The sequence below is a fragment of the Bradyrhizobium sp. genome (assembly GCF_035570375.1).
Lineage (GTDB): Bacteria > Pseudomonadota > Alphaproteobacteria > Rhizobiales > Xanthobacteraceae > Bradyrhizobium.
The window spans coordinates 1-53,390 of record NZ_DATMLW010000209.1; the positions used below are offsets into that span (position 1 = coordinate 1).

Genomic DNA, 53,390 nt, shown 5'->3' on the forward strand with positions numbered 1-53,390 from the left:
GGTGCCTTGCCGTGGGTTGACCCCATGATGACAAAGAGAAACATCGCCGTCAGCACGGCCTCGGCCAGAAAACACGCACCGAGCCCGTATTTGCCCGGCGAGTGGTTGCCATATCCGTTGGCCGCAAATCCATTGGCGAGATCGAATTCGGCGGATCCATGGGCGATGGCGTAGAGGACGCCGGCTCCGGCGATCGCGCCGATTAGCTGCGCAATGATGTAAGGGCCGATGAGATTGGATGGAAACCGGCCTCCGCACGCAAGCCCCACGGTGACCGCAGGATTGAGATGACATCCGGAGAGGTGGCCGATCGAGTAGGCCATCGTCAGCACGGTCAAGCCGAAAGCCAGCGCCACACCGAGCAATCCTATGCCGCCATGAGGAAATCCGGCCGAGATCACCGCGCTGCCGCATCCGCCGAATGTCAGCCAGAACGTGCCTATGGCTTCGGCCACAAGACGTTTTCCGTTCATCACGATCCTCCTGTTCGAGTGATCGAGCTGCGGACAAGATGTGAGCGATGAATGCGGCTTTCAGGTGTCATCGCGGCGAACGCAACGCCGGAGAGCGCGTTGCCCAGTCCTCCGTCATTCCGGGATGGTCCGAAGGACCAGACCCGGAATCTCGAGATTCTCTGATGTGCAATTGCACATCATGGTTCGCGCTTTCAGCGCGCCCCGGAATGACTCTGCGATTCAAGACGTACCTCCGCATTCTCGCGGCGCAATACGCCCGAGTCGTTTAAGCAACCACCCTCAACAGAGGGCGCAGGGAAAGCCGGGCGCGAAGCCGCACCCGCAGCCTGGCGTGCAAAATGAAGAAGCACACCAGCAAGTCACCACAGGTACTGCCGAACAACCCGGCCTTCCCCGCGCGAAGGTTTGACGGCTTACTTCGTGATCTCCCCGGTGAACGGGTCTTGTCACCGTCACCTGCGGGTTACTACCTGCAAGCTTGACGCCAGCGTCGCGGCGCCAGGACCACACGACTTCGCCGTATGCGGAAAGCGTCTCGTCCGGCGCGATCAAAAATCGCGCCTGACGCTTTCCCCATCCATCGCATCCCGCGCCCAACGTGTCGTGACGATCGCGATACGCCCCTCTCTATCGGAGCACGAGACGGGCGAATCTCTAAAGATGTTTTGCCCGACGGCGAAAGCGAAAAATTTTTGCCAAAGGGGCTGGACTTTTGGACTTCGCGGAAAGCGCGGGAGTGATTTGCCCGTCGGGCAAGAGCCTGCCTGGCTTACTTGCAGGACAGTGTGTAGTGGGTAGAGCGAAGCGAAACCCACCAATTTCGAGTACATGGGTTTCGCTGCGCTCAACCCATCCTGCGCTAGCTGGTCTCTCTTTGCATCCAGTTCAGGTATTTCTCAAAACCCCGTTCGATCGGCAATTGCAGGATCTCCGGCGTATCGTAAACGTGGTTGGCGATGATCGCCGCTTCCAGCGCCGCATAGTGTTTTGCGGTTGTCTTGAGATAAAGTAGTTGCTCGGCGTCGCGATTGATCTTTCCGTCCCACCAATAGAAGCTTGTTATTTCCTGAATCTGAACGCAAGCAGCCAAGCGAGCCTCCAGGACCGCTCTCGCAATTTTTTCCGCTTGTTCCTTGTTGGGTACGGTCGTCATCACCAGGCAAGCCCTTGCGTCGTTCATCGAGCTCTCCGTTTTTGTATGCCTACAGCGCGGTAATTTTTAGTTGAATCACTCTGGCCGCGAGCTCCATTCCTTCTCCCCTTGCGGGAGAAGGTGGCCATAGGCGGCCTGCGGCCGCCGTTCTTTCAGAACGCCGATGCTATTCATCGGCTATGCGAAAAGTCCGCGCCGGATGAGGGGAAAACTTATCCAAGAACGCAAGCCAATTCAGATATTTTCGTAACCCCCTCACCCGGATCGCATCTTCAATGCGACGTAGCCGAAGCTTTGCTTCGGCGTCCTTTGAAGAACGGCCGCTTTAAGCGGCCTATGCCTCTCCCGCGAGGGGAGAGGTGACGCCTTATGCCGTTCCAGCTCAACCTAATTTCATCATGCTATAGCTCCTGAATCCTTTCGGGTCCTCCCTCCATAGAGAAACCTAAATTCCTAACCGACCTCCGCCCGCACCATCGCGGCACCGTCCGCGAGCGCCTTCAGCTTCGCGAACGCCACCTGGCGCGACAGATATTTCATGCCGCAATCGGGTGCCGCCACCAGATGCTCCGGCGCGACGTGCTTCAAGGCCGCACGAATGCGGTCCGCGACCACGGCTGGCGTTTCCGGCGCGGGATCGGCGAGATCGATCACGCCCAGCATGATCTTTTTCGGCGCGAGGTCGCCGAGCACACCGAGATCGAGTTTCGGCTGCGCCGCCTCGATCGAAATCTGGTCCGCCTTGCAGGCCGAAAGCTCGGCCAGAAACGAATAGCCGACCGGCTTTTGACCTTTGACGATCGCGGCATAACCGAAGCATAGATGCACCACGGTCGTGGCCTTGAGGCCTTCGAGCGCGCGGTCGATTGCGTTGACCGCGATGCGCTTCGCGGCCGCCGGGTCCTGGCGCAACCACGGCTCGTCGAGCTGGATCACGTCGGCGCCGGCCTTTTCCAGATCGCGCGCTTCCGCGTTCACGGCGGCCGCGTAATCCATGATCATTTCGTCTTCATCGCGATAATGCTCGTTGACGGCCTGCCGGCTCATCGTGAACGGACCCGGCAGCGTGATCTTGGCCTGGTGGTCGGTATTTTTGCGCAAGAATTCCATGTCGCGCACTTCGACCGGACGCGTACGCCGGATTCGTCCCACCACGCGCGGCACCGCCGTGACAAGGCCGGCCTTCGAGACGACCTCGCCGGGCTTGTCGCATTCAATGCCCTCGAGCGAAGTGGCAAAGCGGTTGGAATAGCTTTCCCGCCGCATCTCGCCGTCGGTGATGATGTCGATGCCGGCGCGCTCCATGTCGCGGATCGCAAGCAGCGTCGCATCGTCCTGCGCCTGTTCGAGCCACGGCTCGGCCACGCGCCAGAGATTTAGCCGCACGCGCGCCACGCCTTTCGAGAGAAGCGCGCGGTCAACCAGCCAGTCCGGCTGCGGATAGCTGCCGACGACCGTGGTGGGCAGAAGTTTTGGCGCCATGCGATCTCCTCAAAAGTGTGCTCCCTCTCCCTGCTTGCAGGGACGCGGCTCCTCGCGCGCTGAGAGCGCCGGGTGATGGGAGCCATTTTGCAGAAATGCCCCCACCCGACCGGCCTTCGGCCGGCCACCCTCCCCACAGCTCGCTCCGCTCGCGGGGGAGGGATAAGAAAGACCTGCGTCTGTTCATCCCTCCCCCTTGTGGGGAGGGTGGCACTTCGTGAGCGCAGCGAACGATGTGCCGGGTGGGGGTGCCAGACGACAGAAATACTTCTCATCACCACTGGCGTCTTTTCTTATCACCCTCGCCTCCGCTTCGCTTCGGCCTTTCCTCCCCCCGCTTCGCGAGGGGAGGAAGAAAGAGCCCGTTCAACGCGTTAATCGCGGTTTTTGCGACCATCCAAAACTACTCTCTCCGGATCACGCCGTGCCGCCGAGATAGAGCCGCTTGACGATGTCGTTGCCTTTCAATTCCTCCACGCCCGCCGCCACCACGATCTCGCCGTGGACAATGATGTAACCGCGATCGGCGATGCGGATCGCCTGATTGAAGTTCTGCTCCGCCATCAGCACCGTCAAGCCGAACGAGCGGGAAAGCTCGCCGATCTTGGCGATCATCTGCGACACCAGGAGCGGCGACAGGCCGACCGAGGGCTCGTCGATCAACAACAGCCGCGGCGAGGACATCAGCGCGCGCGCGATCGCCAGCATCTGCTGCTGCCCGCCCGACATGGTGCCCGCGAGCTGGTTCGACCGCTCCTTCAGCACCGGGAACGTCTCGAAAGCGTGGGCCAGATTGCGCTCGATGTCGCGGCGCGCGGCCTTGCGGAAGGCGCCGAGCATGAGATTTTCGTGCACGGTGAGCCTCGGAAACAGCCGCCGCCCTTCCGGCACCATCGCGACGCCAAGATCGACAATGGCCTCCGCCGAGAGCTTGGTGAGGTCGTGCGCGCGGTCGTCCAGCGTCAGCGTCATGCCGCCGCGCCAGGGCCGGACCAGCCCGGTGATGCACTTCATCAGCGTGCTCTTGCCGTTGCCGTTGGTGCCGAGCAGCGCCACGGTCTCGCCGGCTTCGACATGGAGCGTGACGCCGCGCAGCGCCTTCACCGCGCCGTAGCCGGCGTCCAGCGCGGTGATGGAAAGCCCAAGGCCCGCGGGTTTAGGTGCCAAGATACGCCTCCTGCACCCGCGCATTGGCCATGACTTCGGCAGGTTTGCCGATCGCGATGATCCGCCCCGCGTCGAGGCACATGATGCGTTCGGAAAAGCGCATCACCGCCTGCATGATATGCTCGATCATGATGATAGTGATGTCTTTGCCCGCAAGGCTCATCAAGAGATCGAGCACCTCGTCGACCTCGGAGGAGGAAAGGCCGGCCATCGCTTCATCCGAAATCAGAAGTTTCGGGCGCGTGGCGACCGCGCGCGCGAGTTCCATCTTGCGCAATTCGACCTGGCTGAGCCGCGTGGCCGGCGCATCGGCCTTGGACGAAAGGCCCGTCTGCTGCAGGATCGCCATCACGGCAGCGCGCCGCTCCGCGGCCGAGACCAGCTCGTGCGCGGCTCCCGCGAAGTCGAGCGCCACCATCAGGTTTTCGGCAACCGTCATGCTTTTGAACGGCCGCGGGATCTGGAAGCTGCGCGCAATGCCGCGGCGCCTTCGCATGTAAGGCGGCAGGGGCGTGATGTCCTCGCCCTGGAACGTCACCGTGCCGGGCTCTGTGCGGAACGCGCCGGAAATGCAGTTGATCAGCGTGGTCTTGCCGGAGCCGTTGGGGCCGATCAGGCCAAAGCGCTCGCCGGGGCGAATGTCGACGCTGACATTGTCGAGCGCCGTGAAGCCGCCGAAGCGTTTTGTAAGCGCGCCGATCTGCAACAGCGGCGTGTCGGTGACGTTGGCGGAAGTCATGCCTTGCCCTCCGCGCGGCCATGCACCAGTTTCCGGAACAGGCCGATCAGGCCCTGCGGGGCTGCGACCACGAACAGCACCAGCATGATGCCGAGCACAAGCACATTGACTTCCGAGGAGATGGTGACGGCCAGAAGTTGCTGCGTCACACCGAGCAGAATGGCGCCGATCACCGGACCCGCCCAGTGCACGGTGCCGCCGATCAGGGACATCGCGAGCACCGAGACGGAGTAATTGAGATTGAAGGCGGATGCCGGGTCGGCATATTGCAGATACATCGCGCCGGGCGCGCCGGCTGCACACATCAGCGCGCCGGAGACGACACAGGCCAGCAGTTTGAGCCGCAAGGTCGGGACGCCGGTGCATTCGGCCGCGAGCTCGTCATCGCGGAGCGCCTGCAGGCCACGGCCGATCCAGGAGTTCTGGATATAGCGCGCGATCGCAACCGCAAGCACGACCAGCAGCGCCTGGACGAAAACCAGCATCTGCACATAGCTGTGGAACGGCGGCGTCACCGGTGGCCGCTGCAACTGGATGCCGGCGGCGCCGCCGAGATAGCGCCAGTTGGTCACCGATGTCTCGATGACGATGGTGAGCGCAATGGTCGCGATCGAGAAAAAGATGCCCTGCATGCGCAGGGTCAAAAGCCCGACGCCCAGCCCAAGCAGCGCGCCGACCATGGCCGCCACCGCGATCTGCACCGCAAGCGGCGCGCCGGCCGCCTTGACCAGCAGCACGGCGGTGTAGACGCCGACGCCGAAAAACGCGCTGGTGCCGAAATTCACATAACCGGCGTAACCGCCGAGGATGGTCCAAGCCACCGCCAGCACGATGAATTGAAGGATCACGTAGCCGGCGAAAAAGGGATATTCGTTGCCGATGATCTGGGTCATCAGCAGGATGAAGACGAGAAAGGCGATCGCACCGATCCAGAAGGTGATGCTGCGCCTCATGATCGCCTGCCGAGCAAGCCCTGCGGCCGCACGGCCAGAACGCCGAGCAACATCGCAAAGGAAATGGCCGGCGCCCAGGACGCGCCGAACAGGGTCAGCACGATGGTCTCGGCAACGCCGAGGATGATGGCCGCAATCAGCGTGCCGCTCATGCTGCCGAGCCCCGCCATGACGACGACGCAGAAGGTGCGCCCGATATAGGCGCGGTCGAGCGTCGGATCGACCGGGGCGACGATGATCAGAAGCGCGCCCGCCACGCCAAGCACGGCGGTGGCAACCCCGAAGGCCCATTGCTTGATGCGGACCGGGTTGGCGCCCATCAGGCGCACCGCCTCCTCGTCCTGCGCCACTGCGCGGATCGCCCGTCCCATGAAGGTTTTCGACAGATAAAGCGCCAGCAGGATTGTCAAGGCGGAAGCGACCGCAAACGCAACCACGAGCCGGAGCGGAATCCGCATGTCGCCGAAGCGCCACGCCTTGCCGATATAGGAAGCGGTGACCGAGCGCTGATCCACGCCGAATTGCAGGATGATCAGTACCTCGATGATGAAGGCAACCCCGAAGAAAAAAGCGATGCCGCGCACGGCCGCATCGGTGCCGCGTCGCTCGAACGTCTCGTAGTAAAGGCGATAGGCGGCAAGACCGAACAAGAACAGCAGCGGCGTGATCAACAGCCCTGCGACCAGCGGATCGATGTCAAAGCGATCGTTGAGGAAGAACACCGCATAGGACGCCATCACCAGAAAGGCCGGGTGGGCGACGTGCGGAACGTCAAGCAGGCCGAACGAGACCGACAGCCCGATGCTGACGGCCGCGTAGAAGCAGCCGAGCAGAACCCCGATCACCACCGCATCGAGCAGCAGGTCCATCGAAAACAAATTCAGGTTCTCCTTGACCCTTTTTACTTAAACGCGACAATTCCGACGGCTCACCCTATCCACGTGGTTCCATACCTCTCCGCGCGAGCGGCAGGGCGACCGCATATGACGGCGCGCTCTCTTATCCCTCCCCCGCGAAAGCGTGGGGAGGGTGGCCGTCGCGAAGTGACGGCCGGGTGGGGGTGCCGACGTTACCGAAAGTCCCATATTGATGGTGCCTTCTTGAGAACCCCCACCCCGGCCCGCTCTCGCTCGCCGACCCTCCCCACAAGGGGGAGGGATCGACCTCGATCTGGCAATCTCGATCACGTCTCATGACACTTAGCCATATGCGATAGCCCTGCCGCACGCGGGGAGAGGGGGCACACTTCCCTCGCCGCAATGACTCATTCCGAAATTTACTTCCGCGCAGCCTCGAACGGAGTGACGAGTTCGCCGGATTTCAGCTTCTCCGGAAACAGGATCACCTGTTTGCCGGGCTTTTTGAACTGATCCATGTTCTTGTCGACGATACCGCGGAACTGCGCCTGCAGCGTCGCGGTTTCCTTGCGCTCGCCGTCGGGCGAAAACGCGATCGGACCGACAATGGTCGCAATCTCGTGCTCGCGCAGGTATTTTGCGAGCGCCTTCTGGTCGAGCGATCCCGTCGCCTTGATCGCCGCCTCGATCAATTGCCCGCTGGCGTAGCCGAACGGCGCCAGATAGAAGCCGAGCGGGTCGACCTTGGCTTCCACCGCCCGCTTCGAGTAGGTGTCGAAGAAGGCCTTGGTGCCGTCGAAATACATCGCCGGCTCGGGAAGCCATGTGTTGAAATTGACCACGCCGTTGAGCAGCGAACCCATATTCTCCATTACCGGGCCGAATTGCAGGCCCACCATGCCGCCGCCGAACAGCTTGACGCTGTCGCCGATCCCGATCTCGTTGACCGCGCGCAGGATGCCGGCCGAGTCCGGCGGGTATGACGCGACATAGACAATGTCGGGCTTGGTGGCCTTGAGCGCGCGGATGATAGAGGAGAATTCCACCGTGTTCGGCGGATAGGTCTGGTCGAAAACGACCGGCATGTTGCGCTTGGCTGCGACCTCGCGCGCGGTTTTCGCGAGATTCTGCGCGAATTCCTGGTCGGCGGTGAGAAGCGCGACGGTCTTGCCGCCGGCCTTCTGGCCGATGTCAAGGAAAGCCGACGCCCAGGCGTCGGCCGGCCCCCACGGCGCGTTGTTGAACCACATGTCGTGGCCGACCTTGCTGTTGACCTGGAACGAGAAGTTGCCGATCAGCAGCATGCCGCGCTGCTTGGCCAGCGGCATGATCGGCGCGGTCGGCACCGTGGCGTAAGGCGCGAACAGCAGGTCGACCTTGTCGACGTCGAGAAGCTTCGAGTAGATCGCAGGCGTCTCAGAGGCGCTCGACTTGTCGTCATAGACGACGAGTTCGACCTTGCGGCCAAGCAGGCCGCCCTTGGCGTTGACGTCATCGCGCCAGATCTCGATGCCAAGCAGCGAAGCCTTGCCGCCGCCGGCGAGACCGCCGGTCTGCGGCATCGACATGCCGATTCTGATCGGCGGCTGCTCGGCCAGCGCATTTGAGGTCAGTCCAGTTGCGGCGACGATGATCGCTGCGCCGATGAGCGTCCTGCGTTTCATTGATGCTCCCCTGTGTCACTAGATCATGATGCGATTAGGTGGAATCGCATCATGATCTCATCTCTTTGTTTGAGCATGATCATTTCGGAAAACCGGTTTCCACTTTTCCGGATCATGCTCTTGCCGTTCTCCTGCCCGCGCTGGCGCCCTGAGCCCGCTCGCGGCAAGGATCGAGGTGGGTTGGCTTAATCTGCCGCGACGCGCCCCGAAAGGTCAAATCCGCCGCATTCTCCTTTAGGGGCAGATGCGGCGCATTAACCGTTCATGCCGGCTGTTTCAAAATCGCGGACGGATCGGCGCCGACGCGGCCGCCGGCCTTGTCGGCCGCGGTCTCGCGCGACAGGCGCATGTCGAAGCGGATGGTCGGCAGGTTTGGGATCGGGCTTTCGGCGTCCCGCGGATTGATGTCGACGGCGAGGTCGCCCGACGAGCCGAACACCACATCGTCCTGAAGGTGCGGATCGTCACGCAGGTAAAGCGCCGTCACCAGTTCGCGATAACCGGGAGCGCCGACCAGGAAGTGAATATGGGCCGGCCTCATGCCATGCCGCTTCTGCGCCCGCACCATTTCGCCGACCGGGCCATCCATCGGGATCGAATACCCGATCGGGCGGACGCTGCGCAGCTGATAGAGGCCGTTCGCATCGGTGGTGAAGACGCCCCGATAGTCGATCGAGGCAGCACTTTCCTGGATGTCGTAGAGACCGCTGGCGCCGGTCTGCCAGATCGAAACGGTTGCGTTGGAGATCGGCTTGCCGTTCACGTCGGTGACACGGCCGTAAAGCACAAGTTCGGTCCCGGGTTTTACGGTCTTCGCGATCTGGCTGCCCGCGGCAAGGTTTGGCGAGGCTTCCCGGTAGAACGGACCGAGCAGGCTGGTGTGGGTGCCTTCTTCCATCGCGGTTGAGTCATGCAGGCCGTTGACGAGCGCGGAGAGCCCAAGTGTGTCGGAAAGCAGGATGAACTCCTGCCGCGCCGGCGTGCAGATCTTGCCCACGGCGGTCATGAAGGCGATGCCCTTGATCCATTCCGCCGGCGTCAGCTTCACTTCCCTGGCGAATTCATGCAGGTGCTTGACCGCGCAGGCCATGATCTCCTTCAGGCGCGGGTCGCTCGTCGTCGCCATCTGGTCCAGCACCGCGTCCGTGATGGTTTCCGGCGTCAGTTCATGCATGCGTCTCTCCCTTGATCCCGGCCGTTTTTGACGGCTTTTTCGAAGCCGAACCTAGTGCGGCGGATTTGACATTCGCTTCGGTATTCACCGCGAGTCCTCATAGCGAATGTCAAATCCAAAACCGCACTAGAATCTTTTTTTGCTGGTGTCCCTTAGGTTCCGACATTCGTAACAGCGCTTGCTGCAACACGATACGAATGTCAGAACCGGGACACTAGCTTCCTCTTGCCATCTCCGCCAGACCAATAAAAGCGACCATATCGTGCGCCTGCCCACCCCCGCAGCCTTGGGCCGAATGCTTGGGTGCTTGGGCCGAGTGCGGAAATGGACGGCCGGAACGGCCAGGCCCTTTCGCCATGACCTGCCTTCGGCGGATCGTCCGACCCTTCGTGAGTCAGCGGATTTCAATCCGTCTGGTCGCGGCGCACGGTGAGGGTCTGCGTTTTCGCCGTCGCCGGCGCGGGCCCGAATGAATGCGGCTTCGTCAACACCTCCGGCTGCAGGATTTCGTCGAGCTGCTCGCGCGTCAGAAGCTTTTTGGCCAAAACCAGATCGTAAACGCTTTGACCGGTGACGAGTGCCTGCTGCGCGATCTCGGTCGCGTTGGCATAACCGATATAGGGGTTGAGCGCGGTTACGATCCCGATCGATCTCTCGACGCCGCGGCGCAGATGCTCGCGATTGGCGGTGATGCCGTTCACGCATTTCAGGGCCAGCGTCATGCAGCCGGCGCGAAGATGATTGACGCTCTTGAACAGGCTGTGGGCGATGATCGGCTCGAAGGCATTGAGCTGCAACTGACCGGCTTCGGCCGCGAAACTTACCGTCACGTCGTTTCCGATCACCTCGAAGGCGATCTGGTTGACGACTTCGGGGATCACCGGATTGACCTTGCCCGGCATGATGCTGGAGCCCGCCTGCATCGGCGGCAGGTTGATTTCGCCAAGCCCGACACGGGGTCCCGACGACAACAGGCGCAAATCGTTGCACGTCTTCGACAGTTTTACCGCGACGCGCTTCAAAACTCCGGAAAGCTGAACGAAACTGCCGCAATCCTGCGTCGCCTCGATCAGGTTTGAGGCGGTGACGACCGGAATGCCGGTTGTGGCGCGCAGATGCTGACAGACCAGGCGGGCGTAATCCGGATGCGCATTGATGCCGGTGCCGATGGCGGTGGCGCCCATGTTGATTTCGCAAATCAGGAGGACGGCTTCCTTCAGCCGTTGCTCGTCTTCGCCCAGCATCACCGCATAGGTCGAGAATTCCTGCCCCAGCGTCATCGGGACGGCGTCCTGCAACTGGGTACGGCCCATCTTGATGATGTCCTTGAATTCCTCGGACTTCGCCTCGAAAGCCTGGCGCAGCACCGCCATGGCGTCGACCAGCCGCATGATGCCGGAATAGGCGGCGAGCTTGAGCGCCGTCGGATAGACGTCGTTGGTGCTCTGGCTCATGTTGACGTGTTCATTGGGATGCAAGAACCGGTAATCGCCCTTGGCGTGGCCGAGCAGCTCCAGCGCGCGATTTGCGATCACCTCGTTGGCATTCATGTTGGTGGAGGTGCCGGCGCCGCCCTGGATGACGTCGACCACGAATTCCTCGTGCAGGCGGCCGGAGCGGATCTCTTCCGCCGCGGCGATGATGGCGTCGGCGCGCGTGGCATCGAGCAATCCGAGTTCGCGGTTGCTCTTCGCCGCGGCGAGCTTTATCGAGGCCAGCGCCGCCACAAGATCCGGATAGATCGAAATCGGCGTTCCCGTGATCGGGAAATTCTCCACCGCACGCAGCGTGTGAACGCCATAGTAAGCCTGTGCAGGAACGTCCCGGTCGCCCAGAAGATCGTGTTCGCGTCGCGTGCTCATCGCAAACCTCCCCTCGGGATACGCATAAAACTCGGCGAGATCGGGATACGATTTGTTTTCCAGGTAGCGTCGCGGCCGGCCAGCCGGACTAGTGCGGTGAATTTGAAGTTCCTATCAGTGTTGCTGCAATCTCGTCATAGGAAATTCAAAACCGCACCAGAAACATTAACTTGCTAGTGCTCCTTTGATTCCGAAGTTCGCATCAGAGGTCGCCCCTGCTTGCGAACCTCGGAATCGGAGCACTAGAGCCTCTTCGCCCCGACACGCCGCCCCGTCGGCCCAACCGCGGCTGGCAGGATGTCCCGCGACGAGACAGTACTCCAGCGCCGCAGGCGGGTGTAGGCGCCAAATTGGCCGAAATGTTTAAATCATCCTTCAGAACTGACCGCTACCCAATTAAGGCGACTGCCTGATCGCCGTCAGGCGTCGACCGTTGAAAGGCTTTATTTTTCACCGAATTAGCCACGGATCCCGGATGCCGGCTGCCGCTGCTGACAAACGCACATGATCAACGAGTTCGATGAGGTCGATTTCGACTACGCGACCACGGTGGCAAATCGGGCCAATCGATTCATGTCGATGCACCGCGTACCGCCCACTCCCGAAAATTTTTCGGTCTGGTTCAACTATGCGATGGGTGCCTCATCCGCGCTGAAAAAGACCATCGATATCCTCATCGCCAACAAGCGGAAATTCGATCCAGCGATCAACCACGAGCTCTACGTCAACTATATCGAGCCACAGTCCGATCGCAGCACCACGAACGGTTTTCCCGAGCAGCTGCACGGCGTCATATCAAGCGCCAAGGAGTTCCTCAGCAGTGCAATCTCCGACAACCGCACGCAGATCGAGTCGCTCGGCGAAGTCTCCTTGCAGTTTCAGACGGCGAGCGATCCCCAGCCGATCATCGAGAAGCTCGTGGAAGAACTGTCAAATGCGACGACGAGGGCATCGGGCCTTGAGGCCAATTTCGTCAAGGCCTCGGAGGAGCTCGACAAGATTGGCGACTCGCTGAAGCTCGCCGAGCTGCATTCCAATACCGACGTCCTCACCGGGTTAGCCAACCGTCGCTCGTTGGAAGCCTTCCTTCGTACCGCGCAAATTGCCGCGATGGAGACCGGCGATCCCTTGAGCATCCTGATGATCGATATCGATCACTTCAAGACGTTCAACGACAGCTTTGGGCATCAGGTCGGCGATCAGGTGCTTCGACTGGTGGCGAAGGTTTTGCAGGAGAACGTTCGCAGTGGCGATCTCGCGGCGCGCTATGGCGGCGAGGAGCTGATGGCCGTGCTTCCGGGCGCCAGTCTCGACAAATGCACCGATGTCGCCGAACGCGTTCGCCGGCGCATATCGGAGGCACGCCTGACCCGCCGCGCCACCGGCGAGGAAATATCGAGCATCACGGTTTCGATCGGAGTAGCGCAGTTCCGCCTGGGCGAGTCGGCGGAAGCGCTGGTCGAGCGGTGCGATCGCGCGCTCTATCAGGCCAAACGCTCGGGGCGCAATCGCACGGTTCCGGAGAACGTCGAAGGCGTCATCGCCGCGTGAGACGCGGCCATCTCTCTGCAAAGGCGCTTTGGTTTATTCCGGAAGCGAGATGGTTTTTGGCTCGATCGCCTCATTGCGACGTCACCAGCGCATGACGGCACCTCCTGAACCTCACCAGCGCCATCCCCTGTATCCCCACCCCGCATAATAGCCGTAAAACGGTCCTAAGCCGTAATATGGCCCGTGGTATCCGTAATAGAGCGGCGGGGCGAACCGCGGCGGCCCGACCCCCTCGATCACTTGCTCGTCGTAGACCTGTCCGCCGGCGCGCGCCTTACGCGGCTGACCGAGACCGACATTGCGAGCGATAACAAAGCCGTCCCGGCTCTCGAAGTTGGCTTCACACCATCCCTTGCTACATTTGCCGACCTCGACGGTTGCTCCTTTCGGAATGATGGTGAGAACCGGGCTGTCCGTGCCAGGGGCTCTCCTCAAATTGGTTTCGCCAAGCGCCGCGATCGGCTTGGCCGACGCGCAAGCAGCGCCGAGACAGATCAGAATGGCGGCCGATGCGGCGATCCGTGCAAAGCTCATGGCTTCCGGCTTCCTGCTCACGCTTGGCGCGCCGCGCCGTGAGCCGATATTTAACTGCAGGGCCCGCCTGGCCTTCAAGACGAAAAATCGGCTGCGCGCCAAAGCGCGATGAGATTTGGTTGAATCGGTTAAGCCGCGAACTCCGTTCCTTCTCCCCCTGCGGGAGAAGGTGGCCATAGGCGGCCTGCGCCGCCGTTCTTTTTAGAACGCCGATGCTTTGCATCGGCTATGCTAAAGTCCGCGTCGGATGAGGGGGACCAAAGCTTGGCTGTTTTAGGCCCCCTCACCCGGATCGCATCTTCGATGCGATCCGACCTCTCCCGCAGGGGGAGAGGTGAAAGATTCGACGCCCTTCGAGCTCGAACCTGACTTCATCATGCGCTCAGATCGCCTCAGCCACTTTTTCCAGGCCGATCAGGCGAGCGAGCGAGCGCACCTCGCGCTTCTGGTCCTCACGAAGCTGAAACAACAGCGGCATCGCGGCCGATTTCAGCTGCTGAACCTCTGCGGATTCGGGGTCGATGATGGCACCGGTCCCGTTCGGGTCGGCCTGCCGCGAGGCGTGGATCTTTCGCGCAACGGCCCGCAGCGCCTTTTCCACCGCCGGCCAGTATGTCTCCTGATACGAGGAGAGTTTCAGGCGTTCCTTGATGCTGGCGATCTGCGCGTCGCTGAGCAATGCATAGGGTTTCTGCGCCGGGGGCTTGGCGATGGTCTTCGGCTTTGCCGGAGCTGGCGGCGTTGCCGGCGGCGGCGAGGAATTCGCGATCTTCAGCCCTTCGATCTCCCCCGATGGGGTGGCCGCGAAAGCCTGCCGCAGCGGCTCGGTCGCGAGCGCGGCGGTTGGAGGCTCGACCGCGGCGGTTGCGGCGGCAGCCACGAGCAGCTTGTCGGCCTTGGCCTGCTTGTTGGAAACCGCACCTTCGATCGCAACGGAAGCCGTTGCAATCGCCGCTCCGGTCAACGGCACGCTGTCGCGGGAGAGAATGCTGGCTGCAGCCGCGGCGACCACAAGCAAGCAGATCAGCACGATGATGGTCATTGCCCTCGTCAAGCAACTCTCCGTCTTCCAGGGCGACATGAATTCCCCAAGAATGGGGTAAGAATTAAGGCCTAACGGTGCCGAGGCGATGGCGGCCTGATCGGCCGGCGGGGTGAAATCAGGGTGAAAACATCCGGAATCGGACCACTAGATCATGCAAAAGCGGCGAGTTCGTAGGCTTCCTGAATATCGGCAACGATGTCGGATGCCTCCCATACCGCGTCGGACGCAATCGCGCGCAGGCTGATGGTCCAGTTTCCGCCATTGCGGGATCGAGGCATGCTGATGATGTCGAATTGGACGCCGCGGCAGCGCGGATGACGCTCCAGGGCATGAGCGACCCGGCGCGTGATCTCGTCGAGGGTTGCCGGCGTTTTTGCAAATGTCGTCTCGAAATCCATGTTGTGCCCCCTCGACCGCTGGTCCGGCCGCCTGCTCACGAAAAGGCGGCGGCGGCCTTGCGACGGAATCTGGGGGAGCCTTGGTTAACGGCGCGTTAAGCGTCGAGATGACCGCGATCATACGTCAACGGCACCACCACGCGCTTGCGCGGGCTTCGTTGGCAGAGGCGAGGGCTTTCGAACTTTCAAGGCTGGAGAGAGCGATCTCGATCTCGCTTCGGCTCGATCTCACAACGGCGGATCGAAGGCTTCCTCATATTCCCTTTTGAAACGCGCGATCAGCTCAGTGGCCGGCACGATCTTTCCGACGCTGCCGACGCCCTGGCCCGAGCCCCAGATCTGCTTCCAGGCTTTCGGTCTGGTGCGCTCGCCCGAAGCGTCGGTTCCAAAACTCATCTTCGAGGCGTCGGATTGCGGAAGATTGTCGGGATCCATCCCCGCCGCGACGATCGACGGCTTGAGGTAGTTGCCGTGCACGCCGGTGAAGAGATTGGAATAGACGATATCCTCGGCGTTCGAGGTGGTGATCATCTGCTTGTAGCCCTCGACCGCGTTGGCCTCGATGGTGGCGATGAACGCCGACCCGATATAGGCGAAGTCGGCACCCAACAGGCGGGCCGCGCGGACGGCGCGGCCGTTGCCGATGGCGCCCGACAGCGCGATCGGCCCGTCGAACCACTGCCTCGTCTCCGCCACGAACGCGAACGGCGAAATCAGCCCGGCGTGCCCGCCGGCACCGGCGGAAACCAGGATCAGGCCGTCGGCGCCCTTCTCGATCGCCTTGTGCGCGAATTTCTGGCTGATCACGTCGTGAAAGACAATGCCGCCCCAGCGATGCGCGGCCTGATTGACTTCCTCGCGCGCGCCAAGCGAGGTGATGATGATCGGCACCTTGTGCTTTTCGCACAGCGCCAGATCGTGCTCGAGCCGGTTGTTGGATCGATGCACGATCTGATTGACGGCAAACGGTGCCGAGGGTTTGTCGGGATGGGCCGCGTCATATGCGGCGAGTTCTCGACGGATCCGCGCCAACCACTCGTCGAGCAGATCGGGCGGCCGCGCGTTCAGCGCCGGAAACGACCCGACAATTCCCCCCTTGCACTGCGCGATCACGAGATCAGGCACGGAGATGATGAACAGCGGCGCTCCGATCACCGGAATCGACAGACGCCCCTTGAACAAGGCAGGCATGGACATTCGTCAAATCCTCGCAGGTCATGACAGGTCATGAAAAGAGATGTCTTGCAGCGAACAAAGGATGCCAGACATCATACCAAGAACACAATCGCGACGTGCTCTGATTCTGTTTAATGAACTCCGCAAGCTTGTCGGCGATGCACTCAGCCTGCATCGGAATTTGGGCTCGCAAAGCCCGGACGTCCGGCTGTCCATTGGCAGCGAAGGGCCACGCCATCGCAAACCTGGACCAATGATGAGTGTCGCCGCGCGTGCCCCTCCCTCAGCGACCAAGCCCGTGGGGCGCAGAGCCCAGCATCTTGTCACGGGTGGATGAGATGCTTTGAAGGACCGCTTCGGGTCATGAGCGTCGGTCAACGCCCGCGAGACATTGGCCCGGTACCCCCTGGACGTCCCGGCGATAATCCCATTTATGCGCCTTCGGGCCACAAGGCGACAGGTATGAAGCCGAACGCGCCCTTTTCAAACCGGGTGAGGGTCAAGCATTGGAAGCATCCAGCCCCCGCATCTAATCGTGATTGTCGTCTCTGAACGCGAAGGCGTATTATTTAAAAAATAGGCAAAGAACAATGGAGTCAGATCCATGACGCAGACGAATTTGAGAAAGGTTGCAATAGCAACCTCGACCTTCGCATGTGTGGTACTGCTCTCCTTTGGCTGGTCTGCGCAACGCGGCATCTCGCTGTCGATCGAGAGTGCTCAGGCCCAGACCGGTCGACCCTTGACCCCCCTGAGCGTTGCCGGCGTTGCGCATCGACACTACTGGCGGGCTGCGAACGGTTACGGTGCCGGCTGGGCGGCCGGCCCTTGGGATTACTATGGTGGTAGTCCTTGCAATTACGAACGCACTATCGGGGGGTACTATCGTGGCGCGGGTTGGGACAGGTACTGGTTGTGTGGTCCAGGGGCTTACTACGGAGGTGGCCCTTGGTAAGAGGCTATGGATAGTAAAAAATCATGTGGCTGAACGCCTTTTGGACATCCAGGCCGCGTTGCTTGCCGTAGCTGTTCTGTAACGCTTGTATGCAGATAACGCCCCGCAGCACTTGCCGGCATTTGTCGTTATCGTGATGACCAAAACCGCGCTTGACCTCACAGGCACGCAGAAGCCTGGTATCTTTGTTGACGATAATGTCGATCTGGAAGGTGCGGTCGCCTACTGACACAGAGCGCGCGTGACAAAATAGTCGGTCCGGCAGTCGTCCGGCTTTCGCGTCCGGCCGGGAATCAGCACTTTGGCAGAACAGGCTTCCGTCGAATCGGCATTCAGGCTCTTGCCCTCCTTGAATCCCTTGCTTTGGCAAAGCTTGTCGGCAGCGACCTTGCAGTTTGCGGCACCGTTGGCGACCGGGCAGATCACGCGCCCCGTCACCATCGAGGAAGGCTTGGCCAGACGCGACAGGCCCTCGCCTGCGTCCTTTGCCGCATCCTTGGCGCGTGCGTTCAGATCGTCGATCGCCTCAGTCGGGCTTTTCAGGGGCGGCAGGATCGACAGCGACTTCTCCAGCATCTTTCCCATTTCGTTGAGAAGGCCCGGATTCTCCTCAGGCGTCGCCGGGGCTTGCGGCGGCGGCTGATCCGGCACTCCTTGCGGCGATAACGGCTTTGCGGGCGGCGTTGTCTGCGACCAGCCTGCGCTCGCGGCGATCACCGATATCGACAGCGCAAGACCCGCAGCCGCAACCTTCGCCCTTGACGCTGCGCGGGGCAGCACGGCCAGACTGGCGGATCGATCAAGCATCATGGCGAGCCCAACTAGTCTTTTCGCAAAACCGTTTTCACTGGCGCCGGCCGCTTCGATTCCCGATCGCGCCTTGACGCAATGCGAGCCGGCAATGCAGTTCGCGCGCTTCAAATCATCCTGAACGCGACGATGAAACCCGCCACCAGCACAGCCGCACCCAGCGACACCCAAAAGCCGAGATGCCGCTCGATCCTGACCCGAATCCATTCGCCGTAGCGGTTGAGCAGGATCGCGACCGCGAAGAAGCGGCCGCCGCGGGCGATCACCGACAACGCGATGAACAGCCAGATATTGTAATTGGCGAAGCCGGAAGTGATGGTCACGAGCTTGTAGGGGATCGGCGTCAGTCCCTTCAGCAGGATGATCCACGCGCCATATTCGGCGTAGCCGGCGCGGAAAGCCTCCACCTTGTCGCCAAGGCCGTAGAGATTGATCAGCCACTGCCCGAGCGAATCATAGAGCAGCGCGCCGATGCCATAGCCGAGAACGCCACCGAGCACGGATGCCGCGGTGCAGACCAGCGCGTAGAACCAGGCGCGCGCCGGCCGCGCCAGCGACATGGGAATCAGCATGACGTCCGGGGGCACCGGAAAAAATGAGCTTTCCGCAAATGCCACCGCGGCCATGATCCATAGCGCGTAAGGCTTGTGCGCGGCGTCGATGCACCAATCGTAGATCCGTCTCAGCATGGTGCGATCAACCACCATGGAAGCGATTTGTCCATGCCGGGAAATTAGGGATTCGGGCCGTCTTTAGACTAGTGGCGTTTGCGCAGGCCGCGCGTTTCCAGCGCGACAATTGGTCGCCGCGCCTCCCGGGGTGGGGGAACCTTGGCCAGTTTGACCGGCGACTTCGGCATCTTCTCGGCAATCCCGAGCAGATGCACGCGCCGTTCCATTTCGCGCCACACGTCCGCCGGACGCACGCCGGCCGACGCCCACAGGACCGTGAGGTTGTAGAGCAGATCGGCGCTCTCGCTGACCACGGCCTCGGCGTCGCCGCTGACGGCGTCGATCACGACCTCGATGGCCTCTTCGGCCAGTTTCTTCGCCATCTTGGCCGGGCCACGCCGAAACAGCCGTGCCGTTCGCGAAACCGCCGGATCAAGATCCTTGGCCGCGATGACCGCCAAATAGAGCCGCTCGAGCGAATCACTCATGTGCCTAAAATAATCCAAACGGGTGCCGAGCGTGTTAACGGTCAAGGCCCGCGAGCCGAAATCCGCTGGCCATAGTGACCATCGGACTAATGCAAAGAGGCGGATTCGCCCTGATCGGGCAGGCCGAGGCAGGAAGCGGCATGCGGCGCACTGTCCCAGCCGCGTCGGGGGCGGGCAACGTCTCAGCCGTAGTAATACCTTGGAACAATCAATGGGTGGTCCAAGGACCGTCAGGAACTCCGGCCTGCCGGCGCGGGAACGTCGGTGGTCGCCAAACTGCTCATCGACTGTTCAGGTTCGGTACGGCACAATGAACCCGACGCGGGACCGGCGTCACGAAACAGACATATCCGGGGTGGCAAGTACCCTGGGTCCTGGTGTGATGCTGATGCGCGCAATTCAGACCAAGTTTGCCCGCTGCCTGCTGGCCTCCCTGATTGGTCTTGCATGCGGTCTTGCATATCTGGGCACGGTCGAAGCGCTCGCCGCCGATCAAAACCGTCAACCGATCGCAATCCAGTTTTCCTTTGACCGTCCGGTTAACGCCGGGGTGGCCCCAATCATACTGGCCATGACCGATGGCCTGTTTGGATCGGAAGGGCTGGCGGTCGCGACCAACGTCGTCGCAGGATCACCAGAGGCGATCTCGCGCGTCGCCTCCGGCGACAGCGAATTCGCACTGGTCGACCTCAACGCGCTGATCCGTTTTCGCGACCAGCATCCCTCCTCCGTCAAGGCGGTGTTCATCCTGTTCAACAAGGCTCCCTACGCCATCGTCGCCCGCAAGAGCCGGGGCATCCACGCGCTTTCCGATATCGAGGGCAAGACCCTCGGTGTGGCCGAAGGCGATCTCTCGCTCTTGTTGTGGCCCGCACTCGCGCACCACAACGGCATCAAGCTTACAAGCGTGAAACAGCGGCAAATGAGTCCTGCCGTGCGCGAGCCGATGCTGTCGGCCGGCCAGGTCGATGCCGTGACCGGATTTTCCTATCTGTCCGCGGTGAATCTGAGGGACCGCGGCGTTCCGGCCGACGATCTCGCGGTGCTGCGGTTCGCCGACTATGGCTGCGAGGCCTATGGCTTTGCGGTGATCGTCAACCCCGCGTTCGCGGCACGCCGACCCGAGGCGGTGAGAGGATTTTTGCGCGCGCTGACCGCGGGCACCAGCCTTGCCATCCGCGAGCCCGCGCACGCGGTCGACGAAGTTCTCGATCACATGGACGATGGTTCGCGCGACCTTGAGCTGGAGCGCCTGCACACCGTTATCAACGACAATATCCTGACCAGCGAAGTGAAACGCAACGGCATCGGCGCCGTCGATCCGGAGCGCCTCGAGCGTTCGATCGATCAGGTCGGGGAGGATGTCAAATTCTCCAGGCGCCCTTCGGCGTCCGATATTTTCGACGACAGCTTCCTGCCCCCGCGCGGCGACCGCCTGATCAATTGAGCAAAAGGTATTTGGCGCCAGCCTCTCCCGCAATCCTGAGATTGCATCCACGCTCTTTCTTCGCTGCAATCCCCGATTAAGATACGGTTGCCCGACGATTCCGTCTGAGGTTTTTTTGGCGCTGGAGCCACATGTCCCTGCTTCGCCTCTACGCACGCGTGCTCGAGCAACTCGGCAAGGAAGCCCGGTTGGGGTGGATACTCGCCGCAGCCAATCTCTTGCTGGCGGGCGCGCAATTCGCCGAGCCGGTCCTGTTCGGCCGCATTGTCGATGTTCTCTCGGCAAAGCCGGGGCCATCCGGATCGTCGTCGGCATGGACCTTGCTGCTAGCCTGGGCGGCGTTCGGGCTGTTCACCATTATATGCAGCGCCGCGGTGGCGCTTCACGCCGATCGGCTGGCCCACCGCCAGCGCCAGGCGGTGCTGAGCAGTTATTTCGAGCACATCCTGCAATTGCCGCTGACCTTCCACACCGGCACCCATTCCGGCCGGCTGATGAAGGTGATGCTGAACGGCACCGATGCCCTGTGGCGGGTGTGGCTCGGCTTCTTCCGCGAGCATTTCGCCGCGATCATGTCGCTGGTAGTGCTGTTGCCGTTGTCGTTTTATCTGAACTGGCAGCTCGCGACCCTGCTGTTCCTCCTCTGCGTGGTGTTCACCATTCTGACGACGATGGTCGTTCGCAAGACCTACGGCATGCAAAACGAGGTCGAGACCCATTACAGCGACCTCTCCGCCCGCGCCTCCGATGCGCTCGGCAATGTCGCACTGGTGCAAAGCTTCGTGCGGATCGATGCCGAGGTGCAGGGCGTGCGCTTTGTCGCCGACAAGCTTCTGGCGGCGCAGATGCCGGTATTATCGTGGTGGGCGCTGGTCACCGTGATCACCAGGGCCTCGACCACGATCACTGTGCTTGCGATTTTCACCGTCGGCATCATTTTGCACGAGCGGGGCCTCACCTCGGTCGGCGAGATCGTGATGTTCGTCAGTTTCGCCAGCATGCTGATCCAGCGGCTCGAACAGGTGGTGAGCTTCATCAACAACGTGTTCATGGAGGCGCCGCGCCTGCAGGAATTCTTCAACGTGCTCGATGCGGTGCCCGCCGTCCGTGACCGGCCCGATGCGATCGACAGCGGGCGCCTGTCGGGACTAGTCGAGTTCAACGACGTCTCGTTCTCCTATGACGGCAAGCGGCCCGCGGTCGAGGATCTCACCTTCGTGGCGCTGCCCGGCCAGACCGTCGCGCTGGTCGGCCCGACGGGCGCCGGCAAGTCCACCGCGATTGCGCTTCTGCATCGCGCCTTCGACCCGCAGTCGGGCATCATCAAGGTCGACGGCATGGATGTGCGCGGCCTGAAGCTGGCGGCGCTGCGCCGGAATATCGGCGTGGTGTTTCAGGAAGCCCTGCTGTTCAACCGTTCGATCGCCGACAATCTGCGGGTCGGCAAGCCTGACGCCACCGACGAGGAGCTGCGGATCGCCGCACGCCGCGCCCAGGCGCTGGAGTTCATCGAGCGCAGCGAAATGGGATTCGACACCAATGCGGGCGAGCGCGGGCGGATGCTGTCCGGCGGCGAGCGGCAGCGGCTGTCGATCGCCCGCGCGCTGCTCAAGGATCCGCCGATCCTCATTCTCGATGAGGCAACGAGCGCGCTCGACGCGGTCACCGAGGCCAAGCTCAACGCCGCGCTCGATGAAGTGATGAAGGGACGCACCACCTTTGTCATCGCCCACCGGCTTTCGACCATTCGAAACGCGACGCGAATCCTGGTGTTCGACAACGGACGGGTGATCGAAAGCGGAACTTTCGATGAACTCGTAGCCAAAGGCGGCCGTTTCGCGGAACTCGCCAGGGCCCAGTTCATGATTCAGGAGAGCGCGCGGGCAAGCGCCGGTTTGCCGGAAACGGGCAGCGGCAAGGCGATCAAGATTTGAGTACCGCCGGAATTCGGCCTATTTCGTCCATGATCCTGTTACCTGATAGTGCGATTCCAGCATTCGCATCCGATCCTGGCATCCAATCCTGGCCAGGCAGCTTTGCGAACGTGAACTCGAAGGATCATTGGCAATTAAGGTTTTTGGTGGAGTCTTGAATTTGACATTCGCTTTTCGAACTCGCGCTCATTACCATAATGAATGTCAGATCCACTCCCTCAACCTCTGTTCAGCATCGGCAGGCCGGTATAGGTTCGTCCGGCCGCAAGCAACGGCGCCGAACACCGCTTGAGACCCGAACATAGTGAGAGTCCCCTTGCTGAAGGCGGATCTCAAAGGACCGGAATCGGATAGTGCATTTTCTTCGCCCGCTGTTTTGCAAACCGTTATCGAACTTGATTCTGCTCGCGACCCTCGCCGTCGCCGCGCCCTGCGCCGCGCGCGCCGAAGCGCTGCTATTGGTCGAAGCTGACAGCGGCAAGGTGCTGCAGGCCGAGAACGCGACCTATCCCTGGTACCCCGCTTCGGTGACGAAGCTGATGACCGCCTATGTGACGCTGAAAGCCGTCAAGGAAGGGCGGATCACGCTCGACACGCTGCTTACGGTGTCTCCGGTCGCGGCCGTGCAATCGCCCTCGAAGATGGGCTTCCGCCCGGGGACCCAGGTCACCGTCGACAACGCGCTCAAGATGATGCTGGTGAAGTCGGCCAACGACATGGCCGTGGTGCTCGCCGAAGGCGTCGGAGGTTCGATCGACGGCTTTTCGGCGCTGATGAACCAGAACGCGCAGCGGCTTGGCATGACGCAGACGAGTTACGTCAATCCGAACGGGCTGCCTGCGGACGGACAGATCACGTCGGCACGGGACCTGGCGATCCTTGCGCGCGCGATCATTCGCGACCTGCCGGAATACGAATATTTCGTTCACATTCCCTCGATCCGTTACGGCCGCAGGATCACCCAGAACTTCAACAAGCTGATCGGACGCTATCCCGGCGCCGACGGTTTCAAGACCGGGTTCATCTGCGCGTCCGGCTATAATCTCGTGGCTTCCGCAACGCGCGACGGCAAGCGGCTGATCGCGGTTGTGCTCGGTGCTTCGTCCGGCCAGGCGCGCGCGGTCAAGGCCGCACAGCTCCTGGAGCGCGGCTTTGCCAACAATTCGCTGGCGTGGCTGCGCCCCTCGCTCGGCACGGTCGAGAACCTCGTGCCGGTCGATGCCTCGCCGCCGAATCTGCGCGACGAGATGTGCAGCGGCAAGCGGCACAAGCCCGCGAGCGACGAGGACGAGGACACGGTCGCAAGCGGCGCGGCGGGCAACTCCCCGGCTCTGGCTTTCTTCTCGGCGGGGCTGCAACCGCCAACGCTAAAACCTTCGGAGATGCTGGCGGCAGCGCCTGCGCCGTCCGAACCGATTCCCGTCTATACCGGGCCGACGCGAACCGGTGCTGCCCTGATTGCCGCTGTCGCCGCCGACACTGCGGAACAGACCATACGCCGCGGCAAGAAGCCCCGCGTCGCGGCGAAGAAGCCGGATGCCTCGGTGGAGGCGAAGCCGGAGACCAGGGAAAAGGACGGCGCCAGGGACGGAAAACCGGCTGCAGGCAAATCCGCCACCAGGCACGCCAACGCCAAACCTGAATCCGCAAAGCCCGCGCCTGCTGCCGATAAAGCGGATGCAAAGCCGGCAAAACCCAAGGCCAGCGCCAAACCGGCGGCCAAACCGGCACCGAAGAATACAACCGGAGACGCCGGCGCCCCGGAGCTGAAATCCGCGTCCGCGCCGCGCTCCTGAGCCGGTTCTATCCCACACATTTTAATGACTAAGCCCCGTGTGCCGGGCAATTGCCATTCTTTGGTCGATCGGCCGGGTGCGTCCTCATGGTTCGAGACGCCGCGCAACGAGCGCATCTCCTCACCATGAGGGGCCGAAATGTACCGGAATTGCCGACCTCATCCCGAGGAGGCGCGTAAGCGCCGTCTCGAGGGATAGTCCTTAACTTTGCACCGATTACCACGTCGGCAGGATCACATACGATTGCCTTGGCCGACTGCCGCTTGCCATCTGCCACGGCAACGCCAATACTACCAAGAAAGAAGCGTCCGGCGCCGGCAAGCGGGCGAAAGGCGAGGAAACTAACCGGGAGGAAAGGATCATGGAGCGGATCTGGCTCAAGCAATATCCGGCTGGCGTGCCCGCCGATATCGACGTGACCCAATACTCATCCCTGGTCGAACTGCTGGAAGAGAGCTTTGCGAAGTTCAGGGAGCGCAAGGCCTTCATCTGCATGGACAAGTCCATCAGCTTCCACGACCTCGACGAGATGTCGCTGGCGCTCGCGGCCTATCTGCAAAGCAAAGGCATGCAGAAAGGCGCACGCGTCGCGCTGATGATGCCCAACGTGCTGCAATATCCGATCTCCACCACCGCGGTGCTGCGCGCAGGATTTGCGGTCGTCAACGTCAACCCGCTCTACACCCCGCGCGAACTCGAGCATCAGCTCAAGGATTCCGGCGCCGAGGCGATCATCGTGCTGGAGAATTTTGCAACGACCGTCGAACAGGTGATGGGCAAGACCTCGCTCAAGCACGTGATCGTCGCCAGCATGGGCGATTTGCTCGGCCTCAAAGGCGTGATCGTCAACCTCGTGGTGCGGCGGGTGAAGAAGATGGTGCCGCCCTACTCCATCCCGCGTGCGGTGGCGTTCAACGAGGCGCTCGCCGCCGGCCGTGGCATCAAATTCGAAAAGCCCCACCTCACGCGCGAAGACGTCGCCTTCCTGCAATATACCGGCGGCACCACCGGCGTCTCCAAGGGAGCGACGCTACTCCATCGCAACATTCTCGCCAACGTGCTGCAGAACGACGCCTGGCTGCAGCCGGCGCTGGACAAGCCGCCCCACGTCGATCAATTCTTCAACGTCTGCGCGCTGCCGCTCTACCATGTGTTCGCGCTGACGGCGTGTTTCCTGCTGGCGGTGCGCACCGGCGGCGTCAACCTCCTGATCCCGAACCCGCGCGACATGCCCGGCTTCGTCAAGGAGCTGATGAAATACCAGATCACCAGTTTCCCCGCGGTCAACACGCTCTACAACGGCCTGTTGCACACGCCCGGCTTCGACAAGGTCGATTTCTCCAGGTTGAAAAGCTCGTTCGGTGGCGGCATGGCGACGCAGCGACCGGTCGCCGAGAAATGGCTGGCCGTAACCGGATGCCCGCTGTCGGAGGGCTACGGCCTGTCGGAGACCTCGCCGACGCTGACCTGCAACCCGGCCGACACCGACCGCTTCACCGGCTCGATCGGCCTTCCCGTTCCTTCGACCTGGCTTTCGATCAGGGACGACGATGGCAACGAAGTGCCGCTCGGCGAGGCGGGCGAAATCTGCGCCAAGGGTCCGCAGGTGATGGCCGGATACTGGAACCGGCCGGAAGAGACCGCCAAGGTGATGACGGCGGATGGCTACTTCCGCACCGGCGACATCGGGGTGATGGACGAAAGCGGCTACACCAGGATCGTCGACCGCAAGAAGGACATGATCCTGGTCTCCGGCTTCAACGTCTATCCGAACGAGATTGAGGAAGTGATCGCGAGCCATCCCGGCGTGCTCGAATGCGCCGTGATCGGGGTGCAGGACGACAGGTCCGGCGAAGCGGTCAAGGCCTTCATCGTCAGGAAGGACCAGAACCTCACTGCCGAGGACGTGATCAAGTTCTGCAGCACCCAGCTGACGGCCTACAAGGTGCCCAAGCAGATCGAATTCAGGACAACGCTGCCGAAGACCAATGTCGGCAAGATCCTGCGCCGCGAACTGCGCGACGAAAAGAAGGCCGCGGCCGCCTGAAGACTGGCGGACGCGGAGCTTTCATGAGCGAAGCTTTTGACCCGACGCCTGACGACGTTGTCGCATTCTGGCGCGAGGCCGGCCCTGAGCGCTGGTACAAGAAGGACGAGGCGTTCGACGCGCTCATCCTCGGCCGATTCCTGACGCTCTGGCAGAAGGCGGCCGCCGGCGAGTTGTCCTCCTGGGAATCTTCGGACGAGGGCGCGCTGGCGCTCGTGATCGTGCTCGATCAGTTTCCGCGCAACATGTTTCGCGACGATGCCAGGACCTATTCCAGCGATGCCAGGGCGCGCGAGGTCGCTGCCCGCGCGATCGCCCGCGGCGCGGATGCGCGGATCGACCCTGGCCTGCTGGAATTCCTCTATATGCCGTTCATGCACTCGGAAGAGCTTTCGGACCAGCTCCGCTGCGTCGAGCTGTTCCGCAAATCCGGTGATCCCGGTAACCTCGAATATGCCGAGGGACATGCCGAGATCATCCGCCGCTTCGGCCGCTTTCCTCACCGCAATCGCATTCTCGGACGGTCGACCACGCCAGAGGAGCAGGCGTATCTCGACCAGGGTGGATTTTCCGGCTAGTGCGGCGGATTTGACATTCGCGTGGAATATCCACGAACAGTTATAGCGAATGTCAAATCCAAAGCCGCACTAGATAATAATATTTGCTAGTGTCCCTTTGGTTCTGACATTCGTAAAAGAGGTCGCCGCAATATCGTACGAATGTCAGAACCGGGACACTGATGACTGGATGAGCCCATTGCCGTTTTCGTGGGCCCGAATATTGTGCCGCCGGCCGGCCCGGTCTAAGAAACCATTCGCTATCCAGAGGGAGAAACACGATGACCATCAAAGTTGGCGACAAGCTGCCCGAGGCCAAGTTTCGCGTGATGACGGCGGACGGACTGCAGGTCAGGACCACCGACGATATCTTCAAGGGCAGGAAGGTCGCGCTGTTTGCCGTGCCCGGCGCCTATACCGGTACCTGCCACAAGATGCACTTGCCGAGCATCTTCCTCAATGCCTATGCCATCAAGGACAAGGGCGTGAATACGATCGCGATCGTTTCGGTCAATGATGCTTTCGTGATGAACGCCTGGAAGCGCGACACCGACCAGCGCGACGAAGCCACCTTCCTCGCCGACGGCAACGCTGAATTCACCAAGGCGATCGGCATGGAGCTCGACGCTTCCGGCAACGGGCTCGGCATTCGCTCCCATCGCTATTCGATGCTGGTGGACGACGGTGTGGTGAAGAAGCTCAATCTCGAGCCGGCGCCGGGCAAGGTCGAGGTTTCCGGCGGCGATACGCTGCTGGGGCAGCTTTAAGCTACACCGCGCGCCCCACCCTCTCCCCTTGCGGGAAAGGGTGGTTTCGAGCGTCAGCGAGAAACCGGGTGAGGGGTTCTTTTCCGCGAGAGGCCTCACCCCTCACCCGCCCTCAATGCTTTGCATTTCGGGCACCCTCTCCCACAAGGGGAGAGGGTGCCAACGTCCCCCGATTTTTCGCAACTACCCCTTCAATCTCGCCATCGCCACGCCGTCGCGCGCCAGTTGATCGGCGCGCTCATTGGCGTCGTGGCCGGCGTGGCCCTTGACCCAATTCCAGCGTACCTGATGCGGCTTTAGCGCCGCATCCAGCCGTTGCCACAACTCCGCATTCTTCACCGGCTTCTTGTCCGCGGTGCGCCAGCCGTTTTTCTTCCAGCCATGGATCCACCCCGTGATGCCTTGACGCAGATACTGGCTGTCGGTGTAGAGGTCGACCAGGCAGGGCTTCCTGAGCGCTTCCAGCGCGGAGATGGCCGCCATCAACTCCATGCGGTTGTTGGTGGTGTGCGGCTCCCCTCCCTTCAATTCCTTTTCGACCTCGCCGAATTTGAGGATCGCACCCCATCCGCCGGGACCCGGGTTGCCCGAGCACGCGCCGTCGGTATGGATGGTGACGGAGGGAAGCGAACTCACGCTAGTGTCCCGGTTCTGACATTCGTATCATGTTGCGGCGACCTCTCTTACGAATGTCAGAACCGTGGGGACACTAGTGGTCCGATTCTAACATTCGCTTCCCATTGTAGCAGGCACTTTTGCGAATGTTAGAATCAAAGGACCACTAGCAAATATAAGATTCTAGTGGAGTTTAGGATTTGACATTCGCTTAACGGGCTTGCGGCCAATTGGGTAGCGAATGTCAAATCCACTCCACTAGCAAATATTATTTTCTAGTGCGGCTTTGGATTTGACATTCGCCACAACTGTTCTCGGATATTCCGCGCGAATGTCAAATCCAAAGCCGCACTAGTTTTTTCCGGAAGTCGCGACGCCGTAGTCGCGGATCGTGGATACGCTCTGCTGAAAGCGCAGCTTGCGGACATACTCCATCGGGTCCCTTGGCCGCACCAGCGCCCCCTTCGGCACGTTCAGAAAATCGACCAGACGCGTCAGCAGGAAGCGCAACGCCGCGCCGCGTGCCAGTAGCGGCAACGCGCTGACCTCAGCTAACGACAGTTTTCGCACCTTTCCATAGGCGCTCAAGAAGGCACGCGCCTTGGTGACGTCGAACGAGCAATCGCTCTCAAAGCACCAGGCGTTGAGGCAGATGGCGACGTCATAGGCCAGCATGTCGGTGCAGGCGAAGGTGAAATCGATGAGGCCGGATACCCGCTCGCCGAGAAAGAATACGTTGTCGGGAAACAGATCGGCGTGGATCACGCCGATCGGCAAATCCTTCGGCCAGATGTTGCCCTCGAGAGAATCGAGTTCGGCGGCAAGGAAATCACGCAATCCGATTTGCACCTCCTCGGCGCGCGGGGCGGCCTGCTCGAACAGGGGCCGCCAGCCCGACACCGACAGCGCGTTGGCGCGCACCATGGGGAAATCGGCGCCGGCCAGATGCATCTGGGCCAACGCCGCGCCGACACCGGCGCAATGGGCGGTATTCGGCTTGCGCGGCCAGACGCCTTCCAGAAAGCTGATGATCGCCGCCGGACGGCCAGCGAGAGCGCTCAAGGCTTCGCCGCTCTTGTTTTTCACCGGCTGCGGGCAGCTCAGCCCGCGCGAGGCGAGATGCGTCATCAGGCTGAGAAAAAACGGCAGGTCGCTTTTGGCGACCCGCTTCTCATACAGCGTCAGGATGAAATAGCCCGAACTTGTGTGCAGCAGGAAATTGGAATTCTCGACGCCCTCGGCGATGCCCTTGTAGGACAAGAGTTCGCCGATCTCGTATTGGCTCAGGAATTCCCCAAGCTCATCGGCGGCGACGTCGGTGTAAACCGCCATGTAGCGTCCCGATTTATGAAGTTCGCCTGCCCTCGCCCTACCCTCCGATGCGAACTTCCTACATCAAAGGAACGCTAGTGTGGCGGTTCAGAAGTCCGCATCATTATTGCCGCCAGTTCGTCATGCGGACTTCTGAACCAAAGCCACACTAGAAACAATGACTTGCTAGTGTCCTTTCGATTCCGAAGTTCGTAAACGAATATGCCGCGCAATGATACGAACTTCGGAATCAGGACACTAGCGCCTTTTCGGTTCTGATTGAATCAGAACCGAGGCTCTAATGGTCCTTTGATTCTAACATTCGCCAGAATGCCTGCCGAGACGGGGAGCGAATGTTAGAATTGGACCACTAGACTATTCCGCTGCGTCAGGCCGCAGCGAACGCGGCAACGGGAAGAACTCGTTTTCTTCCGCCGCCGAGACCGTCTCCACGTGCAGGTCGTAGCGCTCGGCGAACGCGCCCATGATTTCCTCGACGATCACTTCCGGTGCGGACGCACCCGCCGTGATGCCGAGGCTGGTGATGCCTTCGAATCTCGACCAGTCGAGATCGCCGGCGCGTTGCGCCAAAACGGCGATCGGGCAGCCTTCGCGTTCGGCGACTTCGCGCAGCCGCTGCGAATTCGACGAATTGGGCGCTCCGACCACGATCAAAGCGTCGACCACGGGCGCCACCTTCTTCACCGCAAGCTGGCGATTGGTGGTGGCGTAGCAGATGTCTTCCTTGTGCGGACCCGAGATGTTGGGAAACCGCTCCTTGAGCATGGCAACGATCTCTGCGGTGTCGTCGATCGACAGCGTGGTCTGGGTCACAAAGGCAAGGTTGTCCGGATTCCTCGGGGTGAAGGTCGCGGCGTCCTCGGCGGTCTCGATCAGCGTCACCGCGCCCGTCGGCAATTGTCCGAGCGTGCCGACAACCTCCGGATGATGGGAGTGGCCGATCAAAAGGATTTCGCGGCCGCGCTTGAAATGGATCGCCGCCTCGCGATGCACCTTGGTGACCAGCGGGCAGGTGGCGTCGAGCGAGAAGAAATTTCGGGCGCGGGCTTCCGCGGGCACTGATTTCGGAACCCCGTGGGCCGAGAACACCACCGGCGCGTCGGTATTGTCGGGGATTTCCGCCAGTTCCTCGACGAAAATCGCCCCCTTGGTCCTGAGGCTGTCGACGACATAGCGGTTGTGGACGATCTCGTGGCGGACATAGACCGGAGCGCCGTAGATCGCCAGCGCCCGTTCGACCGTATCGATCGCCCGGACCACGCCCGCACAGAAGCCCCGTGGCGAGCAAAGCACGATTTTCAGGGGTGGTTTGGCTGGCATGGGGCTGTCTCGGACCGAATCGCCCCGGGCGGGCCGGAACAGGCGATTCACATAAGGAAAATTCGTTAAAGGACTTGTCGTTACGGGACTTGTCGCTAGAGGACTTGGGCCGGCTTTGGGGCGCTGTCAAGGGCGTCCAGGGTCCCGATTACGAGGTTGTATCATGGGTTCGTATCATGGGCGGCGGCTCGCCCCGCCACTCCTGCAAGCCATTGCGCCATCGGCCCTGGAAGGCTTATATAAGGCGTAATTCCCGTCATCGCTGATGACCACGGCTTCGCCCTTAAGGGGTGGGCGAAGCGCCAAGGAGATTTGCCATGAGCAATGCACCGCTGATGCCAAAGGCTACGGCCGTGTGGCTGGTCGATAATACCGCTCTAACCTTCGATCAGGTGGCCGATTTCACCAAAATGCACCCGCTCGAGGTCCGCGCCATCGCCGATGGCGACGCCGCCCAGGGCATCAAGGGCATGGACCCGATTTCGACCGGCCAGCTCACCCGTGACGAGATCGAAAAGGGTGAAAAGGACCCGAATTACCGGCTCAGGATCGCCGAAAGCAAAGTGACGCTGCCGCCGCAGGCCAAGAAGAAGGGCCCACGTTACACGCCGGTCTCGCGCCGGCACGAACGGCCGAGCGCGATCCTGTGGCTGGTGCGCAATCACCCGGAATTGAAGGACGCGCAGATCATGCGACTGGTCGGCACCACCAAGACCACGATCGCCAGCGTCCGCGACCGTACCCACTGGAATGCCTCCACCCTGACCCCGATGGACCCGGTGACGCTTGGCCTTTGCTCGCAGATCGAGCTCGATTTCGAGGTCCAGCGCGCAGCCAAGGAGAAGCCGGTTGATACCGGTTACGGCGGCGCCACCCTGCTGCCGGCCTCCGAGACCACGCGCAAGGAGCCCGAGGTCGAGGTTTCGGAGAAACAGCGCGAGGATCTCAACGTCGATGCCGTCTTCGCCAAGCTGAAGACCATTGGTGGCAAGAAGCAGGAGCAGGAGTAGGCGCGGGTTAGTCCTTGGCTTACGCGCGCGCTCCCAATATTCCTCCCGTCATGCGCGGGCTTGACCCGCGCATCCACGTCTTACTTTCTGATTGGGGAGAAAAAGACATGGATGGCCGGGTCGAGCCCGGCCATGACGAAGGTGAGAGTGGTGATATCCCGGTCAGACACCTGATCGGCTCTAGCCCAGCTCGATCTCGTCGTCGATCTCGTGCGAAAGACTGAGGCCGCCGATGGTGAGAACCATTTTGGCCGGCAGCTTCTCGTGGCCCTTGAGGCGGCCCGAGGCGAGCGCATCGCGAACCGACCTTTCGATTTCGCGCTGCGAGGTGATGCCGACTTTTTTCAAAAACCTGCGCAGGCTGGTGTTGAAGACGTCTTCGTTCATGAGGACCTCCCGAATTTCAAGGCCGGACCGGATTGTTCAGCATATATTCCCCGAGATCGCGCTGCTTCTTGTCGGCGCGCGCGATCGCGTTGCCGCGCTGGGCGTCGCGGTCCTTGCGGCAGGCGACGTATTCGGGTGAGCCGACCGCGACCTTGCCGCCGGCACGGCAGAACGTGTCGTCATCTTCGCTTAAGCTCGAGCTGACCGGCAACTCATTGCGCTTGGCGCAGGAGGAAAGCGTCAGCGCGGCAAGCGCCAAAACCAGAAGTGCGAATTGGCGCCTCATGCGCAGATACCCTGATCTTTCGTCATTGCCGGGCATTGCCGTTCGAAGAACGGCGTCGCTTCCGCTCGCCTATGCCCCGGCAATCCATCAAAAACAAGGCATGTTTCAGATAGATGCCCGAGCCTTCGCCACGCCGAAGGGGTTTCGGCCCCGCAGGCGGGGCAAGCCCGGGCATGACTGCTGGATCACACCCTGCCCTTCAATGCCTCGCCGATCTCGTCGAGCACCTTCGGATCCTCGATGGTGGCGGGCATCGCCCATGGTTCGCCGTCGGCGATCTTCTTGATGGTGCCGCGCAGGATTTTGCCCGAGCGCGTCTTCGGCAGCCGGCCGACCGTGATCGCGAGCTTGAAGGCGGCGACGGGACCGAGTTTTTCACGCACCAGCGACACGATCTCCTTTTCGATCTCGCCTGCGCTGCGGGTCACACCGGCCTTCAGCACCAAAAAGCCGCAGGGCACCTCGCCCTTGATCGCGTCCCTGATGCCGAGCACGGCGCATTCGGCGACGTCGGGATGGGAAGCAAGAATCTCCTCCATGCCGCCGGTGGAGAGACGATGACCGGCGACATTGATGATGTCGTCGGTGCGCCCCATCACCCAAACGTAGCCGTCCTCGTCGACAAAGCCGGCATCGGAGGTCTTGTAGTAGCCGGGAAATTCGGTGAGGTAGGACTCCCTGAAGCGATCATCCTGCTGCCATAGCGTCGGCAGGCAGCCAGGCGGCATCGGCAGCTTGATCACGATCGAGCCCATGGTATTCGCAGCCAACGGCTTGGCCGCCTCATCGACGACGTCGACCTGATAGCCCGGCATCGGCACGGTCGGCGAGCCGTGTTTCACCGGAAGCATTCCGAGCCCGACCGGATTGCCGGCGATGCACCAGCCGGTTTCCGTCTGCCACCAGTGATCGATCACCGGCACCTTCAACTGTTGTTCCGCCCATTCCACCGTCGGCGGGTCGGCGCGCTCGCCCGCCAGAAACAGCGTGCGGAATTTCGACAGGTCGTATCGGCGAATGAACTTGCCTTCCGGGTCTTCCTTGCGGATGGCGCGGAACGCGGTCGGCGCGGTGAACAAGGCCACCGCCTTGTGCTCGGAAATAAGGCGCCAGAATGCGCCGGCGTCCGGCGTGCCGATCGGCTTGCCCTCGTACATGATCGAAGTGGCGCCATGAAACAACGGCCCGTAGATGATGTAGCTGTGACCGACCACCCAGCCGATATCGGAGCCGCACCACCAGACCTCGCCGGGCTTGACGCCGTAGAGATTGAACATCGACCATTTCACCGCGACCAGATGCCCGCCATTGTCGCGCACCACGCCTTTGGGTACGCCGGTGGTGCCTGACGTGTAGAGGATGTAGAGCGGATCGGTCGCGAGAACGGGGACGCAGTCGGCGGATTTTTTTGCCTTGATGGCCGCAGCCCGCAAGTCGGCCCAATCGTGGTCGCGCCCCGCGATGAGGTCGCAAGAGGCTTGCGGCCGCTGCAGGATGATGCAAGCGATCGGCCTGGCGCTGGAGAGCCTGATCGCCTCGTCGAGCAGCGGCTTGTATGACACGATGCGGCCGGGCTCGAGCCCGCAGCTTGCCGAGAAGATCAGCTTCGGCTTGGCATCGTCGATCCGGGTCGCCAGTTCCCTGGCGGCGAAACCGCCGAACACCACCGAATGCACCGCTCCGATTCGCGCGCAGGCCAGCATCGCGACCACGGCTTCCACCACCATCGGCATATAGAGGATGACGCGATCGCCTTTCGCAACGCCAAAGTCGGCCATGATCGCCGCAAGCGTCTTCACTTCGTTCAGCAACTCGGCATAGGTCAGCCTCGTTTGGCTGCCCGAGAGCGGGGAATCGTGAATCAATGCCAGCTGGTCGGCGCGCCCGCCTGCGACGTGGCGATCGAGCGCGTTGTAACAGCTGTTGACCACCGCACCCGTAAACCAGCGGCCGTAAAGTCCCTGTGACGGATCGAAGATTTTCCTGGCGGGCTCGATCCAGTCGATGTCGCGGGCGGCCTCGCCCCAAAAGCCTTCGGGGTCCCGGAGCGAACGGGCATGAATCTCGTGATAGCGACTGTTGCCCTGGATGTTCATGGCGCAGCTCCCGTTCGACACGATTTTTCACGGCCTGCAAAGCATCCAGCATGGACGGGCTGGACCCATCCAGCCATGACCAGGATCAAAGCGGCCGTTTTCAGCTCATTTTGGTGGGAAGCGGCGCCAGATCAAGCGGGAATGACTGCGTCCTTCGGCTAAAGGCGACCAGAGCGTGTGCTCACAATGCGCGCCATGCCCTCAATATCGCCTTGAGAGCCGAAGTCGCCAGAGATCAGAAACGGGTCATAAACCGACCTCGTCGCGGACGGCAACTTGTCCGGTGCGCCCGCTCAGGGCGGACATGAAGGGCTGGCGCGCCGAACGTCGGCTCGGACCACGAGCGGAAAACCGTTGATATCGTTCTGCTATGGTGTCCGCTTTTTGGGCGCAAGTCCAAGCGGCCGGATTTCCGCTTCGGCCAAATAGCAAACATCTGGTCGAGGCACGATGGGCCGAGATTGATTTATCTCAAGACTGGATCCGAAACGCGGGCCCAGCTTACATACGCAAGGCAGCGATGCGTCCAGACAATCGGGAGGTGAAGCATGTACCGGCATATTCTCATTCCGACAGATGGGTCGGAGCTAGCGCAGCATGGGGTGGCGCATGGGTTGGCGCTGGCGAAATCCCTTGGAGCCAGGGTATCTGTAATCTTCGTTGTGGAACCATTTTCAGAAATGACTGGGCGGTTCCTTGAAGCAGTCGCAACATACGCCGAGCTGCGCAAGGAACAGGCCACGAGCGCCCTGGATCGCGCGGCAAAGGAAGCCAAGGAGGCTGGTGTTTCCTGCGAGACGATTCAGCTGGAGAACGGGCAACCCCATCAAGCCATCATCGCAGCTGCCGAGGACAAAGGCTGCGATCTCATTGTGATGTCGTCGCACGGGCGCAGCGGACTTGCCGTTCTTCTAATCGGCAGTGTGACAAACAAGGTGCTGACGCACGCGAAAACCCCCGTACTGGTTTGTCAGTGAATGTACGGAAGCTCACCTCTTGCCGTACTCCGTGAACACGCAAAGAGCTAGTGCCGATCGAGCGCCATCAGGCGATCGAGCCGCTGGCGCATCATCTTCTGCAAATCGAAATCCGGCCGGCCGAACTCGGCATTGCGGCGGGCGAGGAACTCATCCTGCTCACGCTGCATGGCGCGGCCGGCGCTACGATCATCCTTGCCCGCCTCGCGGACGATCTTGGTATTTACGGCGTTGATCTCGCGGTCGAGATTGGCAAGCTCCGGATTGGCACAGATCGCCTTTTCGACCGGACGTCTGGCCGTGGCGCAATTGAAGCTCGGCCTGTTGTTGACCGCGATCATCGCGCCGATGCGCTCGATCTCGAGCGACAGCGACTTGTAATTGGCCCGTGCAGCCGCGTGATTTGGGTTGAGCTTGACTGCCGTGCCGAAATCACCCAGCGCGCGCGGCCGGTCACTCTTCTTGCGCCAGAGCTCGCCGCGGGCATTGAAAATATCGGCCAGCGTCGGGTCGAGCCGGAGCGCCAGATCATAGTCGGAAATCGCGCGGTCGATCTGCTCCTTGCGCTCATGGGCGGCGGCGCGCGCGATCGCAGCCTTGATGCGGTCGGCCTTGGCCGCCTTGTCGTTGTCGATCAGCGGAGCACAATCGGCAATGATCCGCTCGTCTTCACGGGCGGTGACCGCGGCCATGCAAGGCGCGGAATCGATCTGCTCTTCGGTCGGCTCGGTGGTCGCCGCGGACGCGCAATTCGGCATAACCTGCGAAGCCATGCAAGCGATCACCAGGCCTGCGATCAGGGCTGTGAAGGTTCGTCGCATCAAAATTCAGGTCACTTTGAGCGTGATCCCGCCATCGACCACGAGCTCGATGCCGGTAATGTATTTCGATTCGTCGGAGGCGAGAAACAGCGCCGCGTTGGCGACATCCCAGGCGTCGCCCATGTGTCCCATCGGTACCTGCGCATCGCGCGCGCGCCACATCGCTTCGATGTCACCCCTCGCATAACTCGCCGCAAGGCCTGCGGAATGCTCCACCATCGGCGTCTTCATCAGCCCAGGCAGGATCGCGTTCACCCGCACCTTCTTAGGTGCGAATTCCACCGCCGTGGTGCGCGTCATCTGGTTCATCGCGGCCTTGGTCGTGCCATAGGTGACGTAGGATATGCCGAGGTGACGGATGGAGGCGATGGAAGAGATATTGATGATCGAGCCGCCGCGCTGCGCCACCATCACCGGGATGACGTGCTTCATGGCAAGGAACGCGCTCTTGAGATTGACGGCGAACACACGGTCCCAGTCGGATTCCGCCACGTCGATCACGCTTCCTGTTTCGGCGATGCCGACATTGTTGTCGAGCACGTCGATGCGGCCGTAAGCATTCAGGCAGGCCGAAACCATGGCCGCGATGTCTTCGGCGCGCGAAGCATCCGCGGTGAAGGCGGTCGCCTTGCCGCCCTCGGATGCGATGATGCCAGCGGTCTCTTCCGCGGCCGCCGCGTTTCGATCGACGCAAAACACCTGCGCACCCTGGCGCGCAAAGGTCACGGCGGTGGCCTTGCCATTGCCCCAGCCCGGCCCGATCGAACCGGCACCAACCACGATCGCTGTCTTTCCGTTGAGGCGTCCCACCCGGCATCTCCGTCTTCCGTCGAAATTGACCGGACGAAAGCCCATGGTCAACCCATCCCAATGGATGGCCCCGGAGAACCGCTCCGCTCTAGCAAGGACGCCGTTCCCCGCATACTGTGGCGCCCGCGAACCGGTCCGACAGAGGCCGGTCCTGTCGTGGAGAACGCCATAATGCCCGTCTTTCGTACCGTCGGATTATCATTTGTTGCCGCAGTCCTGCTTTGCAGCGCGCCCCTCAATCTCACCCACGCCAAACCGTTCATGATCGTCGGTCTCGACGAGAAGGTTTGGTGGGACGATGATGGCAAGGTCGTCCTCTCGCCGCCCGGCAAGGACCAGGTCCTGCTCGTCGACCTTGCCGATCCCGAAAATCCCAAGATCGCAGCCACGCTGCCGCTGGAAAATTCGGTAGTCGGGCCGCCGGTCAATCTCGACATCGATCCATCCGGTTCGGTCGCGCTCGTTGCGAATTCGGTCGACGTGGTGAAAGAGGGCGAAGCGCTGAAGCAGGTCCCGGACAACAAGATCTTCGTGATCGATCTGAAGGCCAACCCGCCGAAGCTCGCAGCCACCATCACCGGCGGCAAGCAGCCTTCGGGCCTGAGCTTCAGCCCGGACGGCAAGATGGCGCTGGTCGCCAATCGCGGCGACAATTCGGTCAGCGTGCTCTCCGTCAACGGCACCGACGTCAAGGTCACCGACACCATCAGCTTTCCCGACAGTGTGGCGCATGTGCTGTTCACGCCCGACGGCAAGCGGGCGCTGGCCGTCCGATTCCCGGCGCACAAGGTGAGCGTGCTCGACGTCAACGGCGACAAGGTGACGTATAACAAGGTCGACCTGCCAACCGGCCAGTGGCCCTACAACGTGGTGGTGACGCCGAACGGCAAGATCGCGCTGACCTCGGATAACGGCAATTCAGGCGCCTCGGACGGCAGTGTCGACACCACGAGCGTGATCGACCTCGAAGCCAACCCGCCACGGATCATCGATCGGGTGGTGGTCGGTGACGGTCCCGAAGGGCTTGCGATGTCCCCGAAGGGTGATGTTGCAGTGGCTGCGATCCTGCGCGGCTCCAACAACAAGAAGGCGTTCTACTACAACGAGAACGGCAGCCTCTCGATCCTGAAAATCGACGGCAAGAAGGTGACCAAAACCCAGGATATCGAGGTCGGCGGATTGCCCGAAGCGGTCGTGTTCACGCCGGATGGCAAATATCTTCTCGCCGGCAACTACATCACCCAGGATTTTTCGATCCTCAAGGTCGACGGCAGCAACGTCACCGACACCGGCAAGCGGTTCAAGGTGCCCGGTCATCCGGCCTCGGCGCGGATCGGGCATTAATCGTCCGATCGCTTCGATGACTCGGTTCGCCTCGCCTGCAGTCGGTGCAGAGATTCGCACACTAAACGCAATCTCTCTTATCCCTCCCCCACGAGCGTGAGCGAGTAGTGGGGAGGGTCGAGGCGAGTAAAACGAGCGTCGGGGTGGGGGAGTAAGAAGAGACCCTCCACCCTGGCCTCCGCTTTGCTTCGGCCTTCCCTCCCCACCGCTTCGCGGGGGAGGGATTATCCGCCATCGCCGAATTGGCCAGAGCCGCCGCGCTCGAACTGCCGTAAAGCCTCGCCGCGGGCGAGCAGGCGTTGGGCGTTGCCGTAGGTCGGCAATTCCACCAGCGAGCCATCCAGCTCAACACGCGCCTCGCCCTTCGCGCGGGCCGATTCGAACGCCGCGACGATGTCGCGGGCATGACCGATCTCTTGATCATCCGGTGACAGTATCGCGTTGACGACGGCGGCATGGGAGGGATCGACCAGGCTTTTTGCGACATAGCCCAATCTTCGCGCCCAGCGCGTATCACGCCCCACACCCTCGACATCGCCCCAGGTATAGGGACAGTCGATTGCTACGACGCCGGCCGCAACGCATTCGACGATGAAGCGCTGCCGGCAATAAGCGAGTTCAAGGCCGTCCTGTCCGCGCTCGGCGCCGAGGTCTGAGGCGAGGTCTTCGGCGGCGAGCAGGCAGGCTGTCGTTCGCGGGCTTGCCTTCGCAATCACAGCCGTCTGGACCAGCCCACGGGCGAATTCGATATTCGGCAGCAAGGCTGTGGAGCCGGAAGCAATGCCGTAGTCGCGTTCGAAGCGCGTCACCGCCTCATCCAGCCGCAACACCTGATGCGGCTCGGCGACTTTCGGCGGCGCCACGATATCGGGCGCGCCGCGCATCACCGCCGCCAGATCGTCCATGCCGTCCTGCTCGAGCGGATTGACGCGTACCGCGACCACGGCGCCCTCCGCCCGCCATGCGCGATAGAGATCGCTCGCGAGCGAGCGCGCCAGCGGCCGGGACGATGGCGGCGTAAAATCCTCCAGCTCCTGAATCAAAACGTCGGCGCCGCTTGCCGCTGCACGAGGCAACACAGCTTCATTCGCACCTTCGAGGAACAGCCAGGACCTGCAGAGTTGCGCGGGTCGGATGCGGCGCATCGAACTTGTCCTTGAGCGGAATTCTACCTCACCGGAGCCAACGGCAGGCCTATTGAAACGTCATGTCCAGGCACTTGGAAATGTCGGAGCCAAGACCCGAGCTGATGATGATGCAGCCGCGTACCTTTCGCGTCGTATTGTCGCTGGCCCATACCGAATAGCCGCCGCTGCCGAAGAACGAGTTGGTATTAGGCGGCTCGGTCTCGGCCGCGTCGAACGAATAGTTCGAATCGGTATCGAAGATGCGGGGCCGCTTGATGCAGCCGCCGTCGGTCTGGACGTTGATCACTTCCTTGTTGTCCCGAGTCAGGGCCAGGCTGACCTGGCACCTGAAATATTCGGATGTGTTGACGTTGAAGATGTAGGCGTAGGATTTGCAGGTCGCGGTATTGAGCTTGCCGGCGCTCAAACCCCGGCTGCAGGAAATTCGCTGGTTGTTGCTGAGCTTGAACTCGTCGGCCTGCGCGAGGGTGCCCAATAGAGCAAACAGCGCAATGCCCGAACAAAATTTCACAACGTGGTTCATCCTGGTCATCCCCATAGGCCTTTTGCGAACACCTGCGTTCGACAGTTGCGTTCTGGAGCAGAGGGCCAGAACCGGGGAGGAAGATAGTCGCGAAGTGCAAGAGGGGAAATCACAAAGTCTATGAAGCGCAACTAAGGTCGCAACAGGCGTCGTGTTGACGCGCCGATGCCGTTCGTGATTTGTTCAGAAGCGATGGACCGCACAGGTTTGCGGCCCCGGTAGTGGGAGCATGCAGGATGACGCGATTTTTGACCAAGACCCTCTTGATGGCCGCAGCGATGGCCGCCCTGACGACAACGGCATTCGCCGAACAGGCGACGCCGTGGGAGCTGAAGCCGGACACGGGGTATGGCTATGACAAGGAAGGCAAGATGTTTGCCTACAAGATGGGGACCAGCAACGCGGGCCTGCTGCTGAAGGGCGCCAAGAAGGTGCCAAAGGGCACGCTGTTTTTCGTCGGCCAGAACGGTCAGCTCTACATGCGCACCGGGCCGTTCCTCGAGGGCGACGGCAAGTTCATGTTCGGGCCGCACTGATCAGAGCATGATCAGGTTATGATTCCGAAGTTCGCATCGATAGTCGCCGCGAATGTTTGCGAACTTCGCAATCGGAGCACTGGACGTGACTTCATCGCGCGCCGTCGGGCGAGGCCGTCGCCGACGGCGTGTAGAACGCGGCCGCCAATTCCCTTGCGCCAGGCGAATTGCTGTTGCTGTCCATCCGGCTGTCGGTGATCGCCAATAGCCGCGCCACGGTGTTGTGGCGGATCGCCACGGGATTTCGCTCATAGCCTGCGCGCTGGAAGAAATTCGACGTCGGGACCAGCTCGCGCATGGCTTGCGGCATCGTCACCATGTCGAGCCCGGTGCCGTCGCCGGTGAGGTTCATCATCTCGAGCTCGGCGGCGCTCAACGGGTGGGCATAGCCCTTGGCGCGGGCGAAAATGACCGAGGTCAGGAGCTTGTGGGTCTGCAACATCGGCCCGACATCGATATCGAGCACCATGGCATGGATGGCCCAGCCCTGAGGGGTATCGGCGAGTTTTTCGTGCGCCGACCAGTCGTCCGGCACTGATCGCGCATAGGCGACCATCTTCTTCAGCACCGCGATCTTCTGATCCATCGCCTTGCGCGGCGCTCCCGACAATTGCGCGGCCCTTTGCGTCAGTTCGCGAAGGAATTCGCCGCCCTGTTCGGCGATCAATTCGACGCTGTTGGTGGTGAGCAACTGGTTGTAGCCGATGGCCGTGGAAATCGCCCGGCCGCTGCGCAGTCCAGACTGCATGTCGTAGTTTCCGTTGCCGCCGGTCTCGAACGAATAAACCCGTACCGCCTGCTCCCGGGTCAGGCCCGCGGCCGAAGCCACGCGTGCATAGGCGCGCTTGAATTCGACCTCGTTCGCGGGCTTTTGCGGCGTCCACTGGAAATGCTCGCTCGCCGCCTGCAGCAGGTCGCCGACCAGCGGGATGGCCTTGTGCGGGCGCGGCTTTGGTTCTGGCGCCTCCTCGCCTTCCGGTGACACCGGCCGCCTGGGCCCGGTGTAAACCGGCGGCTGCGTCAGCACATAATCGTCAAGCGCGATGGCGAGATGCTCGCGCCGCCTGGCGTTGCGGCCCCGCCGCTTCTCCGCAATCGAATTCCAGTAGACGTCCGCCTCCTCTTCGAAGGCCGCGCGCGCCTCCTGATATTGGCGAAGCAGGCGACGATATTCCGCGACCGCCTGGGGTGAGGCCGCCTGCGCCATGGCGTCGGTGCTCGCCTCCCGCGGCGGCGCGGCCGCATCCATGGCGCTTGCCGGCGGCACAATCACGATCAGGACCAGCGCGGCCCAAAGACGAATCGCATCAGGTAGCATGGCAATGTTTTAGAGCATGATCCGGAAAAGTGGAAACCGGTTTTCGCTCGCGACAAACGCGGAACGCGTCTACGCGGAGATCATGCTCAAACAAAGAGATGAGAACATGACTGCGAAAATGGCACCGTTTTCGAACGCCATACCTACTCCGGTTCGACGCCACTGGCCTTGACGAGTTCCGACCATTTCCGCTCATCGCGGTCGATGAAGGCGGCATAGTCTTCCGGACTCCCTGGCGTGATTTCGGTGCCGTCAAGCGCGAGCTGCTTCTTTACCTCCTCGGAAGCGAGCGCGGCGCGCAACGCCTTGTTGAGCCTCTCGATCATCGGACGCGGTGTGCCCGAAGGCGCCGCAAGGCCGTAATAAAGCGAGGCATCGAAGGATGGAAGGCCGGCCTCGATCATGGTCGGCACCTCGCCCAGCAATGCGTTGCGCGTGGTGCTGGTCACCGCCAGCGCACGCAACAGTCCCGCATTGACATTGGCATGGGTCGCCGGAATAGGCGCAAACGCCATCGGAATATGCCCGCCCAACAGTTCGCTCAGCGCCGGACCTGTACCCTTGTAGGGAATATGCACGAGCTTGATTCCCGCCGCGCGCGCGAAATATTCGCCGGTGATGTGGCTGACCGTGCCGACGCCGGCGGATCCGAAATTGACCTTGCCGGGATTTGCCCCGATCATCCCGATCGGCACAAAATCCTTGCGCGGGTCACAACCGACATTCTTGTAAAGGGACGGACCGATGGCGAGGGTGCCGGTGTATCCGACCAGAAGGGTGTAGCCGTCCGGCTCGGCCTTGGCCGCCGCCTTGGTGCCGACGGTGCCGCCGGCACCGCCGCGATTGTCGACGACGATGCTTTGTCCGAGCAGCTGGCTCATCTTGTCGGCGACGACGCGCGCGACGATGGAGGTGCTGCCTCCCGGCGGAAACGGAACGATGAAGGTGATGGTGCGGTTAGGCCAGGATTGCGCCTGTGCATGATGGACGCCGCAGATACAGCCAAACACAAAAGCGAAAATGCAAAGCGAAGCGCTCAGGCTGCGCATCCGACGACCTCCACGACACCCTTGTCGTTGTTCGTGACGGCATCGTCCTCGAAAGCTCGAAGGTCCGCAAGGCGTCTCCTGCGCGAAGCTCGCAAAGCCTTTTACCAGGAGCGGCTGTTTCAGCTCGGCCACGCGGGCAGGCGCGACTCTCAAGAGAGACCCGCAACCAAAGCCGGACGAGCTTTGTTGACATGCTCTGCCGGCTCTTTACGGGGAGAGAACGACCCGGAGTCCGTGTGTCGGATATCGAACGTTCGTATCGTAGCTGTCACGGTTTGCGGGCCGTACATAACGCGCGTCATTCCTCCAGGACCCCGACCGAATGACATGCGCCACGCAGTCGGCCTCGACCCAGGCTGAACCATCGGACGGGGCGCCCTGATAGTTCTTGTGCCAGCAATCCTCGACCCACTGATCGATCCCGCCGCCCATATCATACAGGCCAAATGGATTTGGCTTGAAGCTGCCAACCTTGACCGGCTGCTCTGCGGCCGCGACCTCGCTGCAATTATTGCAATTTGCCATGCCGGTTTGCATCTGGTCACCCCACCAGTATTTGGTTTGAGTGCCACCGCGCGCGGCATATTCCCATTCCACTTCGCTCGGGAGCCGGTACTGCTTGCCCGTCGTCGCCGCAAGCCACGCCACAAACTGTTTGGCATCGGACCAGCTTACATTGGTGACAGGCGCATCATCCTTTCCGTTGGCCCGAAGCGGGCATAGCTTCGCATCTGCGCATTGGTTCCACTCGCGGACGGTGATGGGATATTTACTCATCGAGAAAGGCTTGACCGTTACCTGGTGGGCCGGCCTTTCCGTGATCTCATCATTGCTGCCCATGGTGACACTTCCACCGGGAATCGCGTTCATTTCCGGCTCCGGAGCCGACGCCGCCGATTGCTGCGCAGTGATTGGCGTCACCGAGCGAACGGACGGACCGTGCAGCGCGTTTGGCATCTGTGGCGAACCCGAGATCGACACGCGACCCTGCGTCTGGTCATGCGGTTGCCAAAGCAGATACCAGAGCGCGCCACCTGAGATCATCAGCAAGGCGAGGCTCAGCAAAAACAGCGGGATTTTCTCGCGGCGCTTGCGAGTTATGTTGAAAGCAGCCGGGTCCGGAAGCACCCGATAGACCCTCACCGGATCGGTGATGGTCCCTACTTCGCGATCACCGAGAAACTCATATCCACAAAAAAGTTTATTCTTGATCTGCTCGTATATGCCGCCCGAGATATAGACCAGGCCGGGATCGGCAATGTTCTTCAGGCGCGAAGCAACGTCGACGCCATCACCGTAAATTTCATTAGCTTCGATGATAACGTCGCCAAGATCGACGCCAATCCGATACTCGATCCAATGATGCTTCGGCAGCGCGGCGTTGCTGCGTCCGACGATGTTCTGTTGAATGACGATACTGCATCGCACGGCTTCGACAGGACTGTCGAAAATCGCGATAAAACCGTCGCCGTTGGTTTTGACGAGCCTTCCATGGTGCTCGGCAATGCTCGGCTTGATGAGATCGCGCTCGATCCGCTTGACGCGACCGTGCGTTCGTTCTTCATCGAGTTCCATCAAGCAGCCGTAGCCAGCGATATCGCCAGCGACAATCGCCACCAGACGGCGCGGTGACGTCTCGCGGGGTGGCTCAGTTTTGCCGGATATAAAATCTGGAATTTCACTCATACCGAAAACAGAAGTATCAGGGGTGCACAACTACTTTGCGCAAAAAAATGGAACTCGCTGGTAACATCGTTCACTGCCGGGTTGCTAAAATGAAGCCTGCCTCAACCGGCTTGCGCCTTATAGGTCGAGACGCGCTATCCGAATGTGAACCGCTTCACACCAACGAGTTCGGCGCCTGTCGCATCGCTTGCCGATGTTGGAGTTGAGTCAACTTCGTCGTTCCGAGGGTGCGCCGATGGGTCTACCTACAACAGAGATTCGCCGGCCATCGCATGCGCAGCCAGGGGCCACGCCGTCGCGCCGCCGGCAATCGCCATGAAAAATCTCGCTGTTTCACGACAACCAAATATCACTCGAATCCGTCTTATCACTCAAATCCGGCCAGGCGCGCTTTGAGCCGGTCTTTAGATGACCTTCCCAAATTCTTGATTTTAGCTTTATTTGCCCAGAGGGAACTACGGCTGTACCGAGCTACGCCGGACAAGGTGTGTGCGCGGGAGTCGCAATCGTCCCATGCCTGCTATGGGCCAGAACCGGGAGTAACGCTGCGATATCCAGCCTCGGCCGATTCGTTCAATTTCCTTCAGCACCGAGGGTTAGTAAGGCGGCATTACACCATAGACGGGTCCGCCATAGACGGGTCCACGATAAACGGGTGCGCCATACGCCGGTCCACTATAGATGGGTCCGCGATACACGGGTCCACCATACACGGGTCCACCATAGACAGGTGCACCATACACGGGTCCGCCATAGACAGGTGCACCGTAAGCGGGTCTGCCATAGACAGGTCCACCATAGACAGGTCCACCATACACAGGTGCATCATAAGCGGGCGCATCATACCCGGGTCCGCCATAGACAGGTCCACCATAAGCGGGTGGACCATAAGCAGGCCCGCCATAGCCGGGCGGCGTTTCACCCAACTCTCCGGGCGGAATGTAGTCCGCTGCGAAGCAGGCCGTCGAAATTAGCAGAAATGCAGTTCCGAAAAGCCCTCTCATAATCCGCATCCTCATCGAGAGCCAACTTCGCCAGCATAATGGATTGCACTGACGAAGCATAATGGATTGCACTGACGACGGTGAAAATTTAGCGTCGCATTGGTTAACATAACGCCGCCTTGCGAGTTCCTTGGCAACGTTGCCAGGCGCCGGCGCGCCAAGGAACCCGACTACTGGCATCGCGGACTGCTGCGCGCGTGCGGCAGCGGCCATACGACCGCTCCGCCAGCAATCACGTTGATGAACTCGCGGCGCCTCATGCCGCTCGCCGAGGCTCAGGAGGCAGCAATTCAAACCAGCACACTTTAAGGCAGTCGGAAATGAGGTCTGGCGCGAGTCAGTCGGCGAACGGCCGAAGTCCGAAAAGGGTCTTTTTCAACTGTCGGCCCGTCCTGGCGCTCGGACATCATGGATCAGACGCCGCGATCTACTGCCTTGCTTCGGGCTGCGCGCGCGTTGGGGCCTGCGGTTGTGCGTTAGCATGCGATGACGCAGGGTTTGGCACGGGCTTGCGCGTGCCAATGGCGGCCTGTGCCGGCGGCGCCGACGTCTTGGGCCGCAGATTTTGCTGAGAAGTGCTGGCGAAAAGTTGTGCCACCAGTTCCTGACTCGCTCTGAGGAGTTCGGCGTTCCTCGCAATGTCGCGGGCCGCTTGTTCCTGGCTCGCCTTAATCTGCTCTATGGCCTTTGCATTGTCGCTGGCCAATTGTTGCTGACTAACCTTGAGCTGCTCGATCTCTCGTTCCATATTGTCGAGATCGCGCGCCATCGTCTGGAGTGACTTTGCCGGCTCGGCGGGCACCGGGACGGCTGTCGGCGTCTCCGCTGCCGTGAACTGAACAGACGACGGATTTGGTTGCGTGAAGAGCATCAGTTTTTCCAGCGGCAATGTTAAGGCTGAAACGAGCTGCGGCGCCGATTGCGCAAGCACATCACCATAGGATGATTGCGAAACGAGAGCAGCGGCAACGATGTATCCTGCGAGGAGCAAGCCCAGGATGCCGCGCAGCCACGGCCTGTTCCGCGACCGCTGGGGTGAACGTGGGGCCTCACGCTGTCTGGACAACTGTGCCTCCATCTGCGCGATCTGTTCATCCGCGCTCTTGATTTGTGCATAAGCTTGCGCGAGCTGTTCGTCGGCGCGCGAGAAGGCATCGCGTCTTTGCTTGTCGTCCGTCGTGGGATCCATGGATGCTCCCTTTCGATCGTCTCTGATTCCGCCAGCAGGCTCCCCGATCCTGTTATGACTAAGGCCGCAAGAGGGAAAGACGGAGTCATTTACCCCAGGGAACCCGCCTAAAATAGCCGCCCGGCCAAAATGCCACCCCGCCCGCGAAGACCTTGACCGACAGCTATTCGATCACCTCATCGGCACGCGCTGAAAGCGTCGGCGGCACCTGAATGCCGAGTGTCTGCGCAGTCCGTAAATTCAGGACAAATTCGAATTTGATAGACTGGTAGATCGGGAGATCGGCTGGATGCGTGCCCTTTAAGACCTTCGCAGCGTAAACTCCGACCTGGCGATATCCATCAGCAAGGTTGATCCCGTAACTCATTAGCCCCCCGGCCCTCGCATACTCGCCGAATTGATAGATTGCCGGCAACTTGAAGCGTGCCGCTAATTCGATGATGCGATCGTGGCGGGTGTCAAAAAATGGGTCGGAGGTAACAAGCAGAGCCGCAACCTTGCGCTCGACCAACGATGAAAATGCTCGTTCGAGTTCGTCATCGCTTCCTGCATATGCCAGTTCGACTTGTTTGCCGATCCTTTGACCCGCCTCTAAAACTTCTCGCGCTTGATCGTCCGCTTGTTGGTAATTTGGATCAATCAGTGCGCCGATAGTTGAGGCGGATGGTAGTAGCTCATGCAGGATCCCGAGCCGTTTTGCCTCAGGCGCTGTCGTCAGCAGGCTGACCCCGGTCATGTTTCCGCCGGGCCGGCTCAGGCTTTGCACCAAGCCACTTTTGACGGGGTCTCCGTAGTAAATATAATCGGAGTGGTCGGCGCCGCTTGTTTGGCAGCCAGCACCGACGGTTCGCCCCCCGTAGTAACCAGCACTGACAAATGATCACTCGCAAGCTCCGCTGCCAGAGCAGGCAGGCGATCGTATTGGCCCTTTGCCCACCGATATTCGATTACAACGTTTTGCCCTTCGATGAAACCGTTCGCGCTCATTCCTTCACGGAAAGCCGCCACGAGGTGCATCGAGTCGTCTGCACCCCTGCTGCTCATAAAACCGACCTTTGGGACTGACCGCTGTGCCCGCGCGAACCACGTCCATGGCATGGTTGTTACGACGCCACCGATTCCGGCAATAAGCGTACGCCGTCTCATTCAATCGCCCTTGTTAGAAATCGCGCCGGGGGATTTGATCATAGGTGGGAGCCGGCTGCCAGAGGGCTCGATGGCCGATGTCGGCTACGGGGTCATTTTCAACCGAGCCGGCCGGTCCTGCCTGCCATTTGATGCCGGCGTTGATCCTGAAAGCACGGTTGCGATCTCGAGCTGATTTTTCTCGGCGGGGCTCAGGCAGTGCTGACCGGCCCAACAATGCATCTCCGTACCCGGCGCCAAAACTCTTAAAGTACATAACATGGCTATTTTCTCTGGCTGTCTCACTTAGTCTCTCTCTTGACATTTCCGATCGCACGACGGCGATTGATGAAATGGCCGTCCGGCCAAAATGCCACCCCGCCCGAAGACCTTCCGATGACGAAAGACATTCCATGACAGGAGATTTGGCTGTGGAGAAACTGAAGGCCGCCGGATGGACGATGGTTGAAACCAGCGGGTTTCTGAGCCTGGTCGGCCCGCTATGGGAGCGTGTGGCGAGCGGCGAGCATGAATACGCGATCCTGGCCCAGGACAAGCACCACAACCGCCGCGGTCTGGTGCAGGGCGGGCTGTTGATGACATTTGCCGATCGCGCTTCCGGCATGACGGCGCGATATGTCTCCGGCAAGCCCACGCTGGCCACGGTCCAGATGGACACCCATTTCATCGACAGCGCCAGGATCGGCGAACTTCTGATGTCAAAGCCGCGCGTGATCCGCGCAACCCGCAGTCTCATCTTCACCACGACTGAGGTGACCGCGGGCAGCCGCTGCATCGCCACCGCAAGCGGCGTGTTCAAGATATTGAAAAGCGACAGCTAAAGCTGCGATGGCTTTGGGTCGAATAGCCATCGCGCTCTTAGTTTATTGTCTGCGCATGATCTTTTCGGAAAACCGCTGCACACTTTTCCGGATCATGCGCTAGCACTTCCCGCGATTGTGAGCGCCAGGGCCGCCAAAACTCCCTTTATTTCCCAAACTTGCGTGGGTATCAGCCCTGATAGACACCGCACAACTGAAAGGACCGGATCCGTGGAATATCGTCAACTCGGCCGCAGCGGCCTGAAAATCTCGCCGATTTGCCTGGGCACCATGATGTTCGGCGGGCCGACCGACGAGGCGGCGTCAAAACGGATCATCGCCAAGGCGCGCGAGGCAGGCGTCAACTTCATCGACACGGCGGATGCCTATTCGAACGGCAATTCGGAAGTCGTGGTCGGCCGCGCGATTTCCAACAACCGGCCGGGCTGGGTGCTCGCCACCAAGCTCGCGAACCCGATGGGCGATGATCCCAATCGCGGCGGGCTGTCCCGGCGCTGGGTGCTTCAGGCGGCCGACGAAAGCCTGAAGCGGCTCGGCACCGATTACATCGACATCTATTACCTGCACAGGGAAGACCATTCGACCCCGCTGGCCGAGACCGTGCGCGCGATGGGCGAACTGATCCGTCAGGGCAAGGTGCGCTATTTCGGGGTCTCCAACTACCGCGCCTGGCGCGTCGGTGAAATCTGCAACATCTGCGATGACCTCGGCATCGATCGTCCGATCGTCAGCCAGCCCTATTACAATGCGATGAACCGCATGCCGGAAGTCGAGCACTTCCCCGCCTGCGGCTATTACGGGCTCGGCATCGTTCCCTACAGTCCGCTCGCGCGCGGCGTGCTGACCGGCAAGTACCGTCCCGACTCGGCGCCCGGCAAGGAGACGCGCGCAGGCCGCAACGACACCCGCATGATGCAGACCGAGTGGCGTCCGGAATCGCTCCGGCTGGCGCAACAGATTCGCGCCCATGCCGAGGCGCGCGGCATCAGCGCCGGACAATTCGCGGTGTCATGGGTGCTCAACAGCGCCTTCGTCACCGGCGTCATCGCAGGTCCCCGCACCGAGGAGCAATGGGACGATTACGTGCGCGCGCTGGATTATCGTTTCACCGCCGAGGACGAAGCCTTGATCGATCGCCTGGTCACGTCAGGCCATCCCTCAACCCCCGGCTACAACGATCCGCAATATCCGATCGAAGGACGCAGGCCACGGACATCCGCCTAGCGGCTTTGAAGTCATAGTCGTTGGCGTAGAGGAAGGAGCGCCTTTGGTCGGCAAAGCCTGCCGGTGCTCGAAGCCGGCCGACCCACTTGACCGTTGATATTCAACGGAAATTTCTTTGGCCCGAGGTTTGCTTTTCCTCCACGACGGGATTCGTTTTATGCCGGTTACGTGAGTTTGAAGGCCACTCGGAGCCACTCATGTCGCGACACCATATTCTGCCGCCGCTTGCTTACCTTCCGCCGCAGCCGAAGAAGATCGAGAAACCCAAACGTCGTATCCATGTCGGCACCGCGGACGAAACGGAAGAGGCCACGCAAACCCGCGAAGCCAGCGCGCCTGACCAATTCCTTTCGCCCGGCGGCGTGCTCCCAAAGCCGGACTTTCCCGCGATCGAAGGATCGGAGGAAAAGCCGCATCATCCGCAAGGACGGCTCAGCGAAGACACGCTGAGGGCGATGCTGCAGGTTCAGGAATCCAAGGATTGAATTAACCTATCAGCAGAACTCGGTTCACCTCTCCCCGGCGGGGAGAGGGAGCACACTTTGAACGCGGTTATAGTTCAACCTGATTTCAACCTGTCGTTGCCAGAGTTTGCGAATTTCCGCAGCATCGCCTCGAAGGCAAGCTTGATCCGGCGAACGGCTGGCGTCTTGTAGAGAAAACCCTCGTTGCGCGTATGCACCAGCATCGAGGCATTCACTTCGAACACGACGAGATTGCCGGAAGAATCCAGCGCGCAATCGATACCGCAATATTCGAGCCCGACGCGCTTTCGGATGATCTCCATTGCCTGGTATTGCGCGGGGCCGAAGACCGCGGCGGGGTCGTTCAGAAACGCCTCCTCTTCGTGCTGCATCCAGGGCCGGTGGGCCATGTCGGTCGAGACGTGATGAAGTTTCCAGCCGTCTCCGATGCAAAGGTGGTAGGGCAGGATCTGATCGTCGACGAAGATGAAACGGTATTTGCGGAAGTAGCCGTCATCCGAGCGGTAGTCGATATATTCGATCAGGTAGTGATCGTGATCGGGCCGTTGCGACAGAAACGTCGCAAGCGCTGCGTGGTCTTCGAATTTTTCGAAATCGTCGCCGCCATGGGTCCCGGCCGGGCGGGCCAGGACGGAGCCGGTGAATGGAAAGGCGGCGCGCAGCGCCCCCGGGGAACAATCGGCGCCGGCCTTGTGACGAACGGCGTTCGGAACGCGGCAGCCGGGGATCGACTGCAGCAGGTGGGCAACGGCGTCGCGCGTGGTGTGCTGGATCTTGCGCGGGTGATTGATCACCGGCTTGCCGAGCCGATCGACCAGATCAGCAGCGAACGGCAACAGCGCCTCGGTTTGATCCGTATCCGAAATCAGATTGACTACCAGTCGGACATTCTCGTCGAACATCGCGCTGTCATACTCGCGCGAAGCAAACATCGAGAGCGTATCGGTGTCGTAGAAGGCGTCCTCGAACAGATATTCGGTCGGCGTGTTGCCGCCGAATGGCGCGTAGAGCGCCAGAAGGCGGAATTCCGCCGGCGATCTTGCGGCGGGTCTTCGGATCAGCGGTTCGAGCTTTGCGGCTTCTTCATAGGCGGCTTGAGCGCCTGCGACATCGCCCGTCGTCTGTTTCAGCGCGCCGATCCAGTTGATGCTTTCGGCATCACGCGGGTTCAGCGCGACGGCCTGCCGAAAACTTTCGATCGCAAGCGAAAACTCGTTCAGTTCAAAATGAACCCGGCCGAGCTGATGGCGCAGCCGGCTGTCCTGCGGGCGCTCGCCGATGAGCTCGGCAAGCAGGCCCCTGGCCACGATGTATTGTTGCGCTGCCATCAGCGCCTGCACCAGATTGGCGCGCGCCGCCCAGTGGCGCGAATTCAGCCTCAGCGCCTGCAGATAAAGCGCAATTGCTTGCTGATGTTTCCCTGCCAGGAGGTGCAGGTCGGCGAACTTGCACCAGCAGTTCGTCAAATCTGGCGCCAACCTCAAGGCCGCCTGGTAGTTGCGGCAAGCCAATTCGAAATCGCCACGGAGGGCTGCGGCTTCGCCAAGCTTTTGGTGCAGTGTGGCGATGGTTTCGCTGGATTCAGCCGGCGCAGCGGCGACGGCAAGACCCGACTGGAAGGCGGCAACCGCCTGTTCAAGTCTGCCAGCCTTGAGGCATTCCAGGCCGAGGCGCAGTTGCCGTTCGGCGAGCGAGGCGGCAGGTTCGGCTTCAACGCGGGCGGCGGCGCTTGCTGTCATGGGCTCTCGCCTCTGTGGGAGGACTGTGCGGAAGAACCCGCAGACCTTGACCAATGCGTGGTTAACAAAGCGTTACCACTACGTCTTTGATTCCATTGAGGTCGATGCGCCGCTGTGAGGACAAATGCGCCGCGCATCGGAACGAACAGGGACCACACAGTTCAGTACCCACAAACCGCGGAACCGGGCCCGCACAGTAAAACGAGCAAACCCCGCAGGCCGGCCAGCCGAACGGGGTTTGGAAATAGGGCAGCATCATTGGGAGTTGCAATATGCCGACTGACGACTTGAAAATCAAGCGCCGTCTTCGCTGCCCTCAGAAAATGAGGGCGCGAGCATGCGCGAAGAAACCAAGTTCAAGACCAAACTAGATTCACAACGGCCGCTCGTTAATCGGGGGCGGCCATGAGCAAGCGCAAGCGCAACCAGATCGACGGGCAATTCAACGCTCGTCTGATCGAGATGATGGAAAGCCCGGCCTACTGTGTGCTGAGCCTTTCCGCCCGCCGCGTACTTGATCGCATTTGCATCGAGCTGGCGCACCACGGCGGCAACGATAACGGCAAGTTGCCCGTCACCTATGAGCAGTTTGTGGAATACGGGGTTGAGCGCCAAGCTATCGCGCCGGCCATCCGCGAGCTAGTAGCGCTCGGGTTTATCGAAGTCACCGTGAAGGGCCGGCACAGTGCGGGTGACGTTAGGTGGCCGAACATGTTTCGGTTGACGTGCGTCAATTGCAAAAGCACGCCTAATCCCTCGCACGAATGGCGGCGCATCAAAACCATGGGAGAGGCTCGTGCAATTGCACAGGTGGCCCGAGC

The 53,390-nt window shown here is 61.2% G+C and carries 49 protein-coding genes and 1 pseudogene; 15 read left to right on the forward strand and 35 right to left on the reverse strand.

The features are described from left to right. From VNX23_RS22910 to aspA, 10 genes are all read right to left on the reverse strand, one after another. Positions 1-473: aquaporin (locus VNX23_RS22910; RefSeq protein WP_325633853.1), on the reverse strand; the 473-nt coding region annotated here is incomplete at its 3' end. 862 nt (positions 474-1,335) lie between these two features. Then, a complete protein-coding gene (gene cutA, locus VNX23_RS22915) occupies positions 1,336-1,656 on the reverse strand; it encodes a divalent-cation tolerance protein CutA (RefSeq protein WP_325633854.1) in 321 nt (106 codons plus the stop codon). Positions 1,657-2,082: 426 nt separating this feature from the next. Then, on the reverse strand, positions 2,083-3,111 hold the full coding sequence (locus VNX23_RS22920; RefSeq protein ID WP_325633855.1) for a cobalamin-independent methionine synthase II family protein: 1,029 nt from the start codon (positions 3,109-3,111) through the stop codon (positions 2,083-2,085). A gap of 417 nt (positions 3,112-3,528) precedes the next feature. Then, positions 3,529-4,302, reverse strand: a complete 774-nt coding sequence (locus tag VNX23_RS22925) for an ABC transporter ATP-binding protein (protein WP_414643060.1) — start codon at positions 4,300-4,302, stop codon at positions 3,529-3,531. Further along, positions 4,268-5,017, reverse strand: a complete 750-nt coding sequence (locus VNX23_RS22930) for an ABC transporter ATP-binding protein (RefSeq protein ID WP_325633857.1) — start codon at positions 5,015-5,017, stop codon at positions 4,268-4,270. Before VNX23_RS22930 ends, VNX23_RS22925 begins: the two co-directional genes overlap by 35 nt. Further along, entirely contained in the window at positions 5,014-5,970 is a 957-nt protein-coding gene (locus VNX23_RS22935; RefSeq protein ID WP_325633858.1) for a branched-chain amino acid ABC transporter permease, read from the reverse strand. Before VNX23_RS22935 ends, VNX23_RS22930 begins: the two co-directional genes overlap by 4 nt. Further along, positions 5,967-6,839, reverse strand: coding sequence for a branched-chain amino acid ABC transporter permease (locus VNX23_RS22940; RefSeq protein ID WP_325633899.1), 873 nt, complete (start codon positions 6,837-6,839; stop codon positions 5,967-5,969). The genes VNX23_RS22935 and VNX23_RS22940 overlap by 4 nt, the downstream gene beginning before the upstream one ends. A gap of 407 nt (positions 6,840-7,246) precedes the next feature. Beyond that, the gene (locus tag VNX23_RS22945; protein WP_325633859.1) at positions 7,247-8,491 is read right to left on the reverse strand and encodes an amino acid ABC transporter substrate-binding protein; all 1,245 of its coding nucleotides are present in this window, start codon (positions 8,489-8,491) and stop codon (positions 7,247-7,249) included. A 262-nt stretch (positions 8,492-8,753) separates the two neighbouring features. Continuing rightward, a complete protein-coding gene (locus VNX23_RS22950; protein ID WP_325633860.1) occupies positions 8,754-9,665 on the reverse strand; it encodes a dioxygenase in 912 nt (303 codons plus the stop codon). Positions 9,666-10,069: 404 nt separating this feature from the next. After that, positions 10,070-11,527, reverse strand: a complete 1,458-nt coding sequence (gene aspA, locus VNX23_RS22955) for an aspartate ammonia-lyase (RefSeq protein WP_325633861.1) — start codon at positions 11,525-11,527, stop codon at positions 10,070-10,072. A gap of 573 nt (positions 11,528-12,100) precedes the next feature. Here aspA and VNX23_RS22960 point away from each other — a divergent pair. Next, on the forward strand, positions 12,101-13,078 hold the full coding sequence (locus VNX23_RS22960) for a GGDEF domain-containing protein (protein ID WP_414643061.1): 978 nt from the start codon (positions 12,101-12,103) through the stop codon (positions 13,076-13,078). Positions 13,079-13,189: 111 nt separating this feature from the next. Here the strand turns inward: VNX23_RS22960 and VNX23_RS22965 are convergent, their stop codons facing one another. From VNX23_RS22965 to hisE, 8 genes are all read right to left on the reverse strand, one after another. Next, on the reverse strand, positions 13,190-13,612 hold the full coding sequence (locus tag VNX23_RS22965) for an SH3 domain-containing protein (protein ID WP_325633863.1): 423 nt from the start codon (positions 13,610-13,612) through the stop codon (positions 13,190-13,192). Positions 13,613-13,994: 382 nt separating this feature from the next. After that, on the reverse strand, positions 13,995-14,666 hold the full coding sequence (locus VNX23_RS22970; protein ID WP_325633864.1) for a hypothetical protein: 672 nt from the start codon (positions 14,664-14,666) through the stop codon (positions 13,995-13,997). A gap of 140 nt (positions 14,667-14,806) precedes the next feature. Continuing rightward, the gene (locus VNX23_RS22975; RefSeq protein WP_325633865.1) at positions 14,807-15,055 is read right to left on the reverse strand and encodes a hypothetical protein; all 249 of its coding nucleotides are present in this window, start codon (positions 15,053-15,055) and stop codon (positions 14,807-14,809) included. 228 nt (positions 15,056-15,283) lie between these two features. Then, the gene (locus VNX23_RS22980) at positions 15,284-16,252 is read right to left on the reverse strand and encodes a nitronate monooxygenase family protein (protein WP_325633866.1); all 969 of its coding nucleotides are present in this window, start codon (positions 16,250-16,252) and stop codon (positions 15,284-15,286) included. Positions 16,253-17,190: 938 nt separating this feature from the next. Continuing rightward, positions 17,191-17,418: a hypothetical protein gene (locus tag VNX23_RS22985; RefSeq protein WP_325633867.1), complete on the reverse strand. Its 228-nt coding sequence runs from the start codon at positions 17,416-17,418 to the stop codon at positions 17,191-17,193. Next, entirely contained in the window at positions 17,409-17,993 is a 585-nt protein-coding gene (locus tag VNX23_RS22990) for a hypothetical protein (RefSeq protein WP_414643062.1), read from the reverse strand. Before VNX23_RS22990 ends, VNX23_RS22985 begins: the two co-directional genes overlap by 10 nt. A 110-nt stretch (positions 17,994-18,103) precedes the next feature. Further along, positions 18,104-18,685 carry a YqaA family protein gene (locus VNX23_RS22995; RefSeq protein WP_325633900.1) on the reverse strand — a complete coding sequence of 194 codons (582 nt, stop codon included), beginning with the start codon at positions 18,683-18,685 and terminating at the stop codon, positions 18,104-18,106. A 68-nt stretch (positions 18,686-18,753) separates the two neighbouring features. Next, positions 18,754-19,155, reverse strand: a complete 402-nt coding sequence (gene hisE, locus VNX23_RS23000; protein WP_325633869.1) for a phosphoribosyl-ATP diphosphatase — start codon at positions 19,153-19,155, stop codon at positions 18,754-18,756. A gap of 388 nt (positions 19,156-19,543) precedes the next feature. Here hisE and VNX23_RS23005 point away from each other — a divergent pair, with 388 nt between their 5' ends. The 6 genes from VNX23_RS23005 (at position 19,544) to VNX23_RS23030 (ending at position 27,703) form a co-directional block, all read left to right on the forward strand. After that, a complete protein-coding gene (locus VNX23_RS23005) occupies positions 19,544-20,602 on the forward strand; it encodes an ABC transporter substrate-binding protein (RefSeq protein WP_325633870.1) in 1,059 nt (352 codons plus the stop codon). 131 nt (positions 20,603-20,733) lie between these two features. Continuing rightward, a complete protein-coding gene (locus VNX23_RS23010) occupies positions 20,734-22,536 on the forward strand; it encodes a glucan ABC transporter ATP-binding protein/ permease (RefSeq protein WP_325633871.1) in 1,803 nt (600 codons plus the stop codon). Positions 22,537-22,889: 353 nt separating this feature from the next. Then, complete coding sequence (locus VNX23_RS23015; RefSeq protein ID WP_325633872.1) at positions 22,890-24,332, forward strand: D-alanyl-D-alanine carboxypeptidase family protein; 1,443 nt, start codon at positions 22,890-22,892, stop codon at positions 24,330-24,332. Positions 24,333-24,693: 361 nt separating this feature from the next. Further along, positions 24,694-26,379, forward strand: coding sequence for a long-chain fatty acid--CoA ligase (locus tag VNX23_RS23020; protein ID WP_325633873.1), 1,686 nt, complete (start codon positions 24,694-24,696; stop codon positions 26,377-26,379). Between the two features lie 23 nt (positions 26,380-26,402). Then, positions 26,403-26,957 carry a DUF924 family protein gene (locus tag VNX23_RS23025; RefSeq protein ID WP_325633874.1) on the forward strand — a complete coding sequence of 185 codons (555 nt, stop codon included), beginning with the start codon at positions 26,403-26,405 and terminating at the stop codon, positions 26,955-26,957. A gap of 260 nt (positions 26,958-27,217) precedes the next feature. After that, positions 27,218-27,703 carry a peroxiredoxin gene (locus VNX23_RS23030; RefSeq protein WP_325633875.1) on the forward strand — a complete coding sequence of 162 codons (486 nt, stop codon included), beginning with the start codon at positions 27,218-27,220 and terminating at the stop codon, positions 27,701-27,703. Positions 27,704-27,886: 183 nt separating this feature from the next. Here the strand turns inward: VNX23_RS23030 and rnhA are convergent, their stop codons facing one another. From rnhA to ispH, 3 genes are all read right to left on the reverse strand, one after another. Continuing rightward, positions 27,887-28,339: a ribonuclease HI gene (rnhA, locus tag VNX23_RS23035; protein ID WP_325633876.1), complete on the reverse strand. Its 453-nt coding sequence runs from the start codon at positions 28,337-28,339 to the stop codon at positions 27,887-27,889. 330 nt (positions 28,340-28,669) lie between these two features. Further along, the gene (locus VNX23_RS23040; RefSeq protein WP_325633877.1) at positions 28,670-29,650 is read right to left on the reverse strand and encodes a homoserine kinase; all 981 of its coding nucleotides are present in this window, start codon (positions 29,648-29,650) and stop codon (positions 28,670-28,672) included. Positions 29,651-30,004: 354 nt separating this feature from the next. Further along, the gene (ispH, locus tag VNX23_RS23045) at positions 30,005-30,970 is read right to left on the reverse strand and encodes a 4-hydroxy-3-methylbut-2-enyl diphosphate reductase (RefSeq protein WP_325633878.1); all 966 of its coding nucleotides are present in this window, start codon (positions 30,968-30,970) and stop codon (positions 30,005-30,007) included. 317 nt (positions 30,971-31,287) lie between these two features. Between ispH and VNX23_RS23050 the strand changes: the two genes are divergently transcribed. After that, positions 31,288-31,980, forward strand: coding sequence for a DUF1013 domain-containing protein (locus VNX23_RS23050; protein ID WP_325633879.1), 693 nt, complete (start codon positions 31,288-31,290; stop codon positions 31,978-31,980). 180 nt (positions 31,981-32,160) lie between these two features. Here VNX23_RS23050 and VNX23_RS23055 read toward each other — a convergent pair whose 3' ends face one another. From VNX23_RS23055 to VNX23_RS23065, 3 genes are all read right to left on the reverse strand, one after another. Continuing rightward, the gene (locus VNX23_RS23055; protein WP_325633880.1) at positions 32,161-32,367 is read right to left on the reverse strand and encodes a DUF6494 family protein; all 207 of its coding nucleotides are present in this window, start codon (positions 32,365-32,367) and stop codon (positions 32,161-32,163) included. 16 nt (positions 32,368-32,383) lie between these two features. Beyond that, complete coding sequence (locus VNX23_RS23060) at positions 32,384-32,653, reverse strand: hypothetical protein (protein ID WP_325633881.1); 270 nt, start codon at positions 32,651-32,653, stop codon at positions 32,384-32,386. A 185-nt stretch (positions 32,654-32,838) separates the two neighbouring features. Continuing rightward, positions 32,839-34,749 (reverse strand): propionyl-CoA synthetase, encoded by a 1,911-nt coding sequence (locus tag VNX23_RS23065; RefSeq protein WP_325633882.1) that lies wholly within the window; start codon positions 34,747-34,749, stop codon positions 32,839-32,841. A gap of 548 nt (positions 34,750-35,297) precedes the next feature. On the opposite strand from VNX23_RS23065, the gene VNX23_RS23070 reads away from it, so the two are divergent. After that, the gene (locus tag VNX23_RS23070) at positions 35,298-35,726 is read left to right on the forward strand and encodes a universal stress protein (protein WP_325633883.1); all 429 of its coding nucleotides are present in this window, start codon (positions 35,298-35,300) and stop codon (positions 35,724-35,726) included. 47 nt (positions 35,727-35,773) lie between these two features. Here VNX23_RS23070 and VNX23_RS23075 read toward each other — a convergent pair whose 3' ends face one another. Together VNX23_RS23075 and VNX23_RS23080 are read right to left on the reverse strand one after the other, a co-directional pair. Next, a complete protein-coding gene (locus VNX23_RS23075; protein WP_325633884.1) occupies positions 35,774-36,547 on the reverse strand; it encodes a hypothetical protein in 774 nt (257 codons plus the stop codon). Between the two features lie 6 nt (positions 36,548-36,553). After that, on the reverse strand, positions 36,554-37,357 hold the full coding sequence (locus VNX23_RS23080; protein ID WP_325633885.1) for a glucose 1-dehydrogenase: 804 nt from the start codon (positions 37,355-37,357) through the stop codon (positions 36,554-36,556). Between the two features lie 171 nt (positions 37,358-37,528). Here VNX23_RS23080 and VNX23_RS23085 point away from each other — a divergent pair, with 171 nt between their 5' ends. Then, on the forward strand, positions 37,529-38,701 hold the full coding sequence (locus VNX23_RS23085) for a beta-propeller fold lactonase family protein (RefSeq protein WP_325633886.1): 1,173 nt from the start codon (positions 37,529-37,531) through the stop codon (positions 38,699-38,701). 224 nt (positions 38,702-38,925) lie between these two features. Here VNX23_RS23085 and VNX23_RS23090 read toward each other — a convergent pair whose 3' ends face one another. After that, positions 38,926-39,846 carry a CoA ester lyase gene (locus VNX23_RS23090; protein ID WP_325633887.1) on the reverse strand — a complete coding sequence of 307 codons (921 nt, stop codon included), beginning with the start codon at positions 39,844-39,846 and terminating at the stop codon, positions 38,926-38,928. Positions 39,847-39,895: 49 nt separating this feature from the next. Next, complete coding sequence (locus VNX23_RS23095; protein ID WP_325633888.1) at positions 39,896-40,372, reverse strand: hypothetical protein; 477 nt, start codon at positions 40,370-40,372, stop codon at positions 39,896-39,898. Positions 40,373-40,608: 236 nt separating this feature from the next. Between VNX23_RS23095 and VNX23_RS23100 the strand changes: the two genes are divergently transcribed. Next, positions 40,609-40,908, forward strand: a complete 300-nt coding sequence (locus tag VNX23_RS23100; protein ID WP_325633889.1) for a hypothetical protein — start codon at positions 40,609-40,611, stop codon at positions 40,906-40,908. A gap of 91 nt (positions 40,909-40,999) precedes the next feature. On the opposite strand, the gene VNX23_RS23105 is transcribed toward VNX23_RS23100, so the two are convergent. The 6 genes from VNX23_RS23105 to VNX23_RS23130 all read right to left on the reverse strand — a co-directional run bounded on the left by VNX23_RS23105 (position 41,000) and on the right by VNX23_RS23130 (position 47,953). Further along, positions 41,000-42,226: a hypothetical protein gene (locus VNX23_RS23105; RefSeq protein WP_325633890.1), complete on the reverse strand. Its 1,227-nt coding sequence runs from the start codon at positions 42,224-42,226 to the stop codon at positions 41,000-41,002. Between the two features lie 143 nt (positions 42,227-42,369). Further along, positions 42,370-43,275, reverse strand: a complete 906-nt coding sequence (locus VNX23_RS23110) for a tripartite tricarboxylate transporter substrate binding protein (RefSeq protein ID WP_325633891.1) — start codon at positions 43,273-43,275, stop codon at positions 42,370-42,372. A gap of 207 nt (positions 43,276-43,482) precedes the next feature. Beyond that, positions 43,483-44,961: an SUMF1/EgtB/PvdO family nonheme iron enzyme gene (locus VNX23_RS23115; protein WP_325633892.1), complete on the reverse strand. Its 1,479-nt coding sequence runs from the start codon at positions 44,959-44,961 to the stop codon at positions 43,483-43,485. Positions 44,962-45,557: 596 nt separating this feature from the next. Beyond that, complete coding sequence (locus VNX23_RS23120) at positions 45,558-45,965, reverse strand: hypothetical protein (RefSeq protein ID WP_325633893.1); 408 nt, start codon at positions 45,963-45,965, stop codon at positions 45,558-45,560. 427 nt (positions 45,966-46,392) lie between these two features. Then, positions 46,393-47,154, reverse strand: coding sequence for a hypothetical protein (locus VNX23_RS23125; RefSeq protein ID WP_325633894.1), 762 nt, complete (start codon positions 47,152-47,154; stop codon positions 46,393-46,395). Between the two features lie 163 nt (positions 47,155-47,317). After that, on the reverse strand, positions 47,318-47,953 hold the full coding sequence (locus VNX23_RS23130) for an ABC transporter substrate-binding protein (RefSeq protein ID WP_325633901.1): 636 nt from the start codon (positions 47,951-47,953) through the stop codon (positions 47,318-47,320). A 739-nt stretch (positions 47,954-48,692) separates the two neighbouring features. Here VNX23_RS23130 and VNX23_RS23135 point away from each other — a divergent pair. The 3 genes from VNX23_RS23135 (at position 48,693) to VNX23_RS23145 (ending at position 50,830) form a co-directional block, all read left to right on the forward strand. After that, a complete protein-coding gene (locus VNX23_RS23135) occupies positions 48,693-49,121 on the forward strand; it encodes a PaaI family thioesterase (RefSeq protein WP_325633895.1) in 429 nt (142 codons plus the stop codon). Positions 49,122-49,331: 210 nt separating this feature from the next. Beyond that, positions 49,332-50,345, forward strand: a complete 1,014-nt coding sequence (locus VNX23_RS23140; protein ID WP_325633896.1) for an aldo/keto reductase — start codon at positions 49,332-49,334, stop codon at positions 50,343-50,345. Positions 50,346-50,542: 197 nt separating this feature from the next. Beyond that, positions 50,543-50,830: a hypothetical protein gene (locus tag VNX23_RS23145; RefSeq protein WP_325633897.1), complete on the forward strand. Its 288-nt coding sequence runs from the start codon at positions 50,543-50,545 to the stop codon at positions 50,828-50,830. A 74-nt stretch (positions 50,831-50,904) separates the two neighbouring features. On the opposite strand, the gene VNX23_RS23150 is transcribed toward VNX23_RS23145, so the two are convergent. After that, positions 50,905-52,569, reverse strand: coding sequence for a tetratricopeptide repeat protein (locus VNX23_RS23150; protein WP_325633898.1), 1,665 nt, complete (start codon positions 52,567-52,569; stop codon positions 50,905-50,907). 405 nt (positions 52,570-52,974) lie between these two features. Between VNX23_RS23150 and VNX23_RS23155 the strand changes: the two are divergent. Next, positions 52,975-53,390 (forward strand): annotated as a pseudogene (locus tag VNX23_RS23155) (hypothetical protein); the annotation flags it as partial.

Bases quoted from the DNA above. Each gene is read 5' to 3' on its own strand.
- cutA (WP_325633854.1), bottom strand. From the start codon at position 1,656: ATGAACGACGCAAGGGCTTGCCTGGTGATGACGACCGTACCCAACAAG.
- VNX23_RS22920 (WP_325633855.1), bottom strand. From the start codon at position 3,111: ATGGCGCCAAAACTTCTGCCCACCACGGTCGTCGGCAGCTATCCGCAG.
- VNX23_RS22925 (WP_414643060.1), bottom strand. From the start codon at position 4,302: ATGCGCGGGTGCAGGAGGCGTATCTTGGCACCTAAACCCGCGGGCCTT.
- VNX23_RS22930 (WP_325633857.1), bottom strand. From the start codon at position 5,017: ATGACTTCCGCCAACGTCACCGACACGCCGCTGTTGCAGATCGGCGCG.
- VNX23_RS22935 (WP_325633858.1), bottom strand. From the start codon at position 5,970: ATGAGGCGCAGCATCACCTTCTGGATCGGTGCGATCGCCTTTCTCGTC.
- VNX23_RS22940 (WP_325633899.1), bottom strand. From the start codon at position 6,839: ATGGACCTGCTGCTCGATGCGGTGGTGATCGGGGTTCTGCTCGGCTGC.
- VNX23_RS22945 (WP_325633859.1), bottom strand. From the start codon at position 8,491: ATGAAACGCAGGACGCTCATCGGCGCAGCGATCATCGTCGCCGCAACT.
- VNX23_RS22950 (WP_325633860.1), bottom strand. From the start codon at position 9,665: ATGCATGAACTGACGCCGGAAACCATCACGGACGCGGTGCTGGACCAG.
- aspA (WP_325633861.1), bottom strand. From the start codon at position 11,527: ATGAGCACGCGACGCGAACACGATCTTCTGGGCGACCGGGACGTTCCT.
- VNX23_RS22960 (WP_414643061.1), top strand. From the start codon at position 12,101: ATGTCGATGCACCGCGTACCGCCCACTCCCGAAAATTTTTCGGTCTGG.
- VNX23_RS22965 (WP_325633863.1), bottom strand. From the start codon at position 13,612: ATGAGCTTTGCACGGATCGCCGCATCGGCCGCCATTCTGATCTGTCTC.
- VNX23_RS22975 (WP_325633865.1), bottom strand. From the start codon at position 15,055: ATGGATTTCGAGACGACATTTGCAAAAACGCCGGCAACCCTCGACGAG.
- VNX23_RS22980 (WP_325633866.1), bottom strand. From the start codon at position 16,252: ATGTCCATGCCTGCCTTGTTCAAGGGGCGTCTGTCGATTCCGGTGATC.
- VNX23_RS22990 (WP_414643062.1), bottom strand. From the start codon at position 17,993: ATGCTTGATCGATCCGCCAGTCTGGCCGTGCTGCCCCGCGCAGCGTCA.
- VNX23_RS22995 (WP_325633900.1), bottom strand. From the start codon at position 18,685: ATGCTGAGACGGATCTACGATTGGTGCATCGACGCCGCGCACAAGCCT.
- hisE (WP_325633869.1), bottom strand. From the start codon at position 19,155: ATGAGTGATTCGCTCGAGCGGCTCTATTTGGCGGTCATCGCGGCCAAG.
- VNX23_RS23005 (WP_325633870.1), top strand. From the start codon at position 19,544: ATGCGCGCAATTCAGACCAAGTTTGCCCGCTGCCTGCTGGCCTCCCTG.
- VNX23_RS23010 (WP_325633871.1), top strand. From the start codon at position 20,734: ATGTCCCTGCTTCGCCTCTACGCACGCGTGCTCGAGCAACTCGGCAAG.
- VNX23_RS23020 (WP_325633873.1), top strand. From the start codon at position 24,694: ATGGAGCGGATCTGGCTCAAGCAATATCCGGCTGGCGTGCCCGCCGAT.
- VNX23_RS23025 (WP_325633874.1), top strand. From the start codon at position 26,403: ATGAGCGAAGCTTTTGACCCGACGCCTGACGACGTTGTCGCATTCTGG.
- VNX23_RS23030 (WP_325633875.1), top strand. From the start codon at position 27,218: ATGACCATCAAAGTTGGCGACAAGCTGCCCGAGGCCAAGTTTCGCGTG.
- VNX23_RS23040 (WP_325633877.1), bottom strand. From the start codon at position 29,650: ATGGCGGTTTACACCGACGTCGCCGCCGATGAGCTTGGGGAATTCCTG.
- ispH (WP_325633878.1), bottom strand. From the start codon at position 30,970: ATGCCAGCCAAACCACCCCTGAAAATCGTGCTTTGCTCGCCACGGGGC.
- VNX23_RS23050 (WP_325633879.1), top strand. From the start codon at position 31,288: ATGAGCAATGCACCGCTGATGCCAAAGGCTACGGCCGTGTGGCTGGTC.
- VNX23_RS23055 (WP_325633880.1), bottom strand. From the start codon at position 32,367: ATGAACGAAGACGTCTTCAACACCAGCCTGCGCAGGTTTTTGAAAAAA.
- VNX23_RS23060 (WP_325633881.1), bottom strand. From the start codon at position 32,653: ATGAGGCGCCAATTCGCACTTCTGGTTTTGGCGCTTGCCGCGCTGACG.
- VNX23_RS23065 (WP_325633882.1), bottom strand. From the start codon at position 34,749: ATGAACATCCAGGGCAACAGTCGCTATCACGAGATTCATGCCCGTTCG.
- VNX23_RS23070 (WP_325633883.1), top strand. From the start codon at position 35,298: ATGTACCGGCATATTCTCATTCCGACAGATGGGTCGGAGCTAGCGCAG.
- VNX23_RS23075 (WP_325633884.1), bottom strand. From the start codon at position 36,547: ATGCGACGAACCTTCACAGCCCTGATCGCAGGCCTGGTGATCGCTTGC.
- VNX23_RS23085 (WP_325633886.1), top strand. From the start codon at position 37,529: ATGCCCGTCTTTCGTACCGTCGGATTATCATTTGTTGCCGCAGTCCTG.
- VNX23_RS23090 (WP_325633887.1), bottom strand. From the start codon at position 39,846: ATGCGCCGCATCCGACCCGCGCAACTCTGCAGGTCCTGGCTGTTCCTC.
- VNX23_RS23095 (WP_325633888.1), bottom strand. From the start codon at position 40,372: ATGAACCACGTTGTGAAATTTTGTTCGGGCATTGCGCTGTTTGCTCTA.
- VNX23_RS23100 (WP_325633889.1), top strand. From the start codon at position 40,609: ATGACGCGATTTTTGACCAAGACCCTCTTGATGGCCGCAGCGATGGCC.
- VNX23_RS23105 (WP_325633890.1), bottom strand. From the start codon at position 42,226: ATGCTACCTGATGCGATTCGTCTTTGGGCCGCGCTGGTCCTGATCGTG.
- VNX23_RS23110 (WP_325633891.1), bottom strand. From the start codon at position 43,275: ATGCGCAGCCTGAGCGCTTCGCTTTGCATTTTCGCTTTTGTGTTTGGC.
- VNX23_RS23115 (WP_325633892.1), bottom strand. From the start codon at position 44,961: ATGAGTGAAATTCCAGATTTTATATCCGGCAAAACTGAGCCACCCCGC.
- VNX23_RS23120 (WP_325633893.1), bottom strand. From the start codon at position 45,965: ATGAGAGGGCTTTTCGGAACTGCATTTCTGCTAATTTCGACGGCCTGC.
- VNX23_RS23125 (WP_325633894.1), bottom strand. From the start codon at position 47,154: ATGGATCCCACGACGGACGACAAGCAAAGACGCGATGCCTTCTCGCGC.
- VNX23_RS23135 (WP_325633895.1), top strand. From the start codon at position 48,693: ATGACAGGAGATTTGGCTGTGGAGAAACTGAAGGCCGCCGGATGGACG.
- VNX23_RS23145 (WP_325633897.1), top strand. From the start codon at position 50,543: ATGTCGCGACACCATATTCTGCCGCCGCTTGCTTACCTTCCGCCGCAG.
- VNX23_RS23150 (WP_325633898.1), bottom strand. From the start codon at position 52,569: ATGACAGCAAGCGCCGCCGCCCGCGTTGAAGCCGAACCTGCCGCCTCG.